This is a genomic window from Streptomyces sp. NPDC101178 (genome assembly GCF_044767965.1).
Lineage (GTDB): Bacteria > Actinomycetota > Actinomycetes > Streptomycetales > Streptomycetaceae > Streptomyces.
On record NZ_JBIWOZ010000017.1, the window covers coordinates 1 to 52,279 of the forward strand.

47 protein-coding genes are annotated in these 52,279 nt (G+C 71.5%); 22 read left to right on the forward strand and 25 right to left on the reverse strand.

Going from position 1 to position 52,279, the window contains the following annotated elements; genetic code table 11:
- Both ACIRR8_RS31940 and ACIRR8_RS31945 read left to right on the forward strand, forming a co-directional pair.
- Window positions 1–525, forward strand: a 525-nt coding sequence (locus ACIRR8_RS31940) for a biotin/lipoyl-containing protein (RefSeq protein ID WP_404071405.1), incomplete at its 5' end; no start/stop codon positions are given.
- 143 nt (window positions 526–668) lie between these two features.
- Window positions 669–1,265, forward strand: coding sequence for a TetR/AcrR family transcriptional regulator (locus tag ACIRR8_RS31945; protein WP_404071407.1), 597 nt, complete (start codon window positions 669–671; stop codon window positions 1,263–1,265).
- A gap of 135 nt (window positions 1,266–1,400) precedes the next feature.
- On the opposite strand, the gene ACIRR8_RS31950 is transcribed toward ACIRR8_RS31945, so the two are convergent.
- Both ACIRR8_RS31950 and ACIRR8_RS31955 read right to left on the reverse strand, forming a co-directional pair.
- A complete protein-coding gene (locus ACIRR8_RS31950) occupies window positions 1,401–2,375 on the reverse strand; it encodes a DeoR/GlpR family DNA-binding transcription regulator (RefSeq protein WP_404071409.1) in 975 nt (324 codons plus the stop codon).
- Between the two features lie 219 nt (window positions 2,376–2,594).
- The gene (locus ACIRR8_RS31955) at window positions 2,595–4,034 is read right to left on the reverse strand and encodes an NAD(P)H-quinone dehydrogenase (protein ID WP_404071522.1); all 1,440 of its coding nucleotides are present in this window, start codon (window positions 4,032–4,034) and stop codon (window positions 2,595–2,597) included.
- A 276-nt stretch (window positions 4,035–4,310) separates the two neighbouring features.
- Between ACIRR8_RS31955 and ACIRR8_RS31960 the strand changes: the two genes are divergently transcribed.
- From ACIRR8_RS31960 to ACIRR8_RS31970, 3 genes are all read left to right on the forward strand, one after another.
- A complete protein-coding gene (locus ACIRR8_RS31960) occupies window positions 4,311–4,748 on the forward strand; it encodes a gamma-glutamylcyclotransferase (protein ID WP_015610940.1) in 438 nt (145 codons plus the stop codon).
- Window positions 4,749–4,853: 105 nt separating this feature from the next.
- Window positions 4,854–5,678 (forward strand): purine-nucleoside phosphorylase, encoded by an 825-nt coding sequence (locus ACIRR8_RS31965; protein ID WP_404071411.1) that lies wholly within the window; start codon window positions 4,854–4,856, stop codon window positions 5,676–5,678.
- A gap of 339 nt (window positions 5,679–6,017) precedes the next feature.
- Window positions 6,018–7,658 carry a phospho-sugar mutase gene (locus ACIRR8_RS31970; protein ID WP_404071413.1) on the forward strand — a complete coding sequence of 547 codons (1,641 nt, stop codon included), beginning with the start codon at window positions 6,018–6,020 and terminating at the stop codon, window positions 7,656–7,658.
- Window positions 7,659–7,769: 111 nt separating this feature from the next.
- On the opposite strand, the gene ACIRR8_RS31975 is transcribed toward ACIRR8_RS31970, so the two are convergent.
- Complete coding sequence (locus ACIRR8_RS31975) at window positions 7,770–8,414, reverse strand: PH domain-containing protein (RefSeq protein WP_404071415.1); 645 nt, start codon at window positions 8,412–8,414, stop codon at window positions 7,770–7,772.
- A gap of 293 nt (window positions 8,415–8,707) precedes the next feature.
- Here ACIRR8_RS31975 and deoC point away from each other — a divergent pair, with 293 nt between their 5' ends.
- Genes deoC through ACIRR8_RS31990 form a run of 3 tightly spaced genes read left to right on the forward strand, consistent with a single transcriptional unit; the run spans window position 8,708 to window position 12,008 of the window.
- Entirely contained in the window at window positions 8,708–9,655 is a 948-nt protein-coding gene (gene deoC, locus ACIRR8_RS31980) for a deoxyribose-phosphate aldolase (RefSeq protein WP_404071524.1), read from the forward strand.
- Between the two features lie 6 nt (window positions 9,656–9,661).
- A complete protein-coding gene (locus ACIRR8_RS31985; RefSeq protein ID WP_404071417.1) occupies window positions 9,662–11,098 on the forward strand; it encodes an aldehyde dehydrogenase family protein in 1,437 nt (478 codons plus the stop codon).
- On the forward strand, window positions 11,091–12,008 hold the full coding sequence (locus ACIRR8_RS31990) for an aldehyde dehydrogenase family protein (protein ID WP_404071419.1): 918 nt from the start codon (window positions 11,091–11,093) through the stop codon (window positions 12,006–12,008). Before ACIRR8_RS31985 ends, ACIRR8_RS31990 begins: the two co-directional genes overlap by 8 nt.
- Window positions 12,009–12,079: 71 nt before the next feature.
- Here the strand turns inward: ACIRR8_RS31990 and ACIRR8_RS31995 are convergent, their stop codons facing one another.
- Entirely contained in the window at window positions 12,080–12,502 is a 423-nt protein-coding gene (locus tag ACIRR8_RS31995; RefSeq protein WP_404071421.1) for a hypothetical protein, read from the reverse strand.
- A 60-nt stretch (window positions 12,503–12,562) separates the two neighbouring features.
- Between ACIRR8_RS31995 and ACIRR8_RS32000 the strand changes: the two genes are divergently transcribed.
- Window positions 12,563–13,273, forward strand: coding sequence for a uridine kinase (locus ACIRR8_RS32000; protein ID WP_404071423.1), 711 nt, complete (start codon window positions 12,563–12,565; stop codon window positions 13,271–13,273).
- A gap of 5 nt (window positions 13,274–13,278) precedes the next feature.
- On the opposite strand, the gene ACIRR8_RS32005 is transcribed toward ACIRR8_RS32000, so the two are convergent.
- The 5 genes from ACIRR8_RS32005 to ACIRR8_RS32025 form a co-directional block, all read right to left on the reverse strand.
- Window positions 13,279–14,295 carry a hypothetical protein gene (locus ACIRR8_RS32005; protein ID WP_404071526.1) on the reverse strand — a complete coding sequence of 339 codons (1,017 nt, stop codon included), beginning with the start codon at window positions 14,293–14,295 and terminating at the stop codon, window positions 13,279–13,281.
- 166 nt (window positions 14,296–14,461) lie between these two features.
- A complete protein-coding gene (locus ACIRR8_RS32010; protein ID WP_404071424.1) occupies window positions 14,462–15,472 on the reverse strand; it encodes a hypothetical protein in 1,011 nt (336 codons plus the stop codon).
- A gap of 56 nt (window positions 15,473–15,528) precedes the next feature.
- The gene (locus tag ACIRR8_RS32015; RefSeq protein ID WP_404071426.1) at window positions 15,529–17,796 is read right to left on the reverse strand and encodes a hypothetical protein; all 2,268 of its coding nucleotides are present in this window, start codon (window positions 17,794–17,796) and stop codon (window positions 15,529–15,531) included.
- Between the two features lie 83 nt (window positions 17,797–17,879).
- Window positions 17,880–18,395 carry a hypothetical protein gene (locus ACIRR8_RS32020; protein WP_404071428.1) on the reverse strand — a complete coding sequence of 172 codons (516 nt, stop codon included), beginning with the start codon at window positions 18,393–18,395 and terminating at the stop codon, window positions 17,880–17,882.
- 314 nt (window positions 18,396–18,709) lie between these two features.
- A complete protein-coding gene (locus ACIRR8_RS32025) occupies window positions 18,710–19,510 on the reverse strand; it encodes a SigE family RNA polymerase sigma factor (RefSeq protein ID WP_404071429.1) in 801 nt (266 codons plus the stop codon).
- Window positions 19,511–19,727: 217 nt separating this feature from the next.
- Here ACIRR8_RS32025 and afsQ1 point away from each other — a divergent pair, with 217 nt between their 5' ends.
- The 5 genes from afsQ1 (at window position 19,728) to ACIRR8_RS32050 (ending at window position 23,678) form a co-directional block, all read left to right on the forward strand.
- Window positions 19,728–20,405, forward strand: a complete 678-nt coding sequence (afsQ1, locus tag ACIRR8_RS32030) for a two-component system response regulator AfsQ1 (protein WP_078533099.1) — start codon at window positions 19,728–19,730, stop codon at window positions 20,403–20,405.
- Window positions 20,402–21,961 (forward strand): ATP-binding protein, encoded by a 1,560-nt coding sequence (locus ACIRR8_RS32035; RefSeq protein ID WP_404071431.1) that lies wholly within the window; start codon window positions 20,402–20,404, stop codon window positions 21,959–21,961. The genes afsQ1 and ACIRR8_RS32035 overlap by 4 nt, the downstream gene beginning before the upstream one ends.
- Window positions 21,958–22,596 carry a hypothetical protein gene (locus ACIRR8_RS32040; protein WP_404071433.1) on the forward strand — a complete coding sequence of 213 codons (639 nt, stop codon included), beginning with the start codon at window positions 21,958–21,960 and terminating at the stop codon, window positions 22,594–22,596. Before ACIRR8_RS32035 ends, ACIRR8_RS32040 begins: the two co-directional genes overlap by 4 nt.
- A gap of 168 nt (window positions 22,597–22,764) precedes the next feature.
- Window positions 22,765–23,337 carry a VanZ family protein gene (locus ACIRR8_RS32045; protein ID WP_404071435.1) on the forward strand — a complete coding sequence of 191 codons (573 nt, stop codon included), beginning with the start codon at window positions 22,765–22,767 and terminating at the stop codon, window positions 23,335–23,337.
- Between the two features lie 134 nt (window positions 23,338–23,471).
- Window positions 23,472–23,678 carry a PspC domain-containing protein gene (locus ACIRR8_RS32050; RefSeq protein WP_404071437.1) on the forward strand — a complete coding sequence of 69 codons (207 nt, stop codon included), beginning with the start codon at window positions 23,472–23,474 and terminating at the stop codon, window positions 23,676–23,678.
- 259 nt (window positions 23,679–23,937) lie between these two features.
- Here ACIRR8_RS32050 and ACIRR8_RS32055 read toward each other — a convergent pair whose 3' ends face one another.
- Complete coding sequence (locus tag ACIRR8_RS32055) at window positions 23,938–24,240, reverse strand: hypothetical protein (RefSeq protein ID WP_404071439.1); 303 nt, start codon at window positions 24,238–24,240, stop codon at window positions 23,938–23,940.
- 145 nt (window positions 24,241–24,385) lie between these two features.
- Window positions 24,386–25,540, reverse strand: coding sequence for an adenosine deaminase (locus ACIRR8_RS32060; protein WP_404071441.1), 1,155 nt, complete (start codon window positions 25,538–25,540; stop codon window positions 24,386–24,388).
- A 113-nt stretch (window positions 25,541–25,653) separates the two neighbouring features.
- On the opposite strand from ACIRR8_RS32060, the gene ACIRR8_RS32065 reads away from it, so the two are divergent.
- Complete coding sequence (locus ACIRR8_RS32065) at window positions 25,654–26,415, forward strand: dienelactone hydrolase family protein (protein ID WP_404071443.1); 762 nt, start codon at window positions 25,654–25,656, stop codon at window positions 26,413–26,415.
- 199 nt (window positions 26,416–26,614) lie between these two features.
- Here the strand turns inward: ACIRR8_RS32065 and ACIRR8_RS32070 are convergent, their stop codons facing one another.
- Window positions 26,615–27,568 (reverse strand): LysR family transcriptional regulator, encoded by a 954-nt coding sequence (locus tag ACIRR8_RS32070; RefSeq protein ID WP_404071445.1) that lies wholly within the window; start codon window positions 27,566–27,568, stop codon window positions 26,615–26,617.
- 62 nt (window positions 27,569–27,630) lie between these two features.
- Between ACIRR8_RS32070 and ACIRR8_RS32075 the strand changes: the two genes are divergently transcribed.
- From ACIRR8_RS32075 to ACIRR8_RS32085, 3 genes are all read left to right on the forward strand, one after another.
- Complete coding sequence (locus tag ACIRR8_RS32075; protein WP_404071446.1) at window positions 27,631–28,941, forward strand: MFS transporter; 1,311 nt, start codon at window positions 27,631–27,633, stop codon at window positions 28,939–28,941.
- A 146-nt stretch (window positions 28,942–29,087) separates the two neighbouring features.
- On the forward strand, window positions 29,088–29,804 hold the full coding sequence (locus tag ACIRR8_RS32080) for a L,D-transpeptidase family protein (RefSeq protein ID WP_404071448.1): 717 nt from the start codon (window positions 29,088–29,090) through the stop codon (window positions 29,802–29,804).
- Between the two features lie 110 nt (window positions 29,805–29,914).
- A complete protein-coding gene (locus tag ACIRR8_RS32085) occupies window positions 29,915–30,952 on the forward strand; it encodes a sigma-70 family RNA polymerase sigma factor (RefSeq protein ID WP_404071450.1) in 1,038 nt (345 codons plus the stop codon).
- Window positions 30,953–31,033: 81 nt separating this feature from the next.
- On the opposite strand, the gene ACIRR8_RS32090 is transcribed toward ACIRR8_RS32085, so the two are convergent.
- Window positions 31,034–31,378 (reverse strand): lipid asymmetry maintenance protein MlaB, encoded by a 345-nt coding sequence (locus ACIRR8_RS32090; protein ID WP_404071452.1) that lies wholly within the window; start codon window positions 31,376–31,378, stop codon window positions 31,034–31,036.
- Between the two features lie 190 nt (window positions 31,379–31,568).
- On the opposite strand from ACIRR8_RS32090, the gene ACIRR8_RS32095 reads away from it, so the two are divergent.
- Complete coding sequence (locus ACIRR8_RS32095) at window positions 31,569–34,916, forward strand: S8 family serine peptidase (RefSeq protein ID WP_404071454.1); 3,348 nt, start codon at window positions 31,569–31,571, stop codon at window positions 34,914–34,916.
- A gap of 101 nt (window positions 34,917–35,017) precedes the next feature.
- Here the strand turns inward: ACIRR8_RS32095 and ACIRR8_RS32100 are convergent, their stop codons facing one another.
- The 12 genes from ACIRR8_RS32100 to ACIRR8_RS32155 form a co-directional block, all read right to left on the reverse strand.
- The gene (locus ACIRR8_RS32100; protein WP_404071455.1) at window positions 35,018–35,608 is read right to left on the reverse strand and encodes a Uma2 family endonuclease; all 591 of its coding nucleotides are present in this window, start codon (window positions 35,606–35,608) and stop codon (window positions 35,018–35,020) included.
- 97 nt (window positions 35,609–35,705) lie between these two features.
- On the reverse strand, window positions 35,706–36,983 hold the full coding sequence (locus tag ACIRR8_RS32105) for a thymidine phosphorylase (RefSeq protein ID WP_404071457.1): 1,278 nt from the start codon (window positions 36,981–36,983) through the stop codon (window positions 35,706–35,708).
- Between the two features lie 119 nt (window positions 36,984–37,102).
- Entirely contained in the window at window positions 37,103–37,528 is a 426-nt protein-coding gene (locus tag ACIRR8_RS32110; RefSeq protein WP_404071459.1) for a cytidine deaminase, read from the reverse strand.
- Window positions 37,525–38,787, reverse strand: a complete 1,263-nt coding sequence (locus ACIRR8_RS32115) for an ABC transporter permease (RefSeq protein WP_404071461.1) — start codon at window positions 38,785–38,787, stop codon at window positions 37,525–37,527. The genes ACIRR8_RS32110 and ACIRR8_RS32115 overlap by 4 nt, the downstream gene beginning before the upstream one ends.
- A complete protein-coding gene (locus tag ACIRR8_RS32120) occupies window positions 38,784–39,899 on the reverse strand; it encodes an ABC transporter permease (RefSeq protein ID WP_404071463.1) in 1,116 nt (371 codons plus the stop codon). The genes ACIRR8_RS32115 and ACIRR8_RS32120 overlap by 4 nt, the downstream gene beginning before the upstream one ends.
- On the reverse strand, window positions 39,896–41,479 hold the full coding sequence (locus tag ACIRR8_RS32125) for an ABC transporter ATP-binding protein (RefSeq protein ID WP_404071528.1): 1,584 nt from the start codon (window positions 41,477–41,479) through the stop codon (window positions 39,896–39,898). Before ACIRR8_RS32125 ends, ACIRR8_RS32120 begins: the two co-directional genes overlap by 4 nt.
- 354 nt (window positions 41,480–41,833) lie before the next feature.
- On the reverse strand, window positions 41,834–42,880 hold the full coding sequence (locus ACIRR8_RS32130; protein ID WP_404071465.1) for a BMP family protein: 1,047 nt from the start codon (window positions 42,878–42,880) through the stop codon (window positions 41,834–41,836).
- A 173-nt stretch (window positions 42,881–43,053) separates the two neighbouring features.
- On the reverse strand, window positions 43,054–44,289 hold the full coding sequence (locus ACIRR8_RS32135) for an amidohydrolase (protein ID WP_404071529.1): 1,236 nt from the start codon (window positions 44,287–44,289) through the stop codon (window positions 43,054–43,056).
- 157 nt (window positions 44,290–44,446) lie between these two features.
- Window positions 44,447–45,481 (reverse strand): hypothetical protein, encoded by a 1,035-nt coding sequence (locus ACIRR8_RS32140; RefSeq protein ID WP_404071467.1) that lies wholly within the window; start codon window positions 45,479–45,481, stop codon window positions 44,447–44,449.
- Between the two features lie 10 nt (window positions 45,482–45,491).
- Complete coding sequence (locus ACIRR8_RS32145; RefSeq protein ID WP_404071469.1) at window positions 45,492–46,424, reverse strand: N-acetylneuraminate synthase family protein; 933 nt, start codon at window positions 46,422–46,424, stop codon at window positions 45,492–45,494.
- 12 nt (window positions 46,425–46,436) lie between these two features.
- Complete coding sequence (locus tag ACIRR8_RS32150) at window positions 46,437–47,699, reverse strand: cytidylyltransferase domain-containing protein (RefSeq protein WP_404071471.1); 1,263 nt, start codon at window positions 47,697–47,699, stop codon at window positions 46,437–46,439.
- Between the two features lie 20 nt (window positions 47,700–47,719).
- Window positions 47,720–49,111 carry a DUF6716 putative glycosyltransferase gene (locus ACIRR8_RS32155; RefSeq protein ID WP_404071473.1) on the reverse strand — a complete coding sequence of 464 codons (1,392 nt, stop codon included), beginning with the start codon at window positions 49,109–49,111 and terminating at the stop codon, window positions 47,720–47,722.
- A 371-nt stretch (window positions 49,112–49,482) separates the two neighbouring features.
- On the opposite strand from ACIRR8_RS32155, the gene ACIRR8_RS32160 reads away from it, so the two are divergent.
- From ACIRR8_RS32160 to ACIRR8_RS32170, 3 genes are all read left to right on the forward strand, one after another.
- Window positions 49,483–49,656 (forward strand): hypothetical protein, encoded by a 174-nt coding sequence (locus tag ACIRR8_RS32160; RefSeq protein ID WP_404071475.1) that lies wholly within the window; start codon window positions 49,483–49,485, stop codon window positions 49,654–49,656.
- 132 nt (window positions 49,657–49,788) lie between these two features.
- Window positions 49,789–50,772, forward strand: a complete 984-nt coding sequence (locus ACIRR8_RS32165; RefSeq protein ID WP_404071477.1) for a glycosyltransferase family 2 protein — start codon at window positions 49,789–49,791, stop codon at window positions 50,770–50,772.
- Window positions 50,769–52,148 (forward strand): polysialyltransferase family glycosyltransferase, encoded by a 1,380-nt coding sequence (locus tag ACIRR8_RS32170; RefSeq protein ID WP_404071479.1) that lies wholly within the window; start codon window positions 50,769–50,771, stop codon window positions 52,146–52,148. The genes ACIRR8_RS32165 and ACIRR8_RS32170 overlap by 4 nt, the downstream gene beginning before the upstream one ends.
- Window positions 52,149–52,279 lie beyond the last annotated feature (131 nt).

Here is a 52,279-nt window from a genome sequence, read left to right on the forward strand (position 1 = left end):
GGCATGGCCACCGCCATCCCCTTCCACCGCGCCGTCGTCACCGACCCCGCCTTCACCACCAACCCCTTCACCATCCACACCCGCTGGATCGAGACGGAATTCGTCAACGAGATCAAGCCGTTCGCCGCACCCGCCGGTGCGGACGAGGAGGACGAGGCCGGTCGCGAGACCGTCGTCGTCGAGGTCGGCGGCAAGCGCCTGGAGGTCTCGCTGCCCTCCTCGCTGGGCATGAGCCTGGCCCGTACGGGCCTCGCGGCCGGGGCCAAGCCGAAGCGCCGCGCGGCGAAGAAGGCCGGTTCTGCCGCCTCCGGCGACTCCCTCGCCTCGCCCATGCAGGGCACGATCGTCAAGGTCGCGGTCGAGGAGGGCCAGGAGGTCAAGGAGGGCGACCTCGTCGTCGTCCTGGAGGCCATGAAGATGGAGCAGCCGCTGAACGCGCACCGCTCCGGCACCGTCAAGGGGCTCACGGCGGAGGTCGGCGGCTCCGTCTCCTCCGGCGCCCTGATCTGCGAGATCAAGGACTGACCGCTCACGTCTCTACGGAGGGGCCCGGCCGGCGTCGTCAGGACGTGGCCGGGCCCCTCCGCGTACGAGGTCCGGGCCCTTCCCGTGCAGTGGCATCCTGGATCCCGACAGGCCCCTAACAGGACCGAGGGAGGGCGGGAGCCATGGCAGGGCCGATCTCGATGGAGCCGGGCACGGCACGGGCGCCGGAGCGGCAGATGCGCGCGGACGCCCGCCGGAACCACGAACGCCTCGTCGGTGTGGCCCGTACGGCCTTCGCCGAGCACGGTACGGATGCCTCGCTGGAGGACATCGCGCGGCAGGCGGGCGTGGGCATCGGCACCCTCTACCGGCACTTCCCCCACCGGCACGCCCTGATGAACGCGGTCTTCCAGGACGCCCTGCGCTCGCTCCTGGACCGTTCCCGGGAGCTGGCGGGCGCGGAGGCGCCGTGCCGGGCGCTGGTGGACTGGCTGGGTGCGATCGTCGCGCACGCGGGTGAGTACCGGGGGCTGTCACGCGCGCTCATGTCGGCCTCGCAGGACGAGACTTCGGCGCTCTCCCCGTGCCATCTGCCGTTGCGGGAGGCGGGGGCTGGGCTGTTGCGGCGGGCGCAGGAGAGCGGGGCGGTGCGGGGAGATGTGTCGATCGACGACCTGTTGCAGCTGACCCATGCGATTGCGCTGGCCGCCGAGCAGTCGCCGGGGGATCCGGAGTTGGCGGAGCGGTTGCTGCGGCTGACGTTGCGGGGGCTGAAGTAGGGGCCACCCGGCCCCGGGGTCCGCTGCTGAAGAGAACATCGGAAAGGCTGGACTCGGCGTCGGCGAACCCAGCCCCTCCGGCGTTCGAGGAGCGGGGGTCCGGGGGCAGCGCCCCCGACAGGGGCCCGGGCCGCCCTACCGCCGCCGCAGGTCCGCCACCCGGGCCCGCTCGCCCGACGACGCCGACGTCTGGTCGGACAGCGGTGACGCGCTCCGCAGCTGCGGCCCCAGCCCACCGTTGCGCCCCGTCGGCGTCCGCCGCTGACCCGGCAACGGCATGTCGCGGCGCGGGCGGCGCTCGCCGGGAGGGCTGTCGGGCGCGTCCGCGTCGGGGCCGGCCACCGTGACCTCCACGCCCTGGTCCGCCAGCGCCTGGAGCTCGGCGGCCGCGCGCTCGTCGTGGAGCGGGGGCTCGTCCGTGACCAGGCGGGTGATCAGCTCCGTGGGCACCGTCTGGAACATCGTGTCGGCGCCCAGCTTCGTGTGGTCCGCCAGGACGACCACCTCCGCGGCGGCCTGCACGAGGGCCCGGTCCACGCTGGCCGAGAGCATGTTGGAGGTGGAGAGACCGCGCTCCGCCGTGAGGCCGCTCCCGGAGAGGAAGGCGCGGGAGACCCGCAGGCCCTGGAGGGACTGCTCGGCCCCGCTGCCCACCAGCGCGTAGTTGGTGCCGCGCAGGGTGCCGCCGGTCATGACGACCTCCACCCGGTTGGCATGGGCCAACGCCTGGGCGACCAGCAGCGAGTTGGTGACCACGGTCAGACCGGGGACCCGCGCGAGCCGGCGGGCCAGCTCCTGCGTGGTCGTACCGGCGCCGACCACGATGGCCTCGCCCTCACCGACCATCGAGGCCGCCAGATCGGCGATGGCCGTCTTCTCCGCGGTGGAGAGATGGGATTTCTGCGGAAAGCCGGACTCCCGCGTAAAACCGCCCGGCAAGACCGCACCGCCGTGCCGGCGGTCGAGGAGTCCTTCTGCCTCCAGTGCCCGCACGTCACGCCGTACGGTCACTTCGGAGGTCTGGACGACGCGGGCGAGTTCACGGAGCGATACCGCCCCGTTGGCGCGCACCATTTCGAGGATCAACTGACGACGTTCTGCAGCGAACACGGAACTGACAGTAACCTGGCCGTCAGTGAGTTTTCAGCAGTTTGCGCCGAATAACGGAAGTTGTACATCCGGCGGCCACCGAAGTGGTATAGGAACTTTCGTTGTTGTCCGGGTGTGATCGCCGAGCGGTCATCACTCTCGCCCGGACTGGCGGGGGTTGCCGGGGGATGTCGCAATTCCCCGGCAACCGCAAGGCCTCCACCAGGTCTTGAGCCGCCGTCAGCCCTCGTCCGTCAGCTTGCGGGTGTGCAACTGCCGCGCGACCTCCGCGATCGATCCGGACAGCGACGGGTACACGGTGAACGCCTTTGCGATCTGTTCCACGGTCAGGTTGTTGTCGACCGCGAGCGAGATCGGGTGGATCAGTTCACTGGCGCGCGGCGCGACGACGCAGCCGCCGACCACGATCCCCGTACCGGGACGGCAGAAGATCTTGACGAAGCCGTCGCGGATGCCCTGCATCTTGGCGCGCGGGTTGCGCAGCAGCGGCAGCTTGACCACCCGGGCGTCGATCTTGCCCGCGTCCACGTCGGCCTGGCTGTAGCCGACGGTGGCGATCTCCGGGTCGGTGAAGACGTTGGCGGAGACCGTCTTGAGGTTGAGCGGGGCGACCGCGTCGCCGAGGAAGTGGTACATCGCGATCCGGCCCTGCATCGCGGCGACCGAGGCCAGCGCGAAGATCCCGGTCACGTCACCGGCCGCGTAGACGCCGGGAGCGCTGGTGCGCGAGACCCGGTCGGTCAGGATGTGGCCGGAGTCCTTCAGCCGCACGCCGGCCTCCTCCAGGCCCATGCCCGCGGTGTTCGGGATCGCGCCGACCGCCATCAGGCAGTGCGAACCGGTGATGACCCGGCCGTCGGCCAGCGTCACCTCGACCCGGTCGCCGACGCGCTTGGCCGACTGGGCACGGGAGCGGGACATCACGTTCATGCCGCGGCGCCGGAAGACGTCCTCCAGCACGGCGGCCGCGTCCGGGTCCTCGCCCGGCAGCACCCGGTCGCGGGAGGAGACGAGGGTGACGCGGGAGCCGAGGGCCTGGTAGGCCCCGGCGAACTCGGCTCCGGTGACACCCGAGCCGACCACGATGAGCTCCTCCGGCAGCTCGTCGAGGTCGTAGACCTGGGTCCAGTTCAGGATGCGCTCGCCGTCCGGCTGCGCGTCCGGGATCTCGCGCGGGTGGCCGCCGGTCGCTATCAGCACGGCGTCGGCGCTGAGCCGCTCCTCGGTGCCGTCCGCGGCGGTGACCACGACCTGACGGGAGCCGTCGGCCGCCTGGAGCCCGTCGAGCCGGCCGCGGCCGCGCATCACGCGGGCGCCGGCCCGGGTGACGGAGGCGGTGATGTCGTGGGACTGGGCGAGTGCGAGGCGCTTGACGCGGCGGTTGACCTTGCCCAGGTCGACCCCGACCACCCTCGCCGCCTGCTCTATGTGCGGGGTGTCGTCGGCAACGATGATCCCGAGTTCCTCGTACGAGGAGTCGAAGGTGGTCATCACCTCGGCCGTCGCGATCAGGGTCTTCGATGGCACGCAGTCGGTGAGTACCGAGGCTCCGCCGAGGCCGTCGCAGTCGACGACGGTCACCTCCGCGCCGAGCTGGGCGCCCACCAGAGCCGCCTCGTAGCCGCCGGGGCCGCCGCCGATGATCACGATCCGGGTCACGAAAAGTCCGCCTCGCGTGGGTGTCATCCCCACGGCCGCCTGCCGCCCCGGCCGGGGGTCCGGGGGATCGCCCCGGGGGAATGCAGTACGTACTCCATTGTCCCGCACGCGCCAAACAGATTCGCCCCGGGGCCCTCCATACGGGCGCCGGGGCCCCGCCCGTACGGATCGGCCCCGCCCGCACAGTCCTTCGAACCCCCGGCAGGCCCTCCCCCGACCGGGGGCTTCGTCACAGGAACCGGCACTCCCGCGCCCCCCTCCCGTACCCTCGGTCCCATGTCGCTCTACGCCGCGTACGCCGGCAACCTCGACGCGCGGCTCATGACCCGCCGCGCCCCGCATTCCCCGATGCGCAGCACCGGCTGGCTGAACGGCTGGCGGCTGACCTTCGGCGGGGAGCAGATGGGCTGGGAGGGGGCGCTGGCCACCGTGGTGGAGGCGCCGCGCTCCCAGGTCTTCGTCGCGCTGTACGACCTGGCGCCGATGGACGAGGACTCCATGGACCGCTGGGAGGGTGTCGGGCTCGACATCTACCGGCGCATGCGCGTCCGCGTGCACACCCTGGACGGCGAGGAGCCGGCCTGGATGTACGTGCTGAACGGGTACGAGGGCGGCCTGCCCTCCGCCCGCTACCTCGGCGAGATCGCGGACGCGGCCGAGTCCGCCGGCGCCCCGCACGACTATGTGATGGGCCTGCGCAAGCGCCCCTGCTGAGCGGGGCCCGGCGACTCCTCTTCGTGCGAAGCCACAAAGCCGTCCGGCGAGTCTTTGCACCAGGACATCTACGCGCGTAGGCATTCAGCGGTTACGCTCTTCCGCGTGAACGCATCAGTTATTCCGGACAACATCCAGGGCGACCCGTACGAAGCCGCTGCCGGGGCCGCCGCCCGCCTGCGCGAGCTGACCGGCGCCGAGACCCACGACGTCGCCCTGGTCATGGGCTCCGGCTGGGCGCCCGCGGGCGAAGCGCTCGGCGAGCCGGAAGCCGAGTTCCCCGTCACCGCGCTCCCCGGCTTCCCGGCGCCCGCGGTCGAGGGCCACGGCGGCACGATCCGCTCGTACAAGATCGGCGAGAAGCGCGTGCTGGTCTTCCTCGGCCGCACGCACTACTACGAGGGCCGCGGCGTCGCCGCCGTCGCCCACGGAGTCCGTACGGCGGTGGCCGCGGGCTGCAAGACGGTCGTCCTGACCAACGGCTGCGGCGGCCTGCGCGAGGGCATGCGCCCCGGACAGCCGGTGCTGATCAGCGACCACATCAACCTCACGGCGACCTCGCCGATCGTCGGCGCCAACTTCGTCGACCTGACCGACCTGTACTCGCCGCGCCTGCGCGCGCTGTGCCAGGAGATCGACGACACGCTCGAAGAGGGCGTGTACGTCCAGTTCCCCGGCCCGCACTACGAGACCCCGGCCGAGATCAACATGGTCCGGGTCATGGGCGGCGACCTGGTCGGCATGTCCACGGTCCTGGAGGCCATCGCGGCCCGCGAGGCGGGCGCGGAGGTGCTGGGCCTCTCCCTGGTCACCAACCTGGCGGCGGGCCTCTCCGGCGAGCCCCTGAACCACGAGGAGGTCCTCCAGGCGGGCCGCGACTCGGCGACGCGCATGGGCGCGCTGCTGGCGAGGGTGCTGGACCGCGTCTAGGGCCTGCTCGGGGCGGGACGTGCTCGTCTCCGGCCTGGGCGCGCTCCTTCCGGCCACGGCGCGCTCTTTCCGGCCCACCCGGTCTCCCCTGCGCCCCGCCCCGCGCGCCTCCCCCTCCAGCCCGCCCCGGCCTCCTTTCCAGCCCGTCCGGCGTTCGAGGACCGGGGTCCGGGGCGGAGCCCCGGTTTCGGGAAGGGGCGGGGAGGGGAACAGCCCGCGCAGCGCCCACCCCGCCCCACCGTCCCGCACCAGGCCGAACCCGGCCGGCCCCGGGGCCGCACCTCCACCCGCACCCACCCCCGTACGCCCCCACCCGCGCACCCCCGAAAGGCGGACCCCGTGCAGCACGACCTCATCGCGCAGGCCAGGACCTGGCTGGCCGAGGACCCCGACCCCGAGACCCGCGACGAGCTGGCCGCGCTGATCGAGGCGGGCGACACGCAGGAGCTCGCCGCACGGTTCGCGGGCACGCTCCAGTTCGGCACCGCCGGACTGCGCGGCGAGCTCGGGGCCGGCCCCATGCGGATGAACCGGTCCGTGGTGATCCGGGCGGCGGCGGGCCTCGCCGCGTACCTCAAGGCCCAGGGCCAGGCCGGCGGCCTCGTCGTCATCGGCTACGACGCCCGCTACAAGTCGGCGGACTTCGCGCGCGACACCGCCGCCGTGATGACCGGTGCCGGACTCCGCGCCGCCGTACTCCCCCGCCCGCTCCCCACCCCCGTACTGGCGTACGCCATAAGGCACCTGGGCGCCGTCGCCGGCGTCGAGGTCACCGCCAGCCACAACCCGCCCCGCGACAACGGCTACAAGGTCTACCTCGGCGACGGCTCGCAGATCGTGCCCCCGGCCGACGGCGAGATCGCGGCCGCCATCGCCGCGGTCGGCCCGCTGGCGAACGCCGTACGCCCCGGGGACGGCTGGGAGACCCTCGGCGAGGAGGTCCTGGACGCCTATCTCGCCCGTACGGACGCCGTCCTGGCCTCCGGCAGCCCCCGTACCGCACGCGTCGTCTACACGGCGATGCACGGCGTCGGCACGTCGGTGCTGACGGCCGCGTTCGCCCGCGCCGGGTTCCCGGAGCCGGTCCTCGTCACCGAGCAGGCCGAGCCCGACCCCGCTTTCCCCACCGTCGCCTTCCCCAACCCCGAGGAGCCCGGCGCGATGGATCTCGCCTTCGCCACCGCGCGCCGGGCGGCGCCGGACCTGATCATCGCCAACGACCCGGACGCGGACCGCTGCGCCGTCGCCGTGCCCGACACCGCCACCGAGGGCGGCTGGCGGATGCTGCGCGGCGACGAGGTCGGCGCGCTGCTCGCCGCGCACTTGGTCGAGCGCGGCGTCTCCGGCGTGTTCGCGGAGTCGATCGTCTCGTCGTCGCTGCTCGGCCGGATCGCCGAGAAGGCGGGCCTGGGCTACGAGGAGACGCTGACGGGCTTCAAGTGGATCGCCCGGGTGGACGGCCTGCGGTACGGGTACGAGGAGGCGCTCGGCTACTGCGTCGACCCCGAGGGCGTCCGCGACAAGGACGGCATCACCGCCGCGCTGCTCGTGGCCGAGCTCGCCTCCGTACTCAAGGAGCGGGGCCGTACGCTGCTGGACCTGCTGGACGACCTGGCGCTGGCCCACGGCCTGCACGCCACCGACCAGCTCTCGGTGCGGGTGGAGGACCTGACCGTCATCGCGGACGCCATGGCCAGGCTCCGCGAGCAGCCGCCGACCGCCCTGGCCGGCCTCGCGGTCACCTCGGCCGAGGACCTGTCACAGGGCACGCCCGCGCTGCCGCCCACCGACGGGCTGCGGTATCAGCTGGAGGGCGCGCGCGTGATCGTCCGCCCGAGCGGCACCGAGCCGAAGCTGAAGTGCTACCTGGAGGTGGTGGTCCCGGTCGCGGGCGCCGCCGGACTGCCCGCCGCACGGGCGCGCGGCGCGGAGCTGCTCGCCGGGATCAAGCGGGACCTGGCGGCGGCCGCCGGGATCTGAACGTACGGACGGAAACGGATCTGAGCGAACGCACGGACGGAAACGAAGGGCCGGCCCCCCTCCGGAGGGGGGCCGGTCCTTGCACGTCGGACGTACGGACGTACGGGCTGCTCAGCCGATCGCCCACAGCACCACGAACAGCACGACCCCCGCGGCCGCCGGCGCGATCACCTCGTACGCCCAGCGCACCGAACCCGTGGTGGCCCCGTCCTTCGGGCCGCCCGCCTTCTCCGCGAGGTCCCGCAGCTCCATGATCGTCTGGTCGGCGGCCGCGACCGGCGGCACGCTGTGCTGGTGCGCGTCGGCGGCTGCGCCGGGCGAGAAGCGGCCGTAGGCGTCCTTGTGCGGGGCGCGGCCGGCGGCGCGGGAGGCGCGCTTGCGGTCGCGCAGCGAGACCGGGATGGCCCAGAGCTGGTACTTGGTACCGCCGGCGGCGATCAGCTCGGAGGAGTAGCCGGCCCGGACGTCGGCCACCTCGGTCCAGGGCAGCTGGATCGTCCGGAACGGGTTGCGGATGCGGATCCGCTCGTCGTTCACGGCGACGACGGGCCGCAGGGTGAACGCCGCGATCAGCGGTACCGCCGTGAGCAGAGCGGCGAGGGCCAGCCACGGCGCCTGCCCCTTGCCCCGGAAGAGCGCGTCGCCGGCCATCACGGCGACCAGCGTGAGGAGCAGCACTCCGCAGACCAGCGCGGAGGTCGAGCGGTGGGTCCGGTCGGCGTACTGCGGCTCTGCGGGAGGCGTGGGGCTCGTCATGGGGCCGATTCTGCCTGACGGACCCGACGGAGAGGTCATGCGCCCCGGAGGCAGGTGCGGCGGCGCGCACGGGCGTGGTGCCCCAGGCGTACGCGGCACATGCGGCGGCGCGCACCGGCGTGGTGCTCCAGGCGTACGCGGCACATGCGGTGGCACGCACCGGCGTGGTGCCACACGGGCACGCGCCACGGGCGCGCAGTCGAGCCGGCCCGGGCGCGCATGTGGCGGTGCGCACGGTTGAGCCGTCCCCCTGTACAGGTCGCTACGCGCGTAGATATGCTCCCCTGGTGACCATGCCCACCACTGCTCCCGCATTCTCCGACGCGACGGCGTCCGACAGTGCGCTGCGCCGCTTCCTCTTCGGGCTGCCCGGCGTCGACGCCGTCGGCCTCGAAGCGCGCGCCGCCGCCCTCGGAACCCGTTCGATCAAGACGACGGCCAAGGCGTACGCCATCGATCTCGCCATCTCGATGATCGACCTGACGACGCTGGAAGGCGCGGACACCCCGGGCAAGGTCCGGGCTCTCGCCGCCAAGGCCGTCCACCCCGACCCGCTCGACCGCACGACCCCGCGTACCGCCGCGGTCTGCGTCTATCCCGACATGGTGGCCACGGCCACCGCCGCGCTCGCCGGTTCCGGGGTGAAGGTGGCGTCCGTGGCGACCGCCTTCCCGGCCGGCCGTGCCGCGCTGGACGTCAAGCTCGCGGACGTCCGCGACGCCGTGGCGGCCGGGGCCGACGAGATCGACATGGTGATCGACCGGGGGGCGTTCCTCTCCGGCCGCTTCATGAAGGTCTACGAGGAGATCGTGGCCGTGAAGGCCGAGTGCGGGACCGCCCGCCTCAAGGTGATCTTCGAGACCGGTGAGCTCTCCACGTACGACAACATCCGCCGCGCCTCCTGGCTCGGGATGCTGGCGGGCGCGGACTTCATCAAGACCTCGACCGGCAAGGTGGCCACCAACGCCACCCCCGCCAACACGCTGCTGATGCTGGAGGCGGTCCGGGACTTCCGGGCGCAGACCGGTGTGCAGATCGGTGTGAAGCCGGCCGGCGGGATCCGCACGACCAAGGACGCGGTCAAGTTCCTGGTGCTGGTGAACGAGACGGCGGGTGAGGACTGGCTGGACAACCACTGGTTCCGGTTCGGCGCCTCCAGCCTTCTCAACGACCTGCTGATGCAGCGCCAGAAGCTCAGCACCGGCCGTTACTCCGGCCCCGATTACGTGACGGTGGACTGATAAGCCATGGCATCCGCATTCGAGTACGCACCGGCGCCGGAGTCCCGTTCCGTCGTCGACATCGCCCCGTCGTACGGGCTGTTCATCGACGGCGAGTTCACCGAGGCCGCCGACGGCAAGGTCTTCAAGACCGTCTCGCCGAGCACGGAGGAGGTGCTCTCCGAGGTCGCGCGGGCGGGCGCGGCGGACGTGGACCGGGCCGTGAAGGCGGCGCGGAAGGCGTTCGAGAAGTGGTCGGCGCTGCCCGGCTCCGAGCGCGCCAAGTACCTGTTCCGGATCGCGCGGATCATCCAGGAGCGCAGCCGTGAGCTGGCCGTCCTGGAGACGCTCGACAACGGCAAGCCGATCAAGGAGACCCGCGACGCGGACCTCCCGCTGGTCGCCGCGCACTTCTTCTACTACGCGGGCTGGGCCGACAAGCTGGACCACGCGGGGTACGGGGCGAACCCGCGGCCGCTGGGTGTGGCGGGCCAGGTCATCCCGTGGAACTTCCCGCTGCTGATGCTCGCGTGGAAGATCGCTCCGGCGCTCGCCACCGGCAACACGGTGGTCCTGAAGCCCGCCGAGACGACGCCGCTCTCCGCGCTCTTCTTCGCGGACATCTGCCGTCAGGCGGGGCTGCCGAAGGGTGTCGTCAACATCCTGACGGGTTACGGGGACGCGGGCGAGGCCCTCGTCACGCACGGGGACGTCAACAAGGTGGCGTTCACCGGTTCGACCGCCGTCGGCAAGGCCATCGCGCGCTCGGTCGCGGGCACGGAGAAGAAGGTCACGCTGGAGCTGGGCGGCAAGGGCGCGAACATCGTGTTCGACGACGCTCCGATCGACCAGGCCGTCGAGGGCATCGTCACCGGCATCTTCTTCAACCAGGGCCAGGTCTGCTGCGCGGGCTCCCGGCTGCTGGTCCAGGAGTCGGTGCAGGACGAGGTGCTGGACGCCCTCAAGCGCCGGCTCTCGACGCTGCGCCTCGGCGACCCGCTGGACAAGAACACCGACATCGGCGCGATCAACTCCGCCGAGCAGCTCGCCCGGATCACCGCGCTGGTGGAGACCGGCGAGGCGGAGGGCGCGGAGCGCTGGAGCGCGCCGTGCGAACTGCCGTCGTCGGGCTACTGGTTCGCGCCGACCCTCTTCACCAACGTCACGCAGGCCCACACGGTCGCCCGTGACGAGATCTTCGGTCCGGTCCTCTCCGTGCTCTCGTTCCGCACGCCGGACGAGGCGGTCGCCAAGGCCAACAACAGCCAGTACGGCCTGTCGGCGGGCATCTGGACGGAGAAGGGCTCCCGCATCCTCGCGGTGGCCGGCAAGCTCCGCGCGGGCGTCGTCTGGGCCAACACGTTCAACAAGTTCGACCCGACGTCGCCGTTCGGCGGCTACAAGGAGTCGGGCTACGGCCGCGAGGGCGGCCGCCACGGCCTGGAGGCGTACCTCGATGTCTGAGAACAACCGTCTTGGCGTCTTCAAGACCTACAAGCTGTACGTCGGGGGCAAGTTCCCCCGCTCCGAGAGCGGCCGGGTGTACGAGGTGAGCGACTCCAAGGGCCAGTGGCTGGCGAACGCGCCGCAGTCCTCCCGTAAGGACGCACGCGACGCGGTCGTGGCCGCGCGGAAGGCGTTCGGCGGCTGGTCGGGCGCGACCGCGTACAACCGCGGCCAGGTCCTCTACCGCGTCGCCGAGATGCTGGAGGGCCGCAAGGAGCAGTTCGTCCGTGAGGTGGCGGCCTCCGAGGGGCTGTCGAAGTCCAAGGCGGCGGCCGTCGTCGACGCGGCGATCGACCGCTGGGTCTGGTACGCGGGCTGGACAGACAAGATCGGCCAGATCTCCGGCGGGGCGAACCCGGTGGCGGGCCCGTTCCTCAACCTCTCCACACCCGAGCCGACCGGTGTCGTCGCGGTCCTGGCGCCGCAGACGTCGTCGTTCCTCGGCCTGGTCTCGGTGATCGCCCCGGTGATCGCGACCGGCAACACGGCGGTCGTCATCGCCTCCGCCGAAGCCCCGCTGCCCGCGCTCTCGCTCGGCGAGGTGCTGGCCACCTCCGACGTCCCCGGCGGTGTGGTCAACATCCTGTCCGGCGCCACGGCGGAGCTGGCGGCACCGCTCGCCGCCCACCAGGACGTCAACGCGATCGACCTCACCGGCGCCGGCGCGGAGCTGGCCAAGGAGCTGGAGGTCGCGGCGGCGGACAACCTGAAGCGGGTCCTGCGCCCGCTCCCCGCCGAGGCGGACGGCTCCGACGCGTCCACCGACTGGCTGGCCGCGCCCGGCACGCACCGGCTGACGGCGTTCCTGGAGACCAAGACGGTCTGGCACCCGACGGGTGCACTGGGGGCGTCGGGCTCGTCGTACTAGCCGCTGATCCGTACGGCGGAAGGGGCCGCCTCCACACGCTGGAGGCGGCCCCTTCCGCGTACGGGAAGGCGTCAGCCCGTGACGAGCCGGGTCACCTGCCCCACCACCGGCAGGTCGGCGATCGCGCCGCCGCTGGTGAGCGGGTCGGTGAGGATCGCCGTCGACACCGGCTGGAAGTCGGCGACCTGGGTGCCCACCGCGTTGTCCAGCGGGTCGACGCCGGTCTTGGCCAGCGGGTGCAGCTGGAGTTCGGTGATGGGCCGGATGCTGTTGGTCAGCGAGGTCCCGAGCGCGCTGGTCACCGCGGGCCCGGCGCTCTTGGTGACCGCCTGGACGGCCGCGGTGCCCTGCTCGGGGATCTCCGCGACCGGAGGCAGCGTGGGGGCCGCCTGGGCGGAGCCCGCACCGGCCCCCAGGGCCGCTCCCAGCGCGGTCACGGTCAGACCGGCGCGCAGCAGGGCGCGGCGTTCGGGCTTGCGTGCGTGAAGTGCCATGTTTCCACCTGATCGACCTGGTCGGGTAATCGTCCGTACGCGCAGAGTAGTTGAGGTGTGATGCTGGATACCAACAGGAGGCCCGGGTGGTCCCCTGCCCGGGTCAATGCCTCACACTTCTGTTCTGTGAGTTCCCGTTCCCCCTCGATCCCGACCCGCGTCGTACTGCTCGCGGGCCCCTCCGGCTCCGGCAAGTCCGTCCTGGCCGCCCGCACCGGCCTCCCGGTGCTGCGCCTGGACGACTTCTACAAGGAGCACGACGACCCGACGCTGCCCCGGGTCCCCGGCTCCCCGGACATCGACTGGGACTCCGCCGCGTCCTGGGACGCCGACGCGGCGGTGGCGGCCGTCGCCGAGCTGTGCCGGTCCGGCCGTACGGACGTTCCGGTGTACGACATCGCCACCAGCTCCCGTACGGGCCGGGAGGCCTTCCACATCGAGCGCTCGCCGCTCTTCGTGGCCGAGGGCATCTTCGCGGCGGACATCGTGGGCCGCTGCCAGGAGCTGGGCCTGCTGGCGGACGCGCTGTGCCTGCGCGGCCGCCCCTCCACCACGTTCCGCCGCCGCCTGGTCCGGGACCTGCGCGAGGGCCGCAAGTCGGTGCCGTTCCTGCTGCGGCGCGGCTGGCGCCTGATGCGGGCCGAGCGGCGCATCGTGGCCCGCCAGACGGCGCTGGGGGCGTATCCGTGCGGCAAGGAGGAGGCACTGGGGCGCTTCGCCGCCGCGGCGGCGGGGCGGTGCCGGCGGGCGACGGTGGGGGCGCCTGAGTAGGGCCTTCAGCCGGTGGCAGGGGCCGCGCAGCCGAAGGTCTTGGCGGCGGCCTTCATGAAGGGCGCGACGTACGCGTCCCGCTTCGGCAGGTCCTCGTGGCGCTTGCTCGCCTCCAGGTACTGCAGCCCCGACTCCACCGCCAGGTAGAGAGGACCGCCGTCCGCGCAGGGCAGGATGAATCCGGGGCCCCTGTCAATCTTCTCGGCTTTCCGGCCGTCCGGCGCCGTGCCCTCGGCCGTGCCCGTGAACTTCCGCATGGCGGCGATGAGCAGCGGGTCCCGGGTGGCGGTGTACTTCATGAAGCCGTCACCACGGACGAAGTCACCCGTCTCGTCGTCCAGGGTCAGCTTGCAGAACCACAGGTCGGCGGGGGCCTGCTGGCCCTCTTCGAGCACCTTCGTCCCGGCCGGCACCTGGCCCGCCACGGTCAGGCCGTCCAGGCCGCACACCTGTCCTTCGGAGACCGGGCGCGCGGCGTCGGAGCGGGGAGAGATGAGCGTCCCGGGCTTCTCGGGGAGGTCACCGCACTGGGTCCGGGCCGCGATGGTCCGTGCGGTGTCGGTGGCCAGGGCGGCGAAGGCGGTGCGGTCGGCAGCCGGTTCGTCGATGCTGAACTCGGCGACAACCGGCCGGTCCGTCCAGCACTTCTCGGGCAGCATGACCCACGCTTTGTACGCGTTGACTCCGCCGGTCACCTCGCCGGTGAAGTACGAGGCGCCCGGTGGGTAGGGCTCGCTGTCGAACGCCAGTGGGTCATAGCCGCGTACCCCCCAGAGCCGGACACTGAGCCCGCTCTCGCCGGAACCGAGGACGACGGACGACTTCTCGATCCTGCACTCCGTATCCGTCAGGTCGTCCTCGTCCAGACCGTCCCCTTCGGCGTCCAGGCGCCCGGACCCCGGAAGGACGGCGTCCGCCTGCTCCGCCGACACCAGGTCCCCGCAGAGCCGGTCCGCCGTCAGCACGTTGGTATTGCGCCAGACATGCAGCAGCCCCGCGACCACCACGACCACGGCGGCCACGACCGCCCAGACCTTCCACGCCGGACGCGTACGGCCTGCCGCTCCTGCTGCTGTGCTCACGCGCTCACTTTCCTGGTTCGCAAGGCGGGACGTGCCGGCCGGAAGTCCTGCGCGAGGGCCGCAAGTCGGTCCCGTTACTGCTGCGCCGACGGCGTAGGACCGGTCGTCAGCCGGCCACGGGGGCCGCGCAGCCGAAGGTCTTGGCGGCGGCCTTCACGAAGGGGGCGACGTACGCGTCCCGCTTCGGCAGGTCCGCATGGCGCTTGCTCGCCTCCAGGTACTGCAGCCCCGACTCCACCGCCAGGTAAAGAGAGCCGCCATCCACGCAGGGCAGGATGAACCCGGGGACCCCGTCGACCTTTTCGGCCTTCCGGCCGTCCGGCGCCGTGGCCTCTGCCGTGCCCGGCGCCTTCCGCAGGGCAGCGAGGACCTGCGGGTCCCTGGAAGCCACGTACTTCATGAATCCATCAGCCCGGACAACATCGTTTGTTTCGTCGTCCAGGGTCAGCTTGCAGCTCCACACGTCCGCGGGGGCCTTCTGCCCTGCTTCGAGCACCTCCGTGGCTGCCGGGACCTGACCGCGCATGGTCAGGCCCTCCAAGCCGCACGCCTGCCCCTGGGTGACGGGGCGGGCCTCGTCCGATACCGGAGGTATCAGCGTCCCGGGCCGCTCCGGAAGTTCACCGCACTTCGCTCCGGCCGCGACAGCGCGGGCCGCGTCGGTGGTCAGGGCGGCCAACGCGTTCCGGTCGGAGACCATCTCGCTGGCGCTGAGTCTGACGACGACCGGCTGCTTCTCCGTCCAGCAATTCTCGGGCAACAGAGCCCAGCCCTTGTACGAATCGACGCCGCCCGTCACCGTCCCGGAGAAGAACGACGTTTTCGACAGGTCCGCATCAGCCTGGAGAATTTCGTTGCCCTGCAGCGCCCACACCCGCAACGTCAGCTCACTCTCGCCGGAGCCGAGCACGACGGACGACTTCTGAACCCGGCACACCGTGTCGGTGAGATCCTTGTCGAGCCCGTCCCCCTCGCTGTCAAGACGACCGGAACCAGGAAGGACCGCATCCGCCTGCTCGGTGGAGATGAGTCCTCCGCAGAGTCGGCTCTCCGTCAGCACATTGGTGTTGCGCCAGACATGCCACAACCCGGTCACCAGCAGAACCAGGACAGCCACGAGGGCCCATACTCGCCATGCCGGTCGTGTGCCACCCGCTGCTGTACTCACTTGACTCACTTCCTGGTCCGCAAGGCCGAGTAGCCCTCTTCCCGGCCGCCCGCGTAGCTCTGCTTCGCCTCTTGCATCGCGTTTCTGACGGCTGGGCTGTCGTCCGGGGCATCCCGGGTAGCAGCCCAGTCCCGGATCAGTCCGTTGGTGCTGGCGATGCCCTCCGCTGTCACCACGCTGACATTGCTCAGCGCGTCCTTCTCCGCCTCAGCCATCACGCTGGTCGACCACTCATAAGCAGCCGCGTCCACGGCTCGCTGCGCGATGTCGCCGACCTGGGGAATCATGTTCACCACAGCCCCGAGACCGTGATAGCCGTAGCGCGCCTGGTCGTTGATCTTCCCGATCTCGGCGTCACGAACGTCGAGGATCATGTCCGTACCGATGGCGTTCATGCCACCGAAGACCTCACCCACATCACGTGACCTGACGTCCCAGCTGGTCACGTTCTCACTCAGTCTGCTCTGAGAGACGTGATTGGCCGCGTCCAGGTAATCCACCGAATGGAGGCGCTGGCTCTCGTACAAGGTATCGAAGACCCGGATGGGATTCCCCTCCGCGTCCTCACCGGCCACACCGTCCGACACGCCGCGCATCACCCGCAGCAGGCTGGCCTTGCTGTTGGTGATGGAAGCGCTGTCGCCCGATCCTTCGACGTCGTCCAGGCCGCTCGGGCTGCCCGGCGCGTACCCGCCCAGGATCGCGTGCGTGTCCGCCGTGTAGTCGTTCAGCACCCGGCCCAGCGGTACCTTGAGGGCCTCGGGGACGGTGTCCCCGTTGGTCCCCTGGTCCAGCGTCGCGATGATGCCCTGCATGACCCGGGCCTGCCCCTCGCTGTGAGGTCCGGGCTTGCCCAGCGGACTGCCCGGCTCCTCCCCCGTCGCCCCGGCCTCCAGCGCGAGCCCCAGGCCGTGGCGGCTGAGCGGGTCGTCCTCGATGAACACCCGCGGGCCGGCCACGGTGTTCAGCTTCGGCCACTCCCGCGCGTCGTCCCCGTTGCCCACCAGGTAGTCCAGGTGCGCCTGGCCGTTCTCCAGCTTCGGGTCGAAGAAGGCCGTGGCGGCGTCGGGGTTCTTGCTCATCACGCCGAGCAGGCTGTCGAGCGCGTCGGCCCGGCCCTCGCGGTGGTTGCCGCCCCACTGTTCGAAGATGGCCCGGTTGTCCTTCTCGGCGGCGATCATGTCGTGGCCGAGCTGGTTGAGGAACTGGTCGTCGAACGGCTGGTCGGCGCGGGTCATCATCTCGACGAACGGGCGGTAGCCGTAGAGCGGGTTGGTCTTCGAGTCGTAGTTCTTGGCCCCGGCCTCCTTGAGGCCTTCGGTGAACTTCTTGTAGAACGCGCCGTCCGGACTGTTCAGCCAGGCCTGGTACTTCGCCGAGCCGGGTCCCGCGTCCGTCATGGAACCGGGGACCTGGGTGGCCGTCGCGACCGTGTTGGCCAGTCCGCCGAGGAGCTTGGTGTACTGGTCGGCGGAGGACCCGCCGTCCCGCTCCCGGTCGGACATGACGTCGCTCAGCCTGACGATGCCCTCCGGGCCGAGCTTGTTCAGCAGACCCTGGGCGAAGACCTTGTCGCCGGCCTGGTCCCGCATCGCCCGGTCCATCTCGGCGAGGTCGGCGTCGGAGACCTTCTTGCCGTCGAGCAGGCGCTCGGCTATCTCCTGGGTGTTGCGCAGCTCGTACGCCTCGATGTCGCCCAGCGCCTGGCCGTTGAAGCCGTCCCGGGTGCCGTCCGAGGCGTCGGTGTCCTTCACCACGGCCTTCAGCGCGATCTGCACACCGGCGTCGGCGTCCGACGTCTGCGCGACCAGCCGGTCGATCGACCGCTGCCAGGAACCGACCGCGTCGCGTACCGACTTCTGGTAGTCCGGGTCGTGGCGGTAGGCGGCCCGGGAACCCTCGCTCAGGCTCGCCATGTCGAAGGTGACCCGACCGGCGTCCGAGATCAGCATGTCGGCCTTCAGCGCGTCGGCCTTCACCGTCTGGAGCTTGCCCTTGAACTCGGTGAACTGGGTGTGCGCGTCCCGCAGCAGCGAGGCGATCGCCTTGGCCTGGGTCTGCGCCGCCCGGTACTCGTTGAGCATGACGCGGAACTGCGCGTTGGCGGCCTCCGCGCTCTGGCCGATCCAGGTCCGTTCCAGCGTGATGCCCTGGACCTCTTTCTCGTACGCCTTCTCCTGCTTGTGGAACTCGCCTGCCATGCCGGTCCACTTGTCCGCGGCCGTGGTGAGCGCGGAGAGGTCCGTCGTCATGATCTCGTGGTAGGTGGGCATGCCCTTGTCCCCGTCGTCCGGTATCGCTGTCGTCCGGAATGCCTGATGAGCGCGCCGAGTCGGCTCTTCCCGCTCCGTGGCCGTCAGTAGGTGTCGAACGGTGAGGTCCGGCCGAACCCCAGCCCGCTCTGCACGTCGGCCCCGAAGAGGTTCCGGCGGGCGGCGCTCAGGCTGGTGATGTCCGCGTCGAGCCGGCCCAGCATGGACCGCACCTGCCCGCCCCACGTCTTGTGCGCGTCCTTCAGCGCACGGGAGGTGACCCACCCGTCGCCGTCCTTGGCGCCGAGCCCCTTGACGGCGGCCGAGGTCTCCTCGTCCGCGTGCTCGCCGGCGCCCTTTGTCCCGGGCTTGATCCGGGTACGGATGGCCTCGGCCGCGGCCTTCTTGCGGGCCGGGTCGGTGGCCAGCGAGGGGCCGCCGGGCGCGAACGGCGGCGCGTATCCGGGGGCGTAAGGGACCTGGGGCGAGGTGTTCGGGCCCTGGCCCGGAGCGAAGGGACCGTACACGGGAGGCGGTGAAGGGTCGGTCGGTGCCTCGTTGAGCTGCATCGAGGCCGACCCGCCGTCCGCCGCTGTCCGCTCGCCCGCCTCGCTGCTCACTTGGCCCCCATGAGTTTTCTCGAATACCACGGTTGACGTGATCCGCTCAGACTAACAAGCATCTTTTTACGCCACCCGTACGTGGGGCCGAAGCCGGCCCGCGCACAGCGAACGGGGCCGTACGGGACCCCCCGGCCCGTACGACCCCGCTGCGTTCTCCCCCGTGGCCCGCGCCTCCCCCGAAGCGACGGACCGTTTCCCCTGTTCCCCCCAGGCCCCCTCGGACCCGTTTTCACTGCTCCCCCGTGGCCCCTGCCTCCCCCGAAGCAGTGGCCGTTCCCCGTTTCCCCCGTTTCCCCGTTCCCCCCGTTGCCTCAGGCCACCAGCTCGCCGAAGGACTCCTGCTCGTCACGTCCGAAGCTGAGGACCTCGTCCTCGCGCAGCCGGCGGAGGGACCGCCAGATGCTCGACTTCACCGTGCCGACACTGATGTCGAGGATCGACGCGATCTCCGGGTCGGTGCGGCCCTCGTAGTACCGCAGGACCAGCATCGTGCGCTGGAGTTCGGGCAGCCGGGCGAGCGCCTGCCAGAGCACCGCCCGCAGCTCCGTGCCGCGCATCGCGTCCGTGTCGCCCACCGTCTCCGGCAGCTCCTCGGTCGGGTATTCGTTGAGCTTGCGCCGGCGCCAGGCGCTGATGTGCAGGTTGGTCATGGTGCGGCGCAGATAGCCGCCGACCGCCGCCTTGTCGCTGATCCGGTCCCACGCCCGGTACGTCGAGAACAGGGCGCTCTGCAGCAGGTCCTCGGCCTCGAACCGGTCGCCGGTCAGGTGGTAGGCGGTTGCGTACAGGGAGGCCCGCCGCTCCTGGACGTAGGCCGTGAAGGCCGCTTCGGCCTCCGCGGTCTCCGCCCGGGTGCGGTCCCCCGTGACCTCCCCGTACGCGCTTCCCCCGTGGTCCCCCGTGTTCTTGCCCGTGGGCCCGTCGACCACCGTCATGTACGTCGTACGCGGCTGCTCCGCGGCCGACTGCGACGGCAGGTGCTGACGCCCGGCGCTCCGAACGCACCCCCGCAAGTTCGTCCCGTTCATCGCGCCGGACTTCTCCGTGCTCCGGCCGACATCGTGGAGACGCGTCACAACTGCGCTTGAGCTGGTGCTGTGCAGTGCGTTCATCTCGCGCCCCCTATCGGTGGAGATCGGTGAAGTCCTTCGTTCGTCTGCTGCTGACCAAGAGCTTGCCGGGGCAGTTTCATGGCGCTGTCCCCCGACTGTCACAGGCCTGTCACAGGGGCGGTTGTGGCCGTGCCCGGCAGCCGTCGCGGCCGTGTGCGGGCAACGGGAGCGGGCCACAGGTCGAACTGAAGCGCCACCATGGGCCAGAATGACGCTCGTGCCTTTCCTGTTGCTGATCGAGGACGACGACGCCATCCGCACGGCCCTCGAACTCTCGCTGTCACGCCAGGGCCACCGTGTGGCCACCGCGGCGACGGGAGAGGACGGCCTGGAGCTGCTGCGCGAGCAGCGGCCCGACCTGGTCGTGCTGGATGTGATGCTGCCCGGGATCGACGGTTTCGAGGTGTGCCGGCGGATCCGCCGCACCGACCAGCTGCCGATCATTCTGCTGACCGCGCGCAGCGACGACATCGACGTCGTGGTGGGACTGGAGTCCGGCGCGGACGACTATGTGGTCAAACCCGTCCAGGGCCGGGTGCTGGACGCCCGGATCCGGGCGGTGCTGCGCCGCGGTGAGCGTGAGTCGACCGACTCGGCGACCTTCGGCAACGTGGTCATCGACCGCTCCGCCATGACCGTCACCAAGGGCGGTGAGGATCTGCAGCTCACGCCGACCGAGCTGCGGCTCCTGCTGGAGCTGAGCCGCCGGCCCGGCCAGGCCCTCTCCCGCCAGCAGCTGCTGCGGCTGGTGTGGGAGCACGACTACCTCGGTGACTCGCGGCTGGTGGACGCCTGTGTGCAGCGGCTGCGCGCCAAGGTGGAGGACGTACCGTCCTCGCCGACCCTGATCCGTACGGTACGGGGCGTGGGCTACCGGCTGGACTCTCCTCAGTGACCGAACGCGCCAAGCGGTCCCTGCGGGCGGGGCTGCGCTGGACCAGTCTGCGGCTGCGGCTCGTCGTGGTGTTCGCGCTGGTGGCGCTCACGGCGGCGGTGTCCGCCTCGGGGATCGCGTACTGGCTCAACCGCGAGGCCGTGCTGACCCGTACGCAGGACAGCGCGCTCGACGACTTCCGGCGGCAGATGCAGGACACCGCGGCGGCGCTGCCGGTGCGGCCCACCAAGGACGATCTCCAGCGGGCCGCCGGGCAGATGGCCTCCGGCGGTCCCGGCTACGACGTGCTGCTGGTGGACGAGCGCGAGCGCGGCAAGCCGATCGTCGGCTTCTCCGACCTGGACACCTTCACCCGGGACGACGTACCGGAACCGTTGCGGCAGCAGGTGGCCCGCAAGCAGCCGCTGACCTCGAACAACGAGCACGAGTACCACCTGTTCTGGCAGCGTACGAGCATCGCGGGCACGCCGTACCTCGTCGCCGGTACGCGGATCATCGGCGGCGGACCGACCGGGTACATGCTCAAGTCCCTGGACCAGGAGCGGCAGGACCTCAACTCGCTGGCCTGGTCGCTCGGGATCGCCACCACGCTCGCGCTGATCGGCTCGGCGCTGCTGGCGCAGGCGGCCGCGACGACGGTGCTGCGGCCGGTGCAGCGGCTCGGTGACGCGGCCCGCAAGCTGGGCGAGGGCAAGCTCGACACCCGGCTCACGGTCTCCGGTACGGACGAACTCGCCGATCTCTCCCGTACGTTCAACAGGACCGCCAGCTCGCTGGAGAAGAAGGTCGCGGACATGAGCGCGCGGGAGGAGTCGAGCCGGCGGTTCGTCGCGGACATGTCCCACGAGCTGCGCACGCCGCTGACCGCGATCACGGCGGTGGCCGAGGTGCTGGAGGACGAGGCGGACAGCCTCGACACGATGATCGCGCCCGCCGTGCACCTCGTGGTGAGCGAGACCCGGCGGCTGAACGACCTGGTGGAGAACCTGATGGAGGTGACCCGCTTCGACGCGGGCACCGCGCGCCTGGTCCTGGACGACGTGGACGTGGCCGACCAGGTCACCGCGTGCATCGACGCCCGGGCCTGGCTGGACGCGGTGGACCTGGACGCGGAGCGCGGCATGATGGTCCGGCTCGACCCGCGCCGGCTGGACGTGATCCTGGCCAACCTGATCGGCAACGCGCTCAAGCACGGCGGTTCGCCGGTGGGCGTCCGGGTGCGGACGGAGGGCGAGGAGCTGGTCATCGAGGTACGCGACCACGGTCCGGGCATCCCGGAGGAGGTGCTGCCGCACGTCTTCGACCGCTTCTACAAGGCCAGTGCCTCCCGGCCGCGTTCGGAGGGCAGCGGTCTCGGCCTCTCCATCGCGATGGAGAACGCGCACATCCACGGTGGTGACATCACGGCCGCCAACTCGGCGGACGGCGGCGCGGTGTTCGTGCTGCGGCTGCCGCGTGACGCGTCGAAGCTCACCGGCGGCGGGGCGGACGGCTCCGTCGGGCGTGACGGCGGGCCTCGGGACGGCGACGACAGTGAGGACGGTGGGGCGTCATGACCGGTGCGTTCCGGCCGATGGGGCGCGCCCCGCGACGGCGCGCCGCCGTCGCCGTGCTGGGTGCCGTCCTGACGGTGGCCGCGCTCGCCTCCGGGTGCGGGATCCGGACGACGTCCGTGCCCGTGGACGCCGGGGCCGCGCCGTCCCGGGTGCCGTGCAAGCTGCCGTCGGCGAATGTCACGACCCGGGCGCCGGACAGTGTGGCGGCGCCGGTGTACCTGGTGTGCGCCTCGCAGCTGGTGGCCGTGGACCGGCCGGTGCCGAGCGGCAGGGCCGGTGGTGCCGACCGGCTGGTGGCCGCCCGCGCGCTGCTGGACCAGGTGCGGCAGGCGCCGCCGGAGAGCGAGCGGCGGGCCGGGTTCTCCACGGCGGTCCCGGCGGGGCTGCGGCTGGAGCCCTCCCGCGCCGGCGACCCGGCGGGCGCCCTGCGGCTGAGCAGCCAGCCCGAGGACCTCTCGGAGGAGGCGCTGGCGCAGCTGGTGTGCACGTACGCGGAGAACGAGGCGCTGGTCACCAAGGGCTCGGTGGTCCTCGGCGGGCCCGGCGACTACCGGCCGCGCGGCTATCTCTGCACCTCGCAGACGAAGGCGCGGCCGCAGGACGGGACGGTTCCGGACGTGCTCGTACGGGGCTGAGGGCGCGGGCGGGCCACGGGAGGGAACCGCTGCCCACCTGCTGGTACGGGACCGCGGGCAGGCCGCGGGACGGAACCGCTGACCACCTGCCCGTACGGGAGCGGGTGCGCCGTTCCGTACGGCCTCCGGCGAAGTCGCGGAACCGATCCGGCCGGTCGTGGCGTCTTGGTGGACGTGCGTCAAGGTTCGGACGGTCAGACCGTCATCCGCTTCCGCGCGGCGGGGGTCACTCTCCTCCTCGCACATCTGCTGCTCGTCGGGTGGCTGACGCTGCGCCCGCTGGACGTTCCGTGGATCACCGCCGCCAACTTCGAGCCGCTCGCCTCCATCAGAGCCGATCTCGCGCTGGGCCCGTCCGAGGCCGTACGCCGGATCGGCGGGGCGCTGCTGCTGCTGGCCCCGCTCGGGGTGCTGCTGCCGATGGCCGGCGGCCGGATCTTCGTCTCGCACTGGGTGTCGCTGCTGCGGACGATGGCGGCCGGGGCGCTGATCTCGCTCGCCATCGAGCTGGGCCAGACCGGGGTGCCGGGCCAGGTGGTCGACATCGACTCGGTGCTGCTGAACACCGTCGGCGTGGTCCTGGCCCATCTGCTGGTCGTCCCGGTCTGCCGGGCCCGCCTGCGCCGCCGGGGCGTGCCGGGCGTACGGGACCTTCCCAGGTACCGGCAGGAGACCCTGCCGCGGGACGAGGCCCCTGGGGGTTCGACCCCGACGATTACCAGGGTCGGCATCGCCCCGTAGAGCGATGCTTTGTCCCTCTTCGCCAACGCATCATGGATACATCGGGAGCAGCACAGAACGGCTCCCGGCTTCCCGGCGGAGCAGGACACGGACAGGTCCCGCTCCCACCGCTACGGTTCGCGAAGGAGCCCACCATGGCCGCACTGGTCCGCCCCACCGAAGGACGCATGATCGGCGGTGTCTGCGCGGGTCTGGCACGGCGCTTCGGCACCTCGGCCGCCACGATGCGCGTCATCTTCGTCGTCTCGTGCCTGCTGCCCGGCCCGCAGTTCCTGCTGTATCTGGCCCTGTGGGCGCTGCTGCCCGCGGAGAAGTCCTCCTCGTCCGCGACGGCCTGGTGACGCGACCGGCCGAGGCGGCCTCGTACATGACCGTGGGGGGGGCCCCCCCCGGCCCGGGGGGGCCCCCCCCCGGGGGGGGGGGGGGGGGGGGGGGCCGCCGGGGGGGGGTGGGGGCCGGGGGGGGGCGCGGGCCGGGGTCGCCGCCCCCCCCGCCCGCGCCGCCGGGGTGCCGCCCCCGGCCGCGGGGCCCTCTAACTCCCGGGGGGGCCCCCCCCCGGGCGGGGGGGGCCCCCCCCACATGCGTGCTCAGGTGCTGCGGTCAGCCGCCGAGCGGGATGCCGTTGGCGGTGAGGCCCTGGGTCGGCAGTCCGCCGAGCAGGCCGGTGACCGGGGCGGCCGCGTCGGTGGCCTCGCCGCCGAGGACCTTGTCGACGGTCTGCTGGACCGGTGCGTTCTGGGCCGCCGTGGCGACGCCGTCCAGTGCCATGGTGGAGACGGGGAGCGCACCGGCCACGGAGTCGAGCGGCAGCGAGGGGGCGGCGGAGGCGCTGCCGGCGGCGGCAGCGGCGAAAGCGGCACCGAGAGCGGCGACACCGAGAGTCTTGGCAGCGGTCTTCTTCATGAAGAATTCATCCTTGGGGAAGGGGATGTGAGCGGCTCTGCAAGTTAGTCATCCCGCCGCCCCGACCGCAAACATGCCGACACGCGAAAAATGGCCGGGATTTCGCATCCCGGCCATCTTCCCCGCGTCGAACAGACGCCGAACGTCAGCTCGCGGCGGCGGCAGATCCGCTGGTCACAGCGGTCTGCCGGAAGAGCCACTCGGACTTCAGCTCGGCATAACCGGGCTTGACGACCTCGTTGATCATCGCGAGACGTTCGTCGAAAGGAATGAAAGCTGATTTCATCGCATTGACGGTGAACCACTGCATGTCGTCGAGCGTGTATCCGAATGCCTCGGTCAGCAGCTCGAATTCCCGGCTCATGCTCGTCCCGCTCATGAGGCGGTTGTCCGTGTTCACGGTGACGCGGAAGTGCAGCTTCCGCAGCAGCCCGATCGGGTGCTCGGCGTACGAGGTGGCGGCGCCGGTCTGGAGGTTGGACGTCGGGCACATCTCCAGCGGGATGCGCTTGTCCCGTACGTAGGAGGCGAGGCGGCCGAGAGCGACCGAGCCGTCCGCCGCGACCTCGATGTCGTCGATGATCCGGACGCCGTGGCCGAGCCGGTCGGCGCCGCACCACTGGAGGGCCTGCCAGATCGACGGCAGGCCGAAGGCCTCGCCCGCGTGGATCGTGAAGTGGTTGTTCTCCCGCTTGAGGTACTCGAACGCGTCGAGATGGCGGGTGGGAGGAAAGCCGGCCTCGGCGCCCGCGATGTCGAAGCCGACGACGCCCTGGTCGCGGTAGCTGTTGGCGAGCTCGGCGATCTCCAGCGCGCGGGCCGCGTGGCGCATCGCGGTGAGCAGGGCGCCGACGCGGATGCGGTGGCCGTTGGCGCGGGCGATGCGCTCGCCCTCGCGGAAGCCCGCGTTGACCGCCTCCACGACCTCTTCGAGGGTCAGCCCGCCCTCCAGGTGCTGCTCGGGGGCGTACCGGATCTCCGCGTAGACGACGCCGTCCTCGGCCAGGTCCTCTGCGCACTCGGCGGCCACCCGGAAGAGCGCGTCGCGGGTCTGCATGACGGCGCAGGTGTGGGCGAAGGTCTCCAGATACCGGGGCAGCGAACCGGAGTCGGCGGCCTCGCGGAACCAGACGCCGAGCTTGTCGGCCTCGGTCTCGGGGAGGGACGCGTAACCCTGGGCGCGGGCCAGCTCGATGATCGTGCCCGGGCGGAGGCCGCCGTCGAGGTGGTCGTGGAGCAGCACCTTGGGGGCGCGCCGGATCTGGTCGGAATCAGGGACATTCAGGGTCTGGCTCGTCATCTGGGCACTGTAGCGCCTACGCGCGTAGAGCGCTTGTCGGCGCCTTCCGTCGATGCGTAACAGTGACCGGAAAGTCGGGTGGAGTACACCTGCTCTTCTGAGACTGTTCTGTCATGGCACAGCGCGCACTCCCCCTGCCTGCCGCCAGGCTGGGACGGGCCGTCTCGACGGCCGGAGCACCATACGAGGTCAGCGGCGTGGTCCTGCTGCTCCCGGACGGCGAGCCCGACTCGCGGCGCCGTCCATCATCCCTGTCGTACGCGATACAGCTGCCGTTCGCCCGTGCGCTGGCGCGCGCCGGGGAGGGCGACGGTCTTGCGGTACACGTCCTGCGCTACCGCCACCGGGGCTGGAACGACACCGACGCGCATCCGGCGGAGGACGCGGCCTGGGCGGCCGACGAGATCCAGCGGCGGTACGGGGACGTGCCCGTCTGCCTGGTCGGCCACGGCATGGGCGGCCGGGCGGCGCTGCGGGCCGCCGGGCACGGGTCGGTCAACTCGGTCCTGGCGATGGCCCCGTGGCTGCCGGAGCACGCGGCCGCCGAGCCGGAGCCGGTGAAGCAGCTGGTGGGGCGGCGGGTGCTGATCGTGCACGGCACCAACGACGAGCGCACGGACCCGGAGCTGTCGTACCGGCTGGCCGAGCGCGCGAAGAAGTCCAACCGGGACACCTGCCGCTTCGAGGTCCACTCGGACGGCCACGCGCTCCGCCAGCACCGCTCCGAAGTGGTGGCGCTGGCAGCCGACTTCGTCCGGGGTTCGCTCTTCGCCCGCTCCTACGCACGCCCGGTCAAGGACGCGCTGGCCGCGCCGCCGCCGCTGGGTCTGCGGATGCCGCTGGCGGCCGGGTTCGGGCGGTCGCTGCGGCACTGAACGCCGTACGGCATCAGGCCGTAGGTCCGCCTCCCGGCCGCCGCACCAGCAGCACCGACCCCACGACGGCGGCGAAGGTGACACCCATCAGGCTCGGGCGTCCGGACGGCGTGGAGAAAAGCGACGAGGAGGAACGATTCACCGGGCCATTCTCGCGTGCCGGTCGGCTCTCCCCTCCTCTCAGGTTCCGGTACGCAGGTCAGTCCGGCAGCAGGTTCCCCCGGCGCGAGAGCAGGAACCGCTTGAACGCCGCGACCGGCGGGGTGTCGGGGTGGCCGTCCAGCCAGGCGACCCCGATCTCACGGACCGCGCGCGGGGCGGTGACCGTCAGCTCGACGACGCCGGGTCTGGCCACCGCGGGCGGTGGCAGCAGGGCCACCCCGAGCCCGGCGGCGACCAGGCCGCGCAAGGTCTCGGCCTCCTCGCCCTCGAAGGCGACGCGCGGCGTGAAACCGGCCTCCGCGCAGAGGTCGTCGGTGATGCGGCGGAGCCCGTAACCGGGTTCGAGGGTCACGAACGTCTCGTCGGCGGCCTCCGCGAGGCGGATGCGGCGGCGGGCGGCGAGGCGGTGGTCGTCGGGGACCACCAGGCGCAGGCGCTGTTCGTCCAGGCGGCGGGTGACCAGGTCGGGGGCGTCGGGGACGGGTGAGGTGAGGCAGAGGTCGAGGCCGCCCGCGCGGAGGCGTTCGATCATGGCCTCGCCGTAGTTCTGGACGAGCTGGAAGCGGACCTTCGGGTGGTCGGCGCGGAAGGCGCGGATCAGGGCGGGGACGGTCTCCGAGCCCATCGTGTGCAGGAAGCCGAAGGAGACCCGGCCCGTGGTGAGGTCGGCGTCCGCCCGGACCGCGTCGGCGGCCTTCTCCACCTCGGCCAGGGCGCGTTCGGCGGAGGTGAGGAAGGTGCGGCCGGCCGGGGTGAGCGAGACGGTGCGGCCCTTGCGGGCGAACAGGGCGACGCCCAGGTCCGCTTCGAGCCGGACCATGGCCCGCGAGAGCGTGGACTGCGGGACGCCGAGCTCGTGTGCGGCGCGGGTCACATGCTCGTGGCGGGCGACGGCCTCGAAGTACGCGAGGCGGGGAGCGAGGACGGCCCGGATGTCTTCTTCGTAACTGCTCGGTGACAGCCGAGGCTGTGAGCTGCGTTGATGCGCCATGGGATCGATTATGGCGGTTTCGTGCATTGGACGCATGAAACGTGGCGCTCTACGTTCGACGTATGCCTCCCGCCGATACCGGGGCATCCACCGTCGTCGTGGATGCCTCTGCCCCGTCGTCCCCCGTCATCACCTCCCGCGCCGCCGCGCCGGCCTCTGCCGAGCGGCTGGAGCCCGGCCGCCCCGGCTACCGCAAGATGAGCTTCGCGCTCTTCGCCGCGGGTCTCGCCGCCTTCGCCCTCCTCTACTCCACCCAGGCCCTGCTGCCCGCGATCTCCGCCTCGTACGGTGTGAGCGCCGGCCAGGCGAGCTGGACGGTCTCCGCGGCGACCGGCGCGCTGGCGCTGTGCGTGCTGCCGCTGAGCGCCCTGTCGGAGCGGTTCGGGCGGCGGCAGATGATGACGGCCTCGCTGACCGTCGCGGTCCTGGTCGGGATGCTGGTGCCGTTCGCGCCCTCGATCGGCTGGCTGATCGCGCTCCGGGCCATCCAGGGCGCGGCGCTCGCCGGGCTTCCGGCCTCCGCGATGGCGTATCTCGCCGAAGAGGTCCGGCCCAAGGCGCTGATCGCCGCGATCGGGCTGTTCGTCGCGGGCAACAGCATCGGCGGTATGAGCGGCCGCATCCTCACCGGGTGGGTCGCGCAGGCCTGGGGCTGGCGCGCGGCGCTCGCGGCGGTCGGGCTGCTGGCGGTGGCGTGCGCCGTCGCCTTCCACTTCCTGATCCCGAAGGCCCGTAACTTCACCCCCGGCACCCTCAACCCGAAGGCGCTCGCGAAGACCGTCGCCACACACCTGGGCAATCCGCTGCTGGTCCGGCTGTACGCGATCGGCGCGCTGTTCATGACGGTGTTCGGCGCGGTCTACACGGTGATCGGCTTCCGGCTGGTCGAGGAGCCGTTCTCGCTGCCGCAAGGCATCGTCGGGTCGATCTTCCTGGTCTACCTGGTCGGTACGGTCTCCTCCGCCGCGGCCGGACGGCTGGTGGCCCGGCTCGGCCGGCGGGGCGCGCTCTATCTCGCGGTCTCGACCACGGCGGCCGGGCTGCTGCTCTCGCTGTCGGAGTCACTGGCCGCCGTGCTGCTGGGGCTGGTGCTGATCACGGCCGGGTTCTTCGCCGGGCACGCGGTCGCCTCGTCCTCGGTGAGCCGGACCGCCACGACGGGCCGGGCGCAGGCGTCGGCGCTCTACCAGTCGGCGTACTACCTGGGCTCCAGCGCGGGCGGCACGCTGGGCGCGGTCGCCTTCCACGCGGGCGGCTGGGCGGCGACGGTGGCGCTGGGGCTGCTCGCGGTGCTCGGCGTCGTCTCCGTCACGCTGTACGGGACCCGGGTGGCGCGGGCCGAGCGGCGGGCACTGGTGCCGGCGGCACGCTAGCTCGACGGGCCCGAACCGGAGGTCGTAATTCCGGCTATGCCGGAACGCGACGCAACCGAGACCTGCCCCGTGCAACCACTCCTCCCCTTCGCGCGTCTACCAGACGTAGCCACAAAACTACTGTGGGCGAAGGGGAGTTGGGGGACATGGGTGTGAAGGGATACGTATCCGGAGGGCGGCTGCGGCGCGGGGTGGCGCTCTCCGTGGCGGGGCTGGTGGCGGCACCCGCCCTGGTCCTGGGCACCGGCACCACGGCCCAGGCGGCCTCCTGCTCCACCTCCACCGGGCCGTACCAGAAGCAGGTCGAGAAGTTCCTGAAGCGGCCCGTGGACGGCAAGCAGTCGGCGGCCGACTGCAAGGCGATCCAGAAGTTCCAGAAGGCCCACGGGATCACCCCGACCATCGGGTACGCCGGGCCGCTGACCTGGCGCACGATGAACACGATGCTCGCGCAGAAGGCGGCCGGGAAGAACCCGAACAAGGCCGGGAAGTGTCCCACCAACAAGGGCCGCATCGCCTGCGTCGACCTGACCCGGCAGCTGAGCTGGATCCAGGACGGCAAGAAGCTGACGTACGGACCGGTGCCGGTGCGGACCGGGCGGGACGGCGCGGAGACGCGTACCGGCGCCAAGAAGGTCTACTGGCGCAACATCAACCACTGGTCGACGATCTACAAGGTGTGGATGCCGTACTCGCAGTTCTTCGACGGCGGCCAGGCGTTCCACTCGGTCACCAAGTCCATGTACAACCCGCCGGGCTCCGGCGGCTGCGTCAACATGCGCCCCGCCGACGCGAAGGCATACTGGAAACTGCTGAAGAACGGCGACGACGTGTACGTGTACGGGCGCAAGCCCGGGACCTGATCGACGCGGGCCGTAGGCCTCTTTCCACCCCTGCTGTCAGTGCCCTGCGGTAGCTTCCGACGTACCGGGTGACGGAGGCCGCGGCGCGGCCGCGCGACAGGGGTGGAGCGATGAGCGATCTGACCACGACGACGGCCACGGACGCGGGGGCGGGGGCCGAAGGGGCCGGGGACGGCGGTGTCGATGCCCGGCTCGAAGGCCATCGCACCGAGCTGACCGGGTACTGCTACCGGATGCTCGGCTCCGCGTTCGAGGCCGAGGACGCGGTGCAGGACACCCTGGTGCGGGCCTGGCGCAACTTCGACAAGTTCGAGGGCCGCTCGTCCCTGCGCTCCTGGCTCTACCGGATCGCCACCAACGTCTGCCTGGACATGCTGAGCGCGGGCAACAAGCGGGCCCGCCCGGTCGATCTGACCGGCCCGACCCCGCTCGCCCAGGCCGCGCTCAGCCCCCGGCCGGAGAACGTCTGGCTGGAGCCGATGCCGGACGGCCGCATCCTGCCGACCGTCCAGGACCCGGCGGAGGCCGCCGTGGCGCGGGAGTCGGTGCGCCTGGCGTTCGTCGCCGCCCTCCAGCACCTGCCGCCCAAGCAGCGGGCCGTGCTGATCCTGCGCGAGGTGCTCGCCTGGAAGGCCGCCGAGGTCGCCGAGCTGCTGGAGACCTCCGTCGCCTCGGTGAACAGCGCCCTCCAGCGGGCCCGCGCCACGCTGACCGAGCAGGAGGGCCGGGTTCCGGACGCGGCCGACCCGCTCGACGAGGAGCAGCAGAAGCTCCTGGAGCGCTATGTGAAGGCGTTCGAGGGATACGACATGGCCGCTCTGACCGCGCTGCTCCACGAGGACGCGGTGATGACGATGCCGCCGTTCGACCTGTGGCTGCGGGGCACCTCGGACATCACGGGCTTCATGACGACCATCGGCGCGGCGTGCGCGGGCTCCCGGCTGGTGCCGGTGGCGGTCAACGGCTCCCCGGGCTTCGCGCACTACAAGCCCGATCCGGAGGGGTCCGGCTTCGTGCCGTGGGCGGTCCAGGTCATCGACGTCCAGGACGGGGCGGTGTCGGGGATGCACTGCTTCCTGGACGTGGAGCGCTGGTTCCCGCTGTTCGGGCTGCCGGACCGGCTTCCGGCGGTGACGGAGACCGGCTGAACCGTTACGGATGCGGGCTGACCGGGCCGGCGGGCTCAACGGGCCGGCCGGTCACAGCCCCGGGCTCACCGGGCCGGTCCGTCACGGCCCCGGCACCCGCTCCTCCGGCCCCTCCACTCCCGGCCCCTCCACGCCCTGCCCCTCCAGCGCCACCACGTCCGCCAGCCCCACCAGGTCCAGCAGGCCCTGGAGTTCGGGCCCGACCCGGCGCAGCCGTAGCTGCCGGCCGGCCCGGCGGGCGACCAGCGCCAGCCGGGCCACCGCCTCCACCAGCGCCAGGTCCGCCCGCTCGACGCCGCCCACGTCGCACTCGACCGGAGCGGCCCGTCCGGCCGGGTCGTTCAGCAAGGTCTCCAGCTCCGCGCAGAGGGCCGGTACGGCGTCACGGGTGACGCGTCCGGTGACGGTGAAAACGATCGGATTCATGGCTGCCACAACGGGAGGACCGGTCGGCTGACCGAAACTCATCGCGTCGGAGGCAGGATTCCGGCCAGAGAGACCCAACTCACAACTCGTACACATCTCTTGCGAACCTCTTCACGTTTTTCTCCCTCTAGGTTGTGTGAACGGTTCAGAGGAACCGCCTCATTCTCCAGGGGGAGAGTTGCGCAGACACGTGAAGAGGGCAGGGGTCCCGGCTGTCGCCGCGGCCGCCGCCGTCGCACTCGCCGCGGGCATGACCACGCCCGCCGCCGCACAGCCGTTTTCGCCCGCAGCCGTGGCCAAGGCGGCCTCCGGCGCCACGGGCAAGGCCTCGCACCAGCTGACGCTGGTCACCGGCGACCGGGTGTCGGTGGACGCCAAGGGCCGGGTCGTGGGCTTCCAGCCCGCCGAGGGACGCGACGGCATCCCGGTGCACAAGCAGATACGTGACGGGCGCACGCTCGTCATACCCGCCGACGCCCAGCGGCTCATCGCCTCCGGCAAGCTCGACCGGCGGCTCTTCGACATCACCGAGCTGAACCGGCCGGAGAACCGCCGGGCCCAGAAGAAGGACCTGCGGCTCATCGTCAGCTACCGGGGCGCGCAGAGCGCGCAGGCAGCGGCGAAGGCGGAGGTCCGGGACGCGGGCGCGACCAGGATCGGCCGGAGCCTGACCTCGCTGAACGCCCAGTCGGTCGCGACGCCGAAGGCGGACGCCCCGGACCTGTGGCAGGCGCTCACCAGCGAGCGGACGGGGAACGCCCAGCGCACCACCGCGGCCGGCATCGACCGGATCTGGCTGGACGGCAGGCGCAAGGCGACCCTGGACCGCAGCGTCGCCCAGATCGGGGCGCCGACCGCCTGGAAGGCCGGTTACACCGGCAAGGGCGTCAAGATCGCGATCCTGGACACCGGCGTGGACGGCACCCACGCCGACCTCAAGGGCAAGATCGTCGCGGCGAAGAACTTCACCAAGTCGCCCGACCTCAAGGACCGCATCGGTCACGGCACCCACGTCGCCTCGACCGCCGCCGGCTCGGGCGCCAGGTCCGGCGGGAAGTTCAAGGGTGTCGCGCCGGACGCACAGCTCCTGGCGGGCAAGGTCCTCGGCGACGACGGGTTCGGCGACGACTCCGGCATCCTCGCCGGGATGGAGTGGGCGGTCGCGCAGGGCGCCGACATCGTCAACCTGAGCCTCGGCGGCATGGACACCCCCGAGGTGGACGCGCTGGAAGCCGCGGTCAACAAGCTCTCGGCCACCAAGGGCGTCCTGTTCGCCATCGCGGCGGGCAACGAGGGCAGCGCAGCGGGCACGGTCGGCTCGCCGGGCAGCGCGGACGCCGCGCTGACCGTCGGCGCGGTCGACGTGAACGACAAGCTGGCGAGCTTCTCCAGCCGTGGCCCGCGCGTCGGCGACAGCGCCATCAAGCCCGACGTCACGGCCCCCGGGGTCGCCATCACGGCGGCCTCCGCCCCGGGCTCGGAGATCGCCAAGGAGGTCGGTGAGAACCCGGCCGGCTATCTGACGATCGACGGTACGTCGATGGCCACGCCGCACGTCGCGGGTGCCGCGGCCCTGCTCAAGCAGCAGCACCCGGAGTGGACGTACCAGCAGCTGAAGAACGTGCTGGCGTCCTCCACCAAGCCGGGCGCCTACACACCGTTCCAGCAGGGCACGGGCCGGATCGCGGTGGACCGGGCGCTGACCCAGACCGTGGTGAGCGAGGAGGTCTCGGTCAACCTCGGGGTGCAGCAGTGGCCGCACACCGACGACGTCCCGGTCACCAAGCCGGTCACCTACCGCAACCTCGGCACGACGGACGTCACGCTCGACGTGACGGTCGCCGGCACCGGCCCGAAGGGCAAGCCCGCTCCGGCCGGCTTCTTCACCCTCGGCGCCTCGCAGGTCACCGTGCCCGCGGGCGGCACAGCCACCGTGGAGCTGACGGCCGACACCCGGCTCGGCGGCGCCGAGGTGGGCTCGTACTCCGCGTACGTCGTGGCCACCGGCGGCGGCCAGACCGTCCGCACCGCCGCCGCGGTCGACCGCGAGCGCGAGTCGTACGACGTCACGCTGAAGGCCGTCAGCCGCACCGGCAAGGCCGCGCCCGCGGCCGACGCCGAGCTGGACGGCCTGAGCGCGAGCGCCGAGGGCTCCTGGTACACGTCCGCCTTCAAGAACGGTGTGGCCACGGTCCGCGTGCCCAGGGGCACCTTCGTGCTGAACGGCAGCGTCGTCACGGACCCGAAGAGGAAGTACGACGTCGACTGGCTCGTCCAGCCGAAGCTGAGCATCACGAAGAACACGACGATCACGCTGGACGCGCGGAGGACCAAGCCGGCCGCCATCACCCTGCCGGTGAAGGGGACCACGCTCCGCGGCATCGAGACCGAGTACACGGTCGCGACCAAGGACTACGACACCACCTACGGCTGGGCGGTCGGCCCCAAGGGGACGCTCCGCACCGCGCACATCGGCCCGAAGATCACCGACGGTTCGCTCAGCCAGCGGTGGGCCGGCAGCTGGAACAAGGGCGCGGGCGACTACAACATCGCGTTCGGCGGCAAGGTCACGCAGTTCGCCACGGGCGTCAGCCGTACGTACAAGGCCAACCAGTTCGCCACGGTGAAGCTGACCATGGGCGTCGGCGCGGTCAAGAAGAAGACCGGCGAGGTCTGGCCCATCGCCGAGCTGCCGGGCGGTTACGGGATGTACGGCGCGCCCGCCCGCCAGGCGCTGCCCGGCGTCCGTACGGTCCGCCTCGCCACCAGCGACAAGGCCCGCTGGGCCCTGGAGTTCGCGCAGATCGGCGGCAAGGACAAGCAGGGCTACCCGATCTACGAGTCGGCCTACTCCCTCGGGAACCCCGCCACCTACAAGGGCGGCAAGTCCTATACGAAGACCGTGAACACCGGGGTCTTCGGCCCGCGGCTGGCCGGTTACGACGGCATCTACCGCGAAGGCAACGAGATCGCCGGCTTCGTCCCGCTGCTGGCGGACGGCAGGGGCAACGACGGCGCGCCGGAGTTCTCCTCGGTCACCACGGTGCTGCACCGCAACGGCAAGAAGTACGCCCAGACCAAGGACCCGCTCCAGGGCTGGGACTACTTCACGGTCCCGGCGGGCAGCGCCGACTACCGGCTCAGCTCGTCGGTGCGGCACACGGCGAAGATCAGCGCCCTCTCCACCCGGGTGGACGTCAGCTTCACCTTCCGCTCCAAGAAGGCGTCCACGAAGCTCCCGGCCTCCACCGTCCGCTTCACGCCTGCCCTGACCACCGACGGCCGCGCCACGGCGGGCCGGACCGTCTCCGTGCCGGTGACGGTGCAGGGTTCGGCCGCCGGGAAGAACCTCAAGTCGCTGGCGACGTACGTCAGTTACAACGGCGGCAAGACCTGGAAGAAGGTCACCGTGAAGAAGGGCAGGATCACGGTGAAGAACCCGGCGAAGAACAAGGCCATCTCCTTCGCCGCCAACCTCACCGACAAGAAGGGCAACAAGTCCACGGTGCGGATCTACAACGCGTACCTGGGCAAGTGACCGCCTACGAGCGGTAGTCGACCTCGCACAAACGGCGGCCCGCCGCACGGAGATCCCCTCCGCGCGGCGGGCCGCTCGCGTGGATTCGATGACGTGAGGCGTCAGCTGACCGGGAAGACACCGGTGTCCAGGTCGAGCCCGAAGGGTTCGGGAAGGCTGATCTTCCCGCCGTACTCGACCGTCTCCAGCACCCGGTACGTGCCGCCTTTCGGCTCCCCGTAGAGCGTCGCGGTCGGGCGGCCGGAGTGCCAGGGGTCCAGGAGCAGGAACAGCTCCACCCCGGCCTTGGCGTAGCCGTTGACCTTGCTGACGCGGTCGTGGTTGGCGTTGGCGCGGGAGGTGATCTCGACGACGAGGCGGGCCTCGGCGGCGGGGACCTGGTGGCCCGGCCCGGAGAGCACCTCGCGGGGCACGACGACGAGGTCGGGGATGTAAAGCCCGCCCCGGCCCGGCAGCGAGACACCGAGGGTCTGATAGATCCCCCAGTTCCCCGGGATGACGGTGTAGAGGCTGCGCTGCAGCAGCTCCGCAGTGACGTTGTGGTCCGTGGACGGTGGCGGCGACACGGTGACGATCTCCTCGATGATCTCCACCTTGCAGCCCTCGGGTGCGTCCGTCTCCTCCCAGATCCGGACGATGTCGTCCCAGTCCTGGCCGTGGCCCGGCACGGGATCGACGGTGAGTGCGCTCATGGCGGTCTCCTCTATCGGTACGTCACCGAGTCCAGCATGCCGAACGGGACCGGCGGCAGTCCACCGGTCCCGTTCACCCGTACGGGGAAACCGCAGGTCAGGCGATACGTTCCCGCACCACCGGCAGCGGGGCGAACGACGTGCCCGCCGGGGAGATCTCGTACGCGTCCGGCAGCGCCTTCAGCGCGTAGTCGAACTTCTCCGGGGTGTCCGTGTGCAGCGTCATCAGGGGCTGGCCCTCGGAGACGGTGTCGCCGGGCTTGGCGTGGAGTTCGACGCCCGCGCCCGCCTGGACCGGGTCCTCCTTGCGGGCGCGGCCGGCGCCGAGGCGCCAGGCGGCGACGCCGACGTCGTACGCGTCCAGGCGGGTGAGGACGCCGGAGGCCGGGGCCGTGACGATGTGCTGTTCGCGGGCGGTGGGGAGCGTGGCGTCCGGGTCGCCGCCCTGGGCCGCGATCATGCGGCGCCAGACGTCCATCGCGGAGCCGTCGGCCAGGGCCTTCTCGGGGTCGGCGTCCTTCAGCCCGGCCGCGTCCAGCATCTCGCGGGCCAGGGCGAGGGTCAGGTCGATGACGTCCCTCGGGCCGCCGCCCGCCAGGACCTCGACCGACTCCCGTACCTCCAGCGCGTTGCCCGCGGTGAGGCCGAGCGGGGTCGACATGTCGGTGAGCAGGGCGACCGTACGGACACCGCTGTCGGTGCCGAGGGCGACCATGGTGGAGGCCAGTTCGCGGGCGTCCTCGATGGTCTTCATGAAGGCGCCGGAGCCGACCTTGACGTCCAGGACGAGTGCGCCGGTGCCTTCGGCGATCTTCTTGGACATGATCGAGCTGGCGATGAGCGGGATCGCCTCGACGGTGCCGGTGACATCGCGCAGCGCGTACAGCTTCTTGTCGGCGGGGGCGAGGCCGTCACCGGCGGCGCAGATGACCGCGCCGGTGGTGTCCAGGACGTTCAGCATCTCCTCGCCTGTGATGTGAGCCCGCCAGCCCGGGATGGACTCCAGCTTGTCCAGCGTGCCGCCGGTGTGGCCGAGGCCCCGGCCGCTGAGCTGCGGTACGGCGGCGCCGCACGCGGCGACCAGCGGGGCCAGCGGCAGGGTGATCTTGTCGCCGACGCCGCCGGTGGAGTGCTTGTCGGTGGTGGGGCGGGAGAGCGCCCGGAAGTCCATCCGCTCGCCGGAGGCGATCATCGCGGCGGTCCAGCGGGCGATCTCGGTGCGGTTCATGCCGTTGAGCAGGATCGCCATGGCGAGGGCGGACATCTGCTCGTCGGCGACCTCGCCGCGGGTGTACGCGTCGATGACCCAGTCGATCTGCTCGGGGGTCAGCTCGCCTCGGTCCCGCTTGGTGCGGATGACGGAGATGGCGTCCATGGGAGTCCTTCCGGCCGGTGCGTACGCAAGAGTTCGATGGCGACTCTACGCGCATAGAGAGAGGGAGAGGGGGAATGGCGGTGGCCCTTCCGGGAGGGAAGGGCCACCGGGGTTTCGGATCAGCCGAGGTGCTGCGGGCCGAACGACTGCGGCAGCATCGCGTCCAGCGTGCGCAGCCCGTCGGGCGTCTCCAGGAGGAGTCCGGGGCCGCCGAACTCGTACAGGAGCTGCCGGCACCTGCCGCACGGCACCAGGATGGACCCGGTGCCGTCCACGCAGGTGAAGTGGGTCAGCCGGCCGCCGCCGGTCGCCTGGAGCGTGGAGACCAGGCCGCACTCGGCGCAGAGCGAGAGGCCGTAGGAGGCGTTCTCGACGTTGCAGCCGGTGATCGTGCGGCCGTCGTCCACCCGGGCGGCGACACCGACCGGGAAGCCCGAGTAGGGGGCGTACGCCCGGGACATCGCGTCCCGGGCCGCCTTCCGCAGGGCCTCCCAGTCGGACTCGCCGAAGGGGGCGGCGGGGCTCTCGGAGGCGGGCGAGGTCACTTGCCCTCGCCCTTCCGATAGGGCACGCCGTCCGCCTTCGGCATCCGTAGCCGCTGTGCGGAGAGCGAGAGGACCAGCAGCGTGGTGACGTACGGAGCGGCGTCGACGAACTGGCTCGGCACCTGGTCGGTCAGCAGGTACCAGGTGAACAGCAGCGCCGAGACGGCCGCCGAGATCACCGCGGCGACGTACTTCTTCTTGTAGAGCTGCCAGAACACCGCGATGACCAGCAGGATCGCCAGCAGGAGCAGCATCGCGTGGACGTTCTCCGCGCCGCCGCGCAGCTTGAGGCTGTCGGTGAAGCCGAAGAGTCCGGCGCCCAGCGCCATGCCGCCCGGCATCCAGTTGCCGAAGATCATGGCGGCGAGGCCGATGTAGCCGCGGCCGCCGGTCTGGCCCTCCTGGTAGATGCCGGTGGCGACGATCGCGAGGAACGCGCCGCCGAGGCCCGCGAGCCCGCCGGAGATGGTGACGGCGATGTACTTGTACTTGTACACGTTGACGCCGAGCGTCTCGGCGGCCACCGGGGACTCACCGCAGGAGCGCAGCCGCAGCCCGAACGAGGTGCGCCACAGGATCCACCAGGTGGCCGGGATCAGCAGCAGCGCAAGCAGCGTCAGCAGCGAGAGGCCGGTGACCAGGCCGCCGATGATGCCCGCGATGTCGGAGACCAGGAACCAGTGCTGTTGCTGGAGGTCCTGCATCCAGTCCGAGAGCCCGGGGATGGTGATCTTGTCGATCGGGTCGATGCGCGGGGACTGCTTGGAGGAGCCGCCCTGCACACCGTCGAAGGCGAAGTTGGAGAGGTAGCGGGTGACGCCGACGGCGAGGATGTTGATCGCCACACCGGAGACGATGTGGTTCACGCCGAAGGTGACGGTGATGATCGCGTGCAGCAGACCGCCGAGGCAGCCGCCGATGATGCCGAAGAGGACGCCCATCCACGGGCCCCACTGGAATCCGGCCCAGGCGCCGAACCAGGTGCCGAGGATCATCATGCCTTCGAGGCCGATGTTGACGACGCCCGCGCGCTCGGCCCAGAGGCCGCCGAGTCCGGCGAGGCCGATCGGTACGGCGAGTTCCAGCGCGCCGGCGACCTGGCCGACCGAGGTGATGTCCTCCGCGCCGCTGATCAGGCGGACGATCGAGACGAGGGCGAGGCCGCCCGCGATGATGAGCAGGACGACGGGCAGGGTGAGCTTGCGGCGGCCGCCCTTCTTGGGGGCGTGGCGTGCGGCGATGGCTTTGCTGGTGCTCACAGGGCCGCCTCCTTCTCGGTCTTGATGGCGTGGCCGGCGGCGAGCTCCTCGCCCACCTTCTGCTGCTGGCGGCGGACGCCGTAGCGGCGCACCAGCTCGTAGGAGACGACGACCGAGATCACGATCAGGCCCTGCATGATCGTGGCGATCTCCTTCTCGTACCCGTACTGGTCGAGCGAGGCCGACGACTTGTCGAGGAAGGCGATCAGCAGGGCGCTCAAGGCGATGCCGAGCGGGTTGTTGCGGCCCAGCAGCGCGATGGTGATACCGGTGAAGCCGATCCCGGTCGGGAAGTCGAGGCTGTACGTGTGGGTGTCGCCGAGCAGCGTCGGCATGCCCGCGAGGCCCGCCACCGCGCCGGAGATCAGCATCGAGGTGAGGATCATCTTCCTGGCGTCCACACCGGAGGCCTGCGCGGCGCTCTCGCTGGCGCCGGTGGCGCGCAGGTCGAAGCCGAAGCGGGTGCGGTTGAGGATGAACCAGTAGAGCAGGCCGCAGCCGGCCGCGACGAAGGTGAAGCCGTAGATCTCGCCGCCGTCCCCCATCGGCAGACCCGGGAACCAGCCGGACTCGGCGATCTCACCGGTGGTGAGGTTGTTGGAGCCCGCGGGCTGCTCGCCGAAGTTCTTCGGCAGGATCAGCCAGGCGATCAGCGCGGTGGCGATCGAGTTGAGCATGATCGTGGAGACGACCTCGCTCACCCCGCGGGTCGTCTTCAGGAAGCCCGCGATCCCGGACCAGAAGGCGCCCACCAGCATCGCGACGATCACGATCAGCGCGATGTGCAGCGGGCCCGGCAGGCTGACGCTCGCGCCGACCAGCGCGGACATCATGGCGGCGAGGCGGTACTGGCCGTCGACGCCGATGTTGAAGAGGTTCATCCGGAAGCCGACGGCTACCGCCAGAGCGGCGAGGTAGTACGTGCCGGCCTGGTTGACGATCAGGACCTGTACGTCGACGTAGCTCGCCGACTCGAACATGATCCGGTACGGCTCGAACGGGTTGCGGCCGGAGGCCAGCAGCACCACGGTCGTCAGCGCGAGGGCCACGACCAGGGCGAGCACCGGGCCGGCGAGGCCCAGGATCAGCCGGTCCTTGTCGAATTTCTTCATCGGGCCTCGTCCTCCGAGCCTTCGAGGTGACCGGTGGCGGCGCCGGTCATGGCCGAGCCCAGTTCCTCCGGGGTGATGGTGGCCGGGTCGGCGTCGGCGACCAGCCGGCCGCGGTACATGACGCGCAGGGTGTCGGAGAGCCCGATCAGCTCGTCCAGGTCGGCCGAGATCAGCAGGACGGCCAGTCCTTCGCGGCGGGCCTCGCGGATCTGGTCCCAGATCTGCGCCTGCGCGCCGACGTCCACGCCACGGGTGGGGTGGGCGGCGATCAGGAGCTTGGGCGCGTGGCTCATCTCGCGGCCGACGATCAGCTTCTGCTGGTTGCCGCCGGAGAGCGAGGCCGCGGTGACCTCGATGCCGGGGGTGCGGACGTCGTACTCGCGCACGATCCGCTCGGTGTCGGTGCGGGCCGCCTTGTTGTCCAGCAGCCAGCCGCGGCTGTTGGGCTTCTCGGTGACGTGGCCGAGGATGCGGTTCTCCCAGAGCGGGGCGTCCAGCAGGACGCCGTGGCGGTGCCGGTCCTCGGGGATGTAGCCGATGCCGGCCTCGCGCCGCTTGCGGGTGGGGGCGTGCGAGATGTCGTCGGTGTCGAGCGTGATCACGCCGCCGTCCGGGTCGCGCATCCCGATCAGGGCCTCGATCAGCTCGGTCTGCCCGTTGCCCTCGACGCCGGCGATCCCGAGGACCTCGCCCTTGTGGATGGTGAAGTCGACACCCGCGAGGACGTCGCGGACGGTGCCGTCGGGGTCGGTGACCGTGAGCGCGAGATCCCGCACGCGCAGCATGGGCACGTCGGTGACGGTGGACTCGCGGGTCTCCGGCGACGGCAGCTCGCTGCCGACCATCAGCTCGGCGAGCTGCTTGGTCGTGGTGGTGGCCGGATCGGCGGTGCCCACCGTCGTACCGCGGCGGATCACCGTGATGTCGTCGGCGACCGACAGCACCTCGCCGAGCTTGTGCGAGATGAAGATGACGGTCAGGCCCTCGGCCTTGAGCTCGCGCAGGTTGGCGAAGAGCGCGTCGACCTCCTGCGGCACGAGGACCGCGGTCGGCTCGTCCAGGATCAGGATGCGGGCGCCCCGGTAGAGGACCTTGAGGATCTCCACGCGCTGCCGGTCGGCGACCCCGAGGTCCTCGACGAGCGCGTCGGGCCGGATACCGAGCCCGTACGCGTCGGAGATCTCCTTGATCTTCTTCCGGGCGCCGGCGCCGATGCCGTACAGCTTCTCGCCGCCGAGGACCACGTTCTCCAGGACGGTGAAGTTGTCGGCGAGCATGAAGTGCTGGTGCACCATGCCGATGCCGCGCTCGATGGCGTCGCCCGGGTTGGAGAAGGAGACCTGCTCACCGTTGATGGCGATGGTGCCCTCGTCCGGCTTCTGCATGCCGTAGAGGATCTTCATCAGGGTGGACTTGCCGGCACCGTTCTCCCCGACGAGGGCGTGCACGGTGCCCTTGCCGATGGTGATGTCGATGTCGTGGTTGGCGACGACGCCGGGGAAGCGCTTGGTGATGCCGTGCAGTTCCACGGCGGGGGGGCTGCTGGACGCGTTGATGACGCACTCTCCTTGGCCGGACAGGAGCGGGGGCGGAGGGGCTGAGGGGGCTCTGGTGAGCGGGGTGAAGTTATCGCGCCGGAGGGCCGTCTACACGCGTAGAGCTGCCGAATCGTGAAACACAGGCGCACGTCACAGTCCGGACGCGGGGTCCGGGACCGGTGGGAGAGCGCTGCGACAGGCGGATCTTCTTCGGTGCTGCGTTGGTGGTGCTGAGGGTGCGACTGCTCTGCGGGTGCCGCTGAGGACCCCGCTCCGGTTACCGGAGAGGGCCCGGCGGCCCTGCCCGTCCGCCGGCGCCGGGGTGCGGCGGGGCAGACGGGACAGGGCCTGGGAAACCAGCCGGAGAACCGGACTCGTCAGCGAGGTGAGGAGACGTTACGGAGCGGTCTTGACGGTGATCTTGCCGTCGATGATCTCCTGCTTGGCCTTGTCGACCGCGGCGATGACGTCCTTCATGTCGGCGAAGGCCGGGTTGGACATCGACAGCGCGACGCCGTTCTTGTCCAGGCCGTAGCGGATCTCACCGGACTGCGGCTTGCCGTCCTGGACCGACTTGATCAGGTTGAAGACGGCGTCCTCGATGTCCTTCGTGACCGAGGTCAGGATGGACTCCTTGTAGTTGGCGAGACCCGCCTGGTTGTACTGGTCGGAGTCGACGCCGATGTTCCACTTCTTCGCCTTGGAGGCGGCCTCGATGGCACCGGAGCCGGCCAGGCCGGCGGCCGAGTAGATCACGTCGGCCTTCTTGTCGAGCTGGCCCTGCGCGGCGGCCTTGCCGAGGTCGGGCTTGGAGAAGCCGTCGAAGTTCGGCGGCTGGGTCAGGTACTGCGGGAGCACCGTCACCGACGGGTCGGTGTCCTTGACGCCCTGGGCGTAACCGGCCTCGAACTTCTTGATCAGCGGGGTCTCGACACCGCCGATGAAGCCGACCGTCTTCGTCTTGGTGACCTTGGCGGCGGCGACGCCGGCGAGGTAGGAGCCCTGCTCCTCGTTGAAGACGATGTTGGCGATGTTCTTGGCGGTCACCGAGGCGTCGTCGATGATCCCGAAGGTGGTCTTCGGGAACTTCGGCGCGACCTTCTTGATGGCCGGCGCGTAGGCGAAGCCGACGCCGATCACCGGGTTGTTGCCGGCGCGGGCCAGCTCGGTGAGGCGCTGCACCTTGTCGGCGTCGCTCTCACCGTCGGACGGCTCGGCCTCGTTGCCGTCGACGTCGAGGTCCTTCTCCGCCTTGGCGAGTCCGGCGTAGGCGGCGTCGTTGAACGACTGGTCGCCGCGGCCACCGATGTCGTACGCGATGGCGGCCTTGTCTCCACCGTCGGAACCGGCGTCCGACGACGTTTTTCCGCCACACGCGGTGGCGGAGAGCGCGAGGGCGGCTGACGCTACGCCCACGGTGGCAATCCTGGTGATCCGGCGCAAGGGAGGCTCCTTCAAACCTGACCGAAGCGCCTCTTCCGGCGCTGGTTTCGCGGCGATCGTAACGCGCGTAGATGTCAGATAAGAGCACGTACGGAAGCCGTTATCGGATCGTCGCGAACAGAAGGGGTTACGCACGTCCATGCATGGACCGCGAACAGTTCGTGAAGGTGAGCCTAAGAGCCTCCGGCCAGCAGGGCGGCGGCCGTGAACAGCTCGACGCCCACGGTGATGGCCTCCTCGTCCACGTCGAAGTTGCCGCGGTGCAGGTCCAGACCGCGCGTGTCGCCGGGCGGCCGGACCCCCAGGCGGGCCATGGCTCCCGGGACCTGCTCCAGGTACCAGGAGAAGTCCTCGCCGCCGAGGCTCTGCTCGGTGTCCTCGATCGCATACGAACCGCGGCGCTCGGTCATCGCCGCGTCCAGCAGCCCGACGGACTCGGCGTCGTTCACCACGGGCGGCACGCCCCGTACGTAATTGATCACGGTCTTGGCCCGATGCATTCCGGCCACCTCGTCCACGGCGGCATGCACCAGGTCGGCCGCGTCCCGCCAGGCGTTCAGGTCGAGGCAGCGGACCGTGCCGGAGAGCTCGGCGTGCTGCGGGACGACGTTGGGGGCGTGGCCGGTGTGGAGGCGGCCCCAGGTGAGGACGAGGCCGGAGCGGGCGTCGACGCGGCGGGAGAGCAGCGCGGGGACGTCCACGGCGACCCGGGCGGCGGCGGTGACCAGGTCGGTGGTGAGGTGCGGGCGGGCGGTGTGGCCGCCGGGGCCGTCGAGCGAGATCTCCAGCCGGTCGCAGGCGGAGGTGATGGGGCCGATGCGCAGCCCGATCGTCCCGACGTCCACCTTCGGGTCGCAGTGGACGGCGATGATCCGCCCGACGCCCTCCAGCACCCCGGACTTGATCGCGCTGAGCGCGCCGCCCGGCATGACCTCCTCTGCGGGCTGGAAGACCAGGCGCACCGCGTTCGGCAGGAGCCCCTTCCGGTCGAGCTCGGCGAGGACCAGGCCGGCGCCGAGCACGGTGGTGGTGTGGACGTCGTGGCCGCAGGCGTGGGCCCGGTCGGGCACGGTGGACCGGTAGGGGACGTCCACCTTGGTGTCCGGGATCGGCAGCGCGTCGATGTCGGCCCGCAACGCCAGCATCGGCGTCACACCGTCCCACTCCCCCACGTCGCAGACGAGCCCGGTCCCCACATCCAGTACCCGCGGCTTGAGCCCGGCCTTCTCCAGCCGGTCCTTGATCGCGGCGGTGGTCCGGAACTCCTGGTTGCCCAGCTCGGGGTGCATGTGCAGATCCCGGCGGAAGGCGATCAGCTCGGCCCGGAGCTCGTCACCGAGCCTGCCGGGCAGCCCACCTCCTCCCGGCTGGTCGACCAGGTCTTCGGGGCGGGCGGCGCGGGACTTCAACTGGTTCACCTGGTCAAGCGTAGGCCCCTTCACCCATCAACTGGCCACTGATCAACAAAACTTCAGCCGCACAGGGGAACAAAAGGCGGCGTGGAGCGTGTGACGGATCGTGACAGTGGGTATCAACGTGGGTTTCGGTGACGGTGGTGGAGACCCGCTACGCGTGGACCGTCGACGTCAGCCGCTGCACCCCCCGGGCCGTCTCCGTGACCCCGCTCAGGAACCCCTGCGCGCGCGGGGAGGCCGTCGTTCGGAGCCACTCCGGGGCGATGTCGCAGACCGCGACGTTCACGCCGGTGCCGGACAGGGCCAGCGGGAGGGTGTGGACCACCGTGGAGGGGAAGCTGACCACCGTGTGGCCGATGGGGCCGCGGCGGGCGATGAGTTCCAGGGGGAGGTCCGGGCGGACGATCTCCAGGCCGGTGGCGGCCTCCAGGGCGTGGAGCTTCTCGGCGGACTCGCGGCGGTGGGCGAAGTAGCGGGTGGCGCCGTGGGTGCGGGCCAGGGCCGCGACCGCCTCCTGGTACGGGACCGGGTCGACCACCCCCGTCTCCACGAGGGACGTCCCCACCAGGTCCGCACCCCTGCCGACGCTCGGCGGGCCGAAGCGGGCGCGGGTCCAGGCGAAGGTGTTGGCGGTGACGGTGACCCCGGGCGGCGGCTCGACCGGCATCGCGGTGAAGACCTCCACCTCGTGCCGGGCCGTCGGTGTGAAGCGGCGGCGCGCGGTGGCCGTGACCGGGGCCAGGAGCAGCTCGCGCGGACCGCCGCGGCCCTTGCGGTGCCAGCGGGTCAGCCGCTCGCCCCGGGCCAGCTGGGTGACGAACTCCATGGTCGCCGTGCCGTCGTCGACCACCGTGAGGCGCTCGGCGCGGACCAGGGTCAGCAGGAGCTGCACATAGCGGGAGAACGGGTCGCCGATCACGATGTGATCCGCGCGCCTGACCAGTCCGGCCAGCGCGCGCAGGGCCTTGAGAGGCGCGCCGGAGTCCCCGCGCGCCTCCTGCCAGCGGACGGTGATGCCCTCGTCGCGGGCCAGCTCCGCCATCCTGCGCAGCTGGCCGCGCGACATCGGGTCGACCGGGGGGAGGACGACGACCGTGGTGCCGGCCGGGTCGTCTCCCCCCATGGCGTGGGTCCACTCCAGGACGTTCAGGAGCTGGACCGGGCTCTCGACGAAGGCGAGGTTCACCGGTCGGCGCTCAGACCGCGACCGGCTCGGGGGCCGGCGCGTTCTCGGTCTCGGCGACGACGCCCGCGACCCGGCGGAGCTTCTTCATCGGGCCGAGCTCGGACTCGTACACCTTCTTGACGCCGTCGCCGAGGGAGGCCTCGATGGTGCGGATGTCGCGGACCAGGCGGGTCAGGCCCTGCGGCTCGACGGAGGCGGCCTGGTCGGAGCCCCACATGGCGCGGTCCAGGGTGATGTGGCGCTCGACGAAGGTGGCGCCGAGCGCGACGGCGGCCAGCGTGGTCTGGAGGCCGGTCTCGTGGCCGCTGTAGCCGATCGGGACGTTGGGGTACTCCTGCTGGAGGGTGTTGATGACCCGCAGGTTCAGCTCCTCGGCCTTGGCCGGGTAGGTGGAGGTGGCGTGGCAGAGCAGGATGTTGTCGCTGCCGAGCACCTCGACCGCGTGGCGGATCTGCTTCGGCGTCGACATGCCGGTGGAGAGGATTACCGTGCGGCCGGTGGCGCGCAGGGCGCGGAGCAGCTCGTCGTCGGTGAGCGAGGCGGAGGCCACCTTGTGGGCGGGGACGTCGAACTTCTCCAGGAAGGCGACGGCCTCGGTGTCCCACGGGGAGGCGAACCAGTCGATGCCGCGCTCGGCGCAGTGCTCGGAGATGGCCTGGTAGTCCTCCTCGCCGAACTCGACGCGGTGGCGGTAGTCGATGTACGTCATCCGGCCCCAGGGGGTGTCGCGCTCGATGTCCCACTGGTCGCGCGGGGTGCAGATCTCCGGGGTGCGCTTCTGGAACTTGACCGCGTCGCAGCCGGCTTCGGCGGCCGCGTCGATCAGGGCGAGGGCGTTGCCGAGGTCGCCGTTGTGGTTGATGCCGATCTCGCCGGTGATGTAGACGGGGTTGCCGGGTCCGGCGGTACGGGTGCCGAACGTGCGCAGGCGGGAGGTGCTCATGGTGGTGCTTCCTTACTTGGTGGGGACAGAAGGGGAGGGAGTGGTGGTGAGGGTGGGGCCGAGCAGCCAGGCCGCGATCTCGCGGATGGCGCCGTAGCCGCCGGGGGTGGTCGTGACGGCGCGCGCGGCGGCGCGTACCGAGTCATGGGCGCTGCCGACCGCCACGGGCCAGCCGGCCAGGGCGAAGCAGGGCAGGTCGTTGACGTCGTTGCCGACGTAGAGGACCCGGTCGGGCGCGATGTTCTGCTCGTCGCACCACTGCTTGAGCGCCTCGTCCTTGCGGTCGATGCCGTGCAGGACGGGCACCTGGAGCTTGCGGGCGCGGGCGGCGACGACCGGGTTCTGTTCGGTGGAGAGGATCAGCAGCGGTACACCCGCCTTGCGGAGCGCGGCGATGCCGAGCCCGTCGCCCCGGTGCACGGCGACCGTCTCGCGGCCGTCGGAGTCGACCATGACCCGGTCGTCGGTCTGGGTGCCGTCGAAGTCCAGGACGACCGCGTCCACGTCCGCGAGGGAGGGCAGCGGGGACGGGTCCAGGAGCGGGGCGAGCGCGCGGGCGCGGGCCAAGTCGTGCGGGTCGTCGATCTCCAGGACCCGGGCCGGGTCGGTGGTGACGAGCGCGGTGTGGCCGAAGAAGCGGTGGCGGTGGGTACGGAAGCCCGCCGCGTCCATCGCGTAGGCGGCGCCGGTCTCCAGGAGGTCCTGGGGGCGGTCCTGGCGGCGGGGGCGTACGGACTTGTCGTGGTTGACGCCGTACGTGCCGTCCTCCACCGCGTGCCCGTCGCGCCAGAGGAACCCGTGGAACGGGGCGACGGTGACGGCCGTGTCGGCGCCTTCGTGGGCCACCGCGCGGGCCACGCCGTCGATGTCCTCGCGGGAGACGAAGGGGCTGGTGCACTGGACGAGGAGGACCACGTCGACGGTGCGGCCGCGCTCGGCCTCGTACGTGTCCAGCGCGTGCAGCACGGCCGCCTCGCTGGTCGCGGTGTCGCCCGCGATGGCGGCCGGGCGCTCCACGCAGTGCAGCCGGTCGGCGGCGCCGAGGTGGGCGGCGGCGGTGCGGGCGGCCTGGGCGATGGCCGGGTCGTCGGTGGTGACGACGACGTCGGTGACCTCGGGGGCGCCGAGCGCGGCGCGGACCGCGCGGGCGACCAGCGGGATGCCGCCGACCTCGGCGAGGTTCTTGGCGGGGACGCCCTTGGATCCGCCGCGGGCGGGGATCACGGCGAGGACGGTCGGGGTCGTCGAGGCCCCTGAAGTCACGGTCGGGGTCATCGAGGCTCCTGAAGTAGTGGTCACAGCTCCCCCATCCGGCGGATCACCGGCGCGACGCGCTGGACGCCGTGCCGGTAGGCGCCGCGCGCCGCGTTGCGTACGGTCTCCCGCACCGCGCCCCGCACCCGGCCGGGCTGCTGCGGCGCGGCGGCACCGGGCAGCGGTGTGCCGTCGGGGGCCAGGTGGTGGCGGGCGAGGATGGCCGGGAGGTAGCCGGGGGCGGTGGCGGGCGTGTAGTAGGGCGCCAGGGGCGGGAGTTGGCCGCTGTCCAGCAGCCCGGCCACCTTGGCGCGGGCGGTGTCGTAGGCCCTGCCGTACGAGCCGTCGGCGGCGACACCCTGGCCGGCCAGCCACTCCCCCTCGGGGCGCGGGCGGTACCCGCCGTCGAGCCGGTCCCAGGAGGTGAGGAGCCCGGAACCGACGAAGTGGTGGTTGCCGAGGGGCTCGCGCACGCCGAGGTCGGTGAGGACCGCGGTCGGGATGCGGCGGTGCAGGGACTCCAGCGCGGCGGTGGAGGAGACGGTGACCAGGAGGTCGGTGCGGTCCAGGACCTCGCCCATGTGCCCGTACACCAGGCGGAAGTTGGGCGGCAGTCCGCCGGGCACCTTCTGCGCGAGCCTCTGGTACGGGAGTTCCTCGATGTGCGTGGTGTGCTCGCCGGGCTTGGAGCGCAGCTTGAGCAGCACCTCGCGGCGCGGGTGCAGCCGGGCGTGCTCGACGAGCCGGCGGAGCAGGTACGTACGGTCGGCGCGGGAGGCCGGTACGGAGGGCTGCGCGGCGAACACCACGGTGTCGCGGCCCTCTTCGGGGGCGTACGGGGCTCCGCCGAGGAACGGCAGCGCGGCCTCGGTAACGGCCGAGGCGTCGGCGCCCACTCCCGCGTACACCGCGCGGAACCGCTCCGCGTCGTGGGCCGAGTTGGCGAGGACGACATCGGCGCCGTGGCGCAGCAGGAGGCCGTCGGCGAGCTTCTCGTAGACGACACCGACGTATCCGGTGACGATGACGGGCCGACGCGGCAGGTCCAGTGCGGCCAGGCCGTGCAGCATGGCCTGGACGCCGCCGCCGACGAGTGCGAGGACGACCACGTCGTAGCGCTCGTCGCGCACGGTGTGCAGGAACTCGACCGCGGTGACCTCGCGGACCTTCTCCGCCTCGATGCCGACCTCGCCGACCTCCGCGAGCTGGCGGGGCGTCGGAGTGGCCCGGCCGCGCAGCAGCAGCCCGCTCACCTCGACGGGGCGCGCGCCCCGCTCGTCCGCTCCGGCGGCCCCGGCGGTCAGACGGCGCGCGGTGAGCGCGCCCCATTTCCACCGGGTGTCGGAGTCTGCGAGGACGGCGACCCGCAGCGCCGGGCGGGGCTCGGCGGGGGTCGGGGCCGGATCGGCCGCGTTGCTGGTACGTGGGGGCACGTCCTAGAAGCTAGGAAGGCATTTCGATGCGCGGCCCAACGCGACGGCAACAAATGGTTAACAGCGAGCCGACGGTTGGCGATTCGGCAGGCCGGATCCGCGAAATGCGCTTCTGTGGCGGGTGGTTCATCTCTATTCCATTCGCCGTTCACCTGCCGTGCGGCGGGGAGGGTGGACGGCAGCCCTGACACAGTCCGAGGCAGATCAACACCGTTGCCACAAGCGCTGGTTCACCCTGTTCGCGGGCCTCGGTGATCGCTCATCAATTCGTTGTGAGCACACGCTCGCGCTGCCGTGCTCCCCGGCGGGACCGGAATCGGGACCGAAATGAACGCCCTTTCGACGAGCGGAGAGAAATCACCATCTCCCGTATGAGCGGAGTGAAATCCAAGGTGGCGGCGGTGGCCCTGGCCGGTGCGTCGGTCGTGGCCTTCCCGTCCCCCGCGCCGGCGGTGACGCACTGGGCGCAGGGCGCGGCGGCCGATCTGAACCGGGCGGCCCCGACCGGAGGACACGTGCAGCTGAACCGAGTGGTCACCGGCTAGGAGCGGGAAAGGCATCGGCCTCCCCTCGAAGGGGCGGCCGACTCGCCGGTTCACCGCCTCGACCGCCTTCGTTCACCTGCATTCCCCGCTGGGGACAAGATCCGTGCCGCGGCCCGTCCTAACGTCGGCCGGGTGGTCAAGCTCTCCGTCATCGTGCCGTTCTTCAACGTGCAGACATACGCGCCAGACACCCTCCGAAGTCTTCGGGCCAATAGCCGGGAGGACTTCGAGTTCATCCTTGTCGACGACTGTTCGACCGACGGGACGGCGGACGTCCTGCTCCGTGCCCGGGACGAGATCCCGGGGGCGGTCGTACACAGACACGAACGGAACGGAGGGCTGGCCACGGCCCGCAACACCGGGCTGGACGCGGCGCGCGGGCAGTACATCGCCTTCCTGGACGGCGACGACTGGGTCGCCCCCGGCCACTACGCCGAGCTCCTCGCCCGGACCGAGGCCCTGGGCTGCGACTTCGTCCGTACCGACCATGTCCAGGTCGAGCGCACCAGGCGTACGGTCCACCGCGTCCCGCACGGCAGGCGCGACACCGTGGCCGACCCGCGCACGGCCATCCTGCCCGCCGACCGGTCCACCTCCGTGGACTACCCGTACGCCTGGGCCGGCCTCTTCCACCGCCGGCTGCTGGACCGCGGGCTGCTGCACTTCACCGACGGGCTGCGCACGGCGGAGGACCGGCCGTGGATCTGGCGGCTGCACCGCCGCGCCGAGTCCTTCGCGGTGCTCAGCACGCTGGGCGTCTTCTACCGGCGGGGGGTGGCCTCCTCGCTGACCCAGATCGGTGACGTCCGCCAGCTCGACTTCATCCGGTCGTTCGACCAGGTCATCAGCGAGACGGCCGAGGACCCCGAGGCGGATGCGCTGCTGCCCAAGGCGGTACGCACGTACTGCGCCATCATCTTTCACCACATGAACTCGATCGAGAGGTTCGAACCGGCGGTGGCCCGCATGCTGAAGGCACGGAGTTCACAAGCGCTCGGCCGTATGCCGCAGGCCGTACTGGACGAGGTCCTGGAGTCGATGGACGTGGAGCGCGGCGCGATCCTGCGCCGGCTGCGCCGCGGCACCGCCGCCGCGAAGGAGGCGACGACGGCATGAGCACCGCCCCCGCCCGCCGCACCACGCAGCTCTTCACCGCCTCCACCCTCTACGGCGCGGCCACCCTCGCCGCCGCCCTGGACACCGGCTGTTTCGGCCCGGCCGACCGCCGGGTGCTGGTGGTCTGCAACAACGCGGCCATCCCGGAGACCACCCCGGCCCTCGACGCGATGCCGGGCTTCGAGCAGTTGCGCGGCCGGTTCGACGACGTCATCTCCTGGAACGAGACCATCGCCCCCTTCCACCCCAGCGGCTGGTCCCCGCGCCCGGACGACGTACCCCTGTGGGAGCGGCATCTGCGGCTGGCCTGGGAGCTGGGCGACGACGAGGTCGAGCTCGCCGTCGAGTCGATCCAGGTCAACCCGGCGTCGGCCATCACCGAGATCTTCACCGGCGCCCCGATCGACGTGTACGCCGACGGGCTGATGAGCTACGGGCCCACCCGCAACAAGCTCGACCCGCTGACCGGCACGCGGATCCGGCGGCTGCTGCACCTGGATCTGGTGCCCGGGCTGAAGCCGCTGCTGCTGACCGAGTTCGCGGTGGAGCCGCTGGTCGTGGAGACCGAGGGCTTCCTGAAGGTGCTCGGTGAACTGGCCACGGCCAGTTCTCCGGCCGGGCTGCCGTCCGTCGGGGCGCCGGCCCTGCTGCTCGGTCAGTACCTGTCCGCGCTGGGGCTGATCACCGCCGCGGAGGAGGAGGAGCTGCATCTGCGGATGATGCGGGGCGCGGTCGCCCTCGGCCACACCCGGCTGGTGTTCAAACCGCACCCGACGGCTCCGGCGCAGTGGTCGCGGTCGATGGAGGTGGAGGCGGAGCGGCTCGGCGCGGAGCTGACCGTGCTGGACACCGGGATTCTGCGGGCTCCGGTCCTCGCCGAGGTGCTCTACGAGCGGATGCGGCCGGCGCTGGTGGTCGGCTGCTTCTCCACGGCGCTGCTCACGGCTTCGGCGTTCTACGGGTTGCCGGTCGCCCGGGTCGGTACGGAACTGCTGCTGGAGCGGCTCTCTCCGTACGAGAACAGCAACCGGGTTCCGGTCACCCTGGTGGACGCGCTGCTGCCGGAGCTGGGCGACCGGGCCGCGGTGGAGGAGCGGCGGCCTTCGGACGGTGCCGAGCGGGAGGTGTCCGCGCTGGTGACGGCGGTCGGGTTCGCGATGCAGCCGAAAATCCACCCGGGGCTGCGGCCGGCCGCGGAGCGGTATCTGTCCACCCGGCTCACCCCGGTGACCTGGCGGTACTTCAAGCGGCGCCGGCTGACCTCGCTGGGGCTGCCGGGCGGGGTGCCGGCGCAGTTGTCGTTCCTGCCGCGCAACGCGGCGGTGCGCAGGGTGGTGCGGCGGGCGCGCTCGCTGCGGCGGAGGGTACGGCGGTAGGAGCGTCCTGAACGGGGGATACGGCGGTGGGGGGGGGGGGGGGGGGGCGCCGCCCCCCCCCCCCCCCCCCCCCCCCCCCCCCCCCCCCCCCCCCCCCCCCCCCCCCCCCCCCCGGGGGGCCCCCCGACCCC

Excerpts from the sequence above, each read along its gene's own strand:
- ACIRR8_RS31945 (WP_404071407.1), top strand. The coding sequence starts at position 669 with ATGGCAGGGCCGATCTCGATGGAGCCGGGCACGGCACGGGCGCCGGAG.
- ACIRR8_RS31960 (WP_015610940.1), top strand. The coding sequence starts at position 4,311 with ATGTCGCTCTACGCCGCGTACGCCGGCAACCTCGACGCGCGGCTCATG.
- ACIRR8_RS31975 (WP_404071415.1), bottom strand. The coding sequence starts at position 8,414 with ATGACGAGCCCCACGCCTCCCGCAGAGCCGCAGTACGCCGACCGGACC.
- deoC (WP_404071524.1), top strand. The coding sequence starts at position 8,708 with ATGCCCACCACTGCTCCCGCATTCTCCGACGCGACGGCGTCCGACAGT.
- ACIRR8_RS31985 (WP_404071417.1), top strand. The coding sequence starts at position 9,662 with ATGGCATCCGCATTCGAGTACGCACCGGCGCCGGAGTCCCGTTCCGTC.
- ACIRR8_RS31990 (WP_404071419.1), top strand. The coding sequence starts at position 11,091 with ATGTCTGAGAACAACCGTCTTGGCGTCTTCAAGACCTACAAGCTGTAC.
- ACIRR8_RS31995 (WP_404071421.1), bottom strand. The coding sequence starts at position 12,502 with ATGGCACTTCACGCACGCAAGCCCGAACGCCGCGCCCTGCTGCGCGCC.
- ACIRR8_RS32000 (WP_404071423.1), top strand. The coding sequence starts at position 12,563 with ATGCTGGATACCAACAGGAGGCCCGGGTGGTCCCCTGCCCGGGTCAAT.
- ACIRR8_RS32015 (WP_404071426.1), bottom strand. The coding sequence starts at position 17,796 with ATGCCCACCTACCACGAGATCATGACGACGGACCTCTCCGCGCTCACC.
- ACIRR8_RS32025 (WP_404071429.1), bottom strand. The coding sequence starts at position 19,510 with ATGAACGCACTGCACAGCACCAGCTCAAGCGCAGTTGTGACGCGTCTC.
- ACIRR8_RS32040 (WP_404071433.1), top strand. The coding sequence starts at position 21,958 with ATGACCGGTGCGTTCCGGCCGATGGGGCGCGCCCCGCGACGGCGCGCC.
- ACIRR8_RS32050 (WP_404071437.1), top strand. The coding sequence starts at position 23,472 with ATGGCCGCACTGGTCCGCCCCACCGAAGGACGCATGATCGGCGGTGTC.
- ACIRR8_RS32055 (WP_404071439.1), bottom strand. The coding sequence starts at position 24,240 with ATGAAGAAGACCGCTGCCAAGACTCTCGGTGTCGCCGCTCTCGGTGCC.
- ACIRR8_RS32060 (WP_404071441.1), bottom strand. The coding sequence starts at position 25,540 with ATGACGAGCCAGACCCTGAATGTCCCTGATTCCGACCAGATCCGGCGC.
- ACIRR8_RS32065 (WP_404071443.1), top strand. The coding sequence starts at position 25,654 with ATGGCACAGCGCGCACTCCCCCTGCCTGCCGCCAGGCTGGGACGGGCC.
- ACIRR8_RS32070 (WP_404071445.1), bottom strand. The coding sequence starts at position 27,568 with ATGGCGCATCAACGCAGCTCACAGCCTCGGCTGTCACCGAGCAGTTAC.
- ACIRR8_RS32075 (WP_404071446.1), top strand. The coding sequence starts at position 27,631 with ATGCCTCCCGCCGATACCGGGGCATCCACCGTCGTCGTGGATGCCTCT.
- ACIRR8_RS32080 (WP_404071448.1), top strand. The coding sequence starts at position 29,088 with ATGGGTGTGAAGGGATACGTATCCGGAGGGCGGCTGCGGCGCGGGGTG.
- ACIRR8_RS32085 (WP_404071450.1), top strand. The coding sequence starts at position 29,915 with ATGAGCGATCTGACCACGACGACGGCCACGGACGCGGGGGCGGGGGCC.
- ACIRR8_RS32090 (WP_404071452.1), bottom strand. The coding sequence starts at position 31,378 with ATGAATCCGATCGTTTTCACCGTCACCGGACGCGTCACCCGTGACGCC.
- ACIRR8_RS32100 (WP_404071455.1), bottom strand. The coding sequence starts at position 35,608 with ATGAGCGCACTCACCGTCGATCCCGTGCCGGGCCACGGCCAGGACTGG.
- ACIRR8_RS32105 (WP_404071457.1), bottom strand. The coding sequence starts at position 36,983 with ATGGACGCCATCTCCGTCATCCGCACCAAGCGGGACCGAGGCGAGCTG.
- ACIRR8_RS32120 (WP_404071463.1), bottom strand. The coding sequence starts at position 39,899 with ATGAAGAAATTCGACAAGGACCGGCTGATCCTGGGCCTCGCCGGCCCG.
- ACIRR8_RS32145 (WP_404071469.1), bottom strand. The coding sequence starts at position 46,424 with ATGAGCACCTCCCGCCTGCGCACGTTCGGCACCCGTACCGCCGGACCC.
- ACIRR8_RS32150 (WP_404071471.1), bottom strand. The coding sequence starts at position 47,699 with ATGACCCCGACCGTGACTTCAGGGGCCTCGACGACCCCGACCGTCCTC.
- ACIRR8_RS32160 (WP_404071475.1), top strand. The coding sequence starts at position 49,483 with ATGAGCGGAGTGAAATCCAAGGTGGCGGCGGTGGCCCTGGCCGGTGCG.
- ACIRR8_RS32170 (WP_404071479.1), top strand. The coding sequence starts at position 50,769 with ATGAGCACCGCCCCCGCCCGCCGCACCACGCAGCTCTTCACCGCCTCC.